47 protein-coding genes and 1 pseudogene (2 of these 48 running past the window's edge) are annotated in these 57,671 nt (G+C 71.4%); 29 read left to right on the forward strand and 19 right to left on the reverse strand.

Features of this window, described 5'->3' with window-relative positions; all coding sequences use genetic code 11:
* The 5 genes from ACFC79_RS10725 to ACFC79_RS10745 all read right to left on the reverse strand — a co-directional run.
* Positions 1-920, reverse strand: partial view of a Dyp-type peroxidase gene (locus ACFC79_RS10725; protein WP_376237878.1) — the 5' portion only. The gene continues 412 nt to the left of window position 1, outside the view; the window shows 920 of its 1,332 coding nt (coding positions 1-920); its start codon is at positions 918-920; the stop codon falls past the left edge of the window.
* Between the two features lie 34 nt (positions 921-954).
* Positions 955-1,968, reverse strand: a complete 1,014-nt coding sequence (locus ACFC79_RS10730; protein WP_376237879.1) for a hypothetical protein — start codon at positions 1,966-1,968, stop codon at positions 955-957.
* A 68-nt stretch (positions 1,969-2,036) separates the two neighbouring features.
* Positions 2,037-2,570, reverse strand: a complete 534-nt coding sequence (locus tag ACFC79_RS10735) for a hypothetical protein (protein ID WP_376237882.1) — start codon at positions 2,568-2,570, stop codon at positions 2,037-2,039.
* A 299-nt stretch (positions 2,571-2,869) separates the two neighbouring features.
* Complete coding sequence (locus tag ACFC79_RS10740) at positions 2,870-3,736, reverse strand: alkaline phosphatase family protein (RefSeq protein WP_376237885.1); 867 nt, start codon at positions 3,734-3,736, stop codon at positions 2,870-2,872.
* A 68-nt stretch (positions 3,737-3,804) separates the two neighbouring features.
* The gene (locus ACFC79_RS10745; protein WP_376237887.1) at positions 3,805-5,931 is read right to left on the reverse strand and encodes an alpha-galactosidase; all 2,127 of its coding nucleotides are present in this window, start codon (positions 5,929-5,931) and stop codon (positions 3,805-3,807) included.
* Positions 5,932-6,112: 181 nt separating this feature from the next.
* On the opposite strand from ACFC79_RS10745, the gene ACFC79_RS10750 reads away from it, so the two are divergent.
* From ACFC79_RS10750 to ACFC79_RS10785, 8 genes are all read left to right on the forward strand, one after another.
* On the forward strand, positions 6,113-7,303 hold the full coding sequence (locus tag ACFC79_RS10750; protein ID WP_376237890.1) for an ROK family protein: 1,191 nt from the start codon (positions 6,113-6,115) through the stop codon (positions 7,301-7,303).
* 139 nt (positions 7,304-7,442) lie between these two features.
* Positions 7,443-8,729, forward strand: coding sequence for an ABC transporter substrate-binding protein (locus ACFC79_RS10755; RefSeq protein ID WP_376237893.1), 1,287 nt, complete (start codon positions 7,443-7,445; stop codon positions 8,727-8,729).
* Positions 8,726-9,739 (forward strand): carbohydrate ABC transporter permease, encoded by a 1,014-nt coding sequence (locus ACFC79_RS10760; protein WP_376237895.1) that lies wholly within the window; start codon positions 8,726-8,728, stop codon positions 9,737-9,739. The genes ACFC79_RS10755 and ACFC79_RS10760 overlap by 4 nt, the downstream gene beginning before the upstream one ends.
* A 7-nt stretch (positions 9,740-9,746) precedes the next feature.
* Positions 9,747-10,592 (forward strand): carbohydrate ABC transporter permease, encoded by an 846-nt coding sequence (locus ACFC79_RS10765; RefSeq protein WP_376237898.1) that lies wholly within the window; start codon positions 9,747-9,749, stop codon positions 10,590-10,592.
* Between the two features lie 81 nt (positions 10,593-10,673).
* A complete protein-coding gene (locus ACFC79_RS10770; protein WP_376237900.1) occupies positions 10,674-12,614 on the forward strand; it encodes a cellulase family glycosylhydrolase in 1,941 nt (646 codons plus the stop codon).
* 38 nt (positions 12,615-12,652) lie between these two features.
* Positions 12,653-14,407, forward strand: coding sequence for a beta-galactosidase family protein (locus ACFC79_RS10775; protein ID WP_376237902.1), 1,755 nt, complete (start codon positions 12,653-12,655; stop codon positions 14,405-14,407).
* A gap of 25 nt (positions 14,408-14,432) precedes the next feature.
* Positions 14,433-17,486: an alpha-mannosidase gene (locus ACFC79_RS10780; protein ID WP_376237905.1), complete on the forward strand. Its 3,054-nt coding sequence runs from the start codon at positions 14,433-14,435 to the stop codon at positions 17,484-17,486.
* Positions 17,487-17,539: 53 nt separating this feature from the next.
* Positions 17,540-18,199, forward strand: coding sequence for an HAD family hydrolase (locus tag ACFC79_RS10785; RefSeq protein ID WP_376237908.1), 660 nt, complete (start codon positions 17,540-17,542; stop codon positions 18,197-18,199).
* Between the two features lie 62 nt (positions 18,200-18,261).
* Here the strand turns inward: ACFC79_RS10785 and ACFC79_RS10790 are convergent, their stop codons facing one another.
* Positions 18,262-18,897, reverse strand: coding sequence for a response regulator (locus tag ACFC79_RS10790; RefSeq protein ID WP_376237910.1), 636 nt, complete (start codon positions 18,895-18,897; stop codon positions 18,262-18,264).
* A complete protein-coding gene (locus tag ACFC79_RS10795; RefSeq protein ID WP_376237913.1) occupies positions 18,894-20,117 on the reverse strand; it encodes a sensor histidine kinase in 1,224 nt (407 codons plus the stop codon). Before ACFC79_RS10795 ends, ACFC79_RS10790 begins: the two co-directional genes overlap by 4 nt.
* Before the next feature lie 169 nt (positions 20,118-20,286).
* Here ACFC79_RS10795 and ACFC79_RS10800 point away from each other — a divergent pair.
* Positions 20,287-20,409: pseudogene (locus ACFC79_RS10800) on the forward strand (ABC transporter permease); the annotation flags it as partial.
* A 241-nt stretch (positions 20,410-20,650) separates the two neighbouring features.
* On the opposite strand, the gene ACFC79_RS10805 reads toward ACFC79_RS10800, so the two are convergent.
* Complete coding sequence (locus ACFC79_RS10805; protein ID WP_376237915.1) at positions 20,651-22,210, reverse strand: aldehyde dehydrogenase (NADP(+)); 1,560 nt, start codon at positions 22,208-22,210, stop codon at positions 20,651-20,653.
* A gap of 144 nt (positions 22,211-22,354) precedes the next feature.
* Between ACFC79_RS10805 and ACFC79_RS10810 the strand changes: the two genes are divergently transcribed.
* The 7 genes from ACFC79_RS10810 to ACFC79_RS10840 all read left to right on the forward strand — a co-directional run bounded on the left by ACFC79_RS10810 (position 22,355) and on the right by ACFC79_RS10840 (position 29,319).
* The gene (locus ACFC79_RS10810) at positions 22,355-23,515 is read left to right on the forward strand and encodes an NAD(P)/FAD-dependent oxidoreductase (RefSeq protein ID WP_376238304.1); all 1,161 of its coding nucleotides are present in this window, start codon (positions 22,355-22,357) and stop codon (positions 23,513-23,515) included.
* Positions 23,512-23,766: a (2Fe-2S)-binding protein gene (locus tag ACFC79_RS10815; protein WP_351525409.1), complete on the forward strand. Its 255-nt coding sequence runs from the start codon at positions 23,512-23,514 to the stop codon at positions 23,764-23,766. Before ACFC79_RS10810 ends, ACFC79_RS10815 begins: the two co-directional genes overlap by 4 nt.
* Positions 23,759-25,195 (forward strand): NAD(P)/FAD-dependent oxidoreductase, encoded by a 1,437-nt coding sequence (locus ACFC79_RS10820; RefSeq protein ID WP_376237918.1) that lies wholly within the window; start codon positions 23,759-23,761, stop codon positions 25,193-25,195. The genes ACFC79_RS10815 and ACFC79_RS10820 overlap by 8 nt, the downstream gene beginning before the upstream one ends.
* A 9-nt stretch (positions 25,196-25,204) precedes the next feature.
* Complete coding sequence (locus ACFC79_RS10825; RefSeq protein ID WP_376237921.1) at positions 25,205-26,101, forward strand: dihydrodipicolinate synthase family protein; 897 nt, start codon at positions 25,205-25,207, stop codon at positions 26,099-26,101.
* 1 nt (position 26,102) lies between these two features.
* On the forward strand, positions 26,103-27,104 hold the full coding sequence (locus tag ACFC79_RS10830; protein ID WP_376237923.1) for a proline racemase family protein: 1,002 nt from the start codon (positions 26,103-26,105) through the stop codon (positions 27,102-27,104).
* A gap of 221 nt (positions 27,105-27,325) precedes the next feature.
* Positions 27,326-28,381 (forward strand): proline racemase family protein, encoded by a 1,056-nt coding sequence (locus tag ACFC79_RS10835; RefSeq protein ID WP_376238307.1) that lies wholly within the window; start codon positions 27,326-27,328, stop codon positions 28,379-28,381.
* Entirely contained in the window at positions 28,378-29,319 is a 942-nt protein-coding gene (locus ACFC79_RS10840; RefSeq protein WP_376237926.1) for an ornithine cyclodeaminase family protein, read from the forward strand. The genes ACFC79_RS10835 and ACFC79_RS10840 overlap by 4 nt, the downstream gene beginning before the upstream one ends.
* Positions 29,320-29,378: 59 nt before the next feature.
* On the opposite strand, the gene ACFC79_RS10845 is transcribed toward ACFC79_RS10840, so the two are convergent.
* Together ACFC79_RS10845 and ACFC79_RS10850 are read right to left on the reverse strand one after the other, a co-directional pair.
* Positions 29,379-30,083, reverse strand: coding sequence for a GntR family transcriptional regulator (locus ACFC79_RS10845; RefSeq protein ID WP_376237929.1), 705 nt, complete (start codon positions 30,081-30,083; stop codon positions 29,379-29,381).
* A 1,498-nt stretch (positions 30,084-31,581) separates the two neighbouring features.
* The gene (locus ACFC79_RS10850) at positions 31,582-32,961 is read right to left on the reverse strand and encodes an aminopeptidase P family protein (protein WP_376237932.1); all 1,380 of its coding nucleotides are present in this window, start codon (positions 32,959-32,961) and stop codon (positions 31,582-31,584) included.
* A gap of 177 nt (positions 32,962-33,138) precedes the next feature.
* On the opposite strand from ACFC79_RS10850, the gene ACFC79_RS10855 reads away from it, so the two are divergent.
* The 8 genes from ACFC79_RS10855 (at position 33,139) to ACFC79_RS10890 (ending at position 40,841) form a co-directional block, all read left to right on the forward strand.
* On the forward strand, positions 33,139-33,699 hold the full coding sequence (locus ACFC79_RS10855) for a hypothetical protein (protein WP_376237935.1): 561 nt from the start codon (positions 33,139-33,141) through the stop codon (positions 33,697-33,699).
* A 55-nt stretch (positions 33,700-33,754) separates the two neighbouring features.
* Positions 33,755-34,465, forward strand: a complete 711-nt coding sequence (locus ACFC79_RS10860; protein WP_376237938.1) for a GntR family transcriptional regulator — start codon at positions 33,755-33,757, stop codon at positions 34,463-34,465.
* A 346-nt stretch (positions 34,466-34,811) separates the two neighbouring features.
* Entirely contained in the window at positions 34,812-34,958 is a 147-nt protein-coding gene (locus tag ACFC79_RS10865) for a hypothetical protein (protein ID WP_376237940.1), read from the forward strand.
* 173 nt (positions 34,959-35,131) lie between these two features.
* Positions 35,132-36,880 carry an ABC transporter substrate-binding protein gene (locus tag ACFC79_RS10870; protein ID WP_376237943.1) on the forward strand — a complete coding sequence of 583 codons (1,749 nt, stop codon included), beginning with the start codon at positions 35,132-35,134 and terminating at the stop codon, positions 36,878-36,880.
* 10 nt (positions 36,881-36,890) lie between these two features.
* Positions 36,891-37,841, forward strand: coding sequence for an ABC transporter permease (locus ACFC79_RS10875; protein ID WP_376237946.1), 951 nt, complete (start codon positions 36,891-36,893; stop codon positions 37,839-37,841).
* Entirely contained in the window at positions 37,838-38,824 is a 987-nt protein-coding gene (locus ACFC79_RS10880) for an ABC transporter permease (protein ID WP_376237948.1), read from the forward strand. Before ACFC79_RS10875 ends, ACFC79_RS10880 begins: the two co-directional genes overlap by 4 nt.
* A complete protein-coding gene (locus tag ACFC79_RS10885; RefSeq protein ID WP_376237951.1) occupies positions 38,824-39,828 on the forward strand; it encodes an ABC transporter ATP-binding protein in 1,005 nt (334 codons plus the stop codon). Before ACFC79_RS10880 ends, ACFC79_RS10885 begins: the two co-directional genes overlap by 1 nt.
* Complete coding sequence (locus ACFC79_RS10890; RefSeq protein ID WP_376237954.1) at positions 39,825-40,841, forward strand: ABC transporter ATP-binding protein; 1,017 nt, start codon at positions 39,825-39,827, stop codon at positions 40,839-40,841. The genes ACFC79_RS10885 and ACFC79_RS10890 overlap by 4 nt, the downstream gene beginning before the upstream one ends.
* A gap of 66 nt (positions 40,842-40,907) precedes the next feature.
* Here the strand turns inward: ACFC79_RS10890 and ACFC79_RS10895 are convergent, their stop codons facing one another.
* Positions 40,908-43,010: a prolyl oligopeptidase family serine peptidase gene (locus ACFC79_RS10895; protein ID WP_376237956.1), complete on the reverse strand. Its 2,103-nt coding sequence runs from the start codon at positions 43,008-43,010 to the stop codon at positions 40,908-40,910.
* A gap of 361 nt (positions 43,011-43,371) precedes the next feature.
* On the reverse strand, positions 43,372-45,177 hold the full coding sequence (locus ACFC79_RS10900; RefSeq protein ID WP_376237959.1) for an alpha/beta fold hydrolase: 1,806 nt from the start codon (positions 45,175-45,177) through the stop codon (positions 43,372-43,374).
* A gap of 691 nt (positions 45,178-45,868) precedes the next feature.
* Here ACFC79_RS10900 and ACFC79_RS10905 point away from each other — a divergent pair.
* A complete protein-coding gene (locus tag ACFC79_RS10905; protein WP_376237962.1) occupies positions 45,869-46,906 on the forward strand; it encodes an NUDIX domain-containing protein in 1,038 nt (345 codons plus the stop codon).
* A gap of 150 nt (positions 46,907-47,056) precedes the next feature.
* Here the strand turns inward: ACFC79_RS10905 and ACFC79_RS10910 are convergent, their stop codons facing one another.
* Entirely contained in the window at positions 47,057-48,421 is a 1,365-nt protein-coding gene (locus tag ACFC79_RS10910) for a dipeptidase (protein ID WP_376237964.1), read from the reverse strand.
* Positions 48,422-48,602: 181 nt separating this feature from the next.
* Here ACFC79_RS10910 and ACFC79_RS10915 point away from each other — a divergent pair, with 181 nt between their 5' ends.
* A complete protein-coding gene (locus ACFC79_RS10915; RefSeq protein WP_376237966.1) occupies positions 48,603-49,817 on the forward strand; it encodes a geranylgeranyl reductase family protein in 1,215 nt (404 codons plus the stop codon).
* 282 nt (positions 49,818-50,099) lie between these two features.
* Here ACFC79_RS10915 and ACFC79_RS10920 read toward each other — a convergent pair whose 3' ends face one another.
* A complete protein-coding gene (locus ACFC79_RS10920) occupies positions 50,100-50,552 on the reverse strand; it encodes a nitroreductase family deazaflavin-dependent oxidoreductase (protein WP_376237969.1) in 453 nt (150 codons plus the stop codon).
* Positions 50,553-50,680: 128 nt separating this feature from the next.
* On the opposite strand from ACFC79_RS10920, the gene ACFC79_RS10925 reads away from it, so the two are divergent.
* Positions 50,681-51,442, forward strand: coding sequence for a TetR/AcrR family transcriptional regulator (locus ACFC79_RS10925; protein WP_376237971.1), 762 nt, complete (start codon positions 50,681-50,683; stop codon positions 51,440-51,442).
* A gap of 262 nt (positions 51,443-51,704) precedes the next feature.
* Here ACFC79_RS10925 and ACFC79_RS10930 read toward each other — a convergent pair whose 3' ends face one another.
* The gene (locus tag ACFC79_RS10930) at positions 51,705-52,460 is read right to left on the reverse strand and encodes a maleylpyruvate isomerase family mycothiol-dependent enzyme (RefSeq protein WP_376237973.1); all 756 of its coding nucleotides are present in this window, start codon (positions 52,458-52,460) and stop codon (positions 51,705-51,707) included.
* Positions 52,461-52,546: 86 nt separating this feature from the next.
* Positions 52,547-53,761, reverse strand: a complete 1,215-nt coding sequence (locus ACFC79_RS10935) for an MFS transporter (RefSeq protein ID WP_376237976.1) — start codon at positions 53,759-53,761, stop codon at positions 52,547-52,549.
* A gap of 122 nt (positions 53,762-53,883) precedes the next feature.
* Between ACFC79_RS10935 and ACFC79_RS10940 the strand changes: the two genes are divergently transcribed.
* Entirely contained in the window at positions 53,884-55,104 is a 1,221-nt protein-coding gene (locus ACFC79_RS10940; RefSeq protein ID WP_376237979.1) for an ROK family protein, read from the forward strand.
* Positions 55,105-55,247: 143 nt separating this feature from the next.
* On the opposite strand, the gene ACFC79_RS10945 is transcribed toward ACFC79_RS10940, so the two are convergent.
* The gene (locus tag ACFC79_RS10945; protein ID WP_376237982.1) at positions 55,248-55,769 is read right to left on the reverse strand and encodes an ATP-binding protein; all 522 of its coding nucleotides are present in this window, start codon (positions 55,767-55,769) and stop codon (positions 55,248-55,250) included.
* A 186-nt stretch (positions 55,770-55,955) separates the two neighbouring features.
* Positions 55,956-56,273: a hypothetical protein gene (locus tag ACFC79_RS10950; RefSeq protein ID WP_376237984.1), complete on the reverse strand. Its 318-nt coding sequence runs from the start codon at positions 56,271-56,273 to the stop codon at positions 55,956-55,958.
* 204 nt (positions 56,274-56,477) lie between these two features.
* On the opposite strand from ACFC79_RS10950, the gene ACFC79_RS10955 reads away from it, so the two are divergent.
* Positions 56,478-57,611, forward strand: a complete 1,134-nt coding sequence (locus ACFC79_RS10955) for a PLP-dependent cysteine synthase family protein (RefSeq protein WP_376237987.1) — start codon at positions 56,478-56,480, stop codon at positions 57,609-57,611.
* Between the two features lie 57 nt (positions 57,612-57,668).
* On the opposite strand, the gene ACFC79_RS10960 is transcribed toward ACFC79_RS10955, so the two are convergent.
* A protein-coding gene (locus tag ACFC79_RS10960) for an SRPBCC family protein (RefSeq protein ID WP_376237990.1) crosses the window boundary here: on the reverse strand, positions 57,669-57,671 show its end. It continues 477 nt past the right edge of the window; only the last 3 of its 480 coding nucleotides appear in the window; its start codon lies off the right edge, out of view — the gene reads right to left on this strand; the stop codon is at positions 57,669-57,671.

A 57,671-nucleotide genomic window follows, 5' to 3' on the forward strand; every position in this document is an offset into this window, starting at 1 on the left:
GCAGGGGTGACGAATCCCGCCGGATCCTCCCGCGCGTACAGGAAGGTGTTGCGTCGGCAGGGGTCCGCACCGAGAGCGGGGTCGTCGTGGTGCGGGCTCAGCGCCAGCGGAGCTCCGCTGCGCCAGCGGCCCATCATCTTGGCGGCCAGCAGTTCCTCGTCCTCAGGGCCGGTGGCGGCCTGACGCAGGTAGCGGCGGAACGAGGCGACGTCCTGGTGGAGTTTACGGAAGACCGCGTAGCTGCCATTGCGTCCCAGCGCCTCCGGCTGCGGCATCTGGACGCCGCCGATCTCGTCCCGGTAGCCGAGCACGAACTCGCCCGCCTTCAACGGTGCCTCCAGCCGGTTCGACCCTGCGATGCCGCTGCCTTCGACGGCCGGGTGGCTCACGCCGTCGCGGTAGCCGAAGTGCTCGGTCTCAGTGGGCAGCGCGTAGCAGTCCTGCCGCCAGATCGCGGTCACCCCGGTGAGCTGTTCGTAGGCGGGGCGGGCCCGCTCGATGGCCACCGCCAGCCGTTCGGGGTCGGGCGCGACCGCGGTGAACACCACATGGACATCCGGGGTGCCCAGTGGTGCTTCCCAGTGCTCGGGGCCGCTCTCGCCGTCATCGCCCAGCGCTCCGGCGCGGGCGGCCATCCCCTGCCGGAACTCCCACGCGAACGTCTCCAGCGAGGCGGTGGGCACACCGAGAACCTCCAGCCCGTGGCAAGTGACCGCGACGCTCACCCACGTCTCCCCCAAGGGGGTGACCGAGTCGGCGGCCGAGGTCACCACCTCGCTCGCGCGCCGCATCAGCTCCCTCCCGTGCGCCCGGTCACCGATGCGGAACGCCAGATAGGTCGCCGCGTACGGGGTCGGCCGGGGAGCGAGCACTCCGCGCTGAATGTCGTCGAGCTCCAGTGCCACTCGCCTTCCGCTCACGGAAATCGCCTCCTCGCCGCGGGGGCCTGCGTCGCTACCTGGTGACGAGGTTCCGCCAGAAATTGCGCAGGCTCTCATCGCCGCCGAACAAGGAGCTGAAGATCGTGGAGTCGGCGAGCAGGATGTCGCCGCTCCGCTCACCTTCCGGAGGCATCCAGAGGAACATGTTGAACGCGCTGTTGCCGGCTTCGGTGAACGGATGCGGCCTGGAGGTGTCGATCGGCTGCATGGCCAGGACGTGAACGATGTCCGGCTCGTCCGTTGTCACGGCGTAGTGCGGCAGGTGCTGGTGAAAGTTGAAGTTGGTGACTCCTTCCAGCCACCCCTTGGCGTCCAGGTCTCTGAACGCGGAGAACGGGGCGATCCGGTTCTGCTCCCGCACGGCCGGCCGCAATCCGTAGCGGTTCTCCACCGGCACGCCGAGCCCGCGCATCACGCCCCGGAGGTATCCGGCAAAGCGCTGCTGCCGAGGTACCAGGGGATCGCCGTGATGGTGGTACTCGACGTCCCGCACCGCCAGGTCGTCCGACGCCCCCACGTCATGATGGGGCCCGAGGACCAGACGGGCGTCCTCTCGGCCGAGGAATGCCCGCAGCGCCTCAACCTCGCCGGGCTCCGCCTCCTGGCCGGTGACCATGTGGTCCAGCCCGAACACGAACAGGGTGTCGGTGTCGGCCAGCACCCGCTCGTCGAGCGGAGTGCGGAAACCGGCCTGGTCGATGCGCTGGTACACGGGGACGGGGTGTCCTGTGGTTTCCTCGACGAACTGCTGGAACGGCACCCAGGCCAAGAAGAACAGCTCCAGCGATCCCGCGATGCCCTGCTGGAATCGCAGCGGGTCGGACCACTTAGGGTCCTCGTAGGCGGGCCAGGCCACCCGCCGGACCTCGGTCATCGTGGAGAACCGGTTGTCCAGCTCGGCGGGGCTCCTGCCCGCCTCGGCAGGGTAGCTCCACGAGACATAGATGCTCACCCGCCGCCGGCCAGGAGTGGGGGAGCGCGGGACGTGATTCTGGTTGTACGTGCGGGCGGTGGCGACCTCGTTCATTCCGCCTCCCTCAACGGTCGGTCGGCTATCTGCCCGCCGGCCCGCGCTCGGCACGGGCCGCGGGTTTCTCACTGCAACTGGTCGAGCATGTCCGACAGGGCGTTCTTGACGCGTAGCGCCTTCTTGATCTCGTCGGCCGTGACGTAGGGGTACTCGCCGTACTCGATGAAGCTCGGGCAGTGGTGCTGACGCACGAACCTGACGAACGCCTCAGGGTTGGTTCGCCAGTCCTCGGGGAACCCTTCGAGATTCTCGAAAGCGGTGCTCACTCCCGCCTTGCCGAACAGCGCGATGGCGTCCTCGGTGTACTTGTCGAAATCGGTGTCGAAGATCCCCTGATACATGAAACGCGTGTCATCGTCGAAGAGCACCCAACGCAGGTAGTGCAGCTTCAACGGCGCGAGAAGATACGGATCGCTCTCCAGCGCCCTGGCCAGGGCGTAGCCGTATTCCCGCATGGCTTCGGCCCGGCCCGGCTTCACCCTCGCGACGATGGTGAAGCCGTAACACGCGGGTGTCTTCGGGAAAATCGGGCCGTACTTCCCCTGTTCGAGCTGGTCGGTGTCCTTGGCGATGACGGCCGCCTGCGGCTTGATCTCCATGGTCATTCCTCCCGCCGCCTACCGGCCGGACAAACCCGCTTCCATCCTCACACGCAGCGTCGGTCTCCGCATGCGACCACACAGCGTCATGAATCCGAGCCCCCGCACGAGGGAGGCTGCCCGCAGCGGTGGTGTGAATGTGTGGGGTGGCGGCAGCAGGTTGGGCAACAGCGGGTCCTGTGGGGCGGGCGGCTTGCGGGCCAGGGGCCCTGCCACCACCGGTTGCCGAAGGGCGACGGCGCGACGGATTCCGCCGCGCCGAGCGGAGAGGGGGCGTTCACGGAGGCCCTCCGGTCGGATCAGGCGGTGAACGCGGTGCCGTCCAGGGTCCAGTGGGCGTCGGGTGTGATGCCGAGGGCTGTGTAGACATGGGCGGCGACATCGGCGTGGTGGAGGGCCGACGGAGTCGTGCCAGCGGGCAGGCCGGGACCGCGCGCGGCGATCCAGGCCATACGCTCCTGCGGGCTGCGTCCCCCGTGGCCCCCTTCGTCGCGGTGTCCGTGGTCCGTCACCACGATGACCGTCCACTCCTCCGTCTCATGGCCGGGACGCTCTCGTACGGCGGTGAGCAACCGGCCGAGCCGCCGGTCGGCGGCCTCGATCGACCGGTGGTACTCCTGGCCGCAGCCGAGAAAGTGGGCGGTCTCGTCGACGGCGCCGAGGTAGACGAAGCCCGCGCGGAGGTCGTCGTCCGCTTGGAGGAGGTGTTCCGCCTCGACGGTCACCCTCTCGTCCGCCTCCTCCCACGCTTCGGGGGTGTCCTCGCGGGGAGCGACGTAGGCGAGCCGGGACGGGGCGACGAAGAGCGGGCCGCCCTGCTGCGCGAGGAAGAGCGGAGCCCAGCCTCCGACGGCGAAGGTCCGCAGCCCGCAGTCGTGCGCGAGACGGGTCGTGAAGTCGGGGAAGACGTCGAGGCGGTTGCCGTCGAAGCGATTGGCCCACACTCCGTGCTTGGCGACACCGACGCCGGTGACGACGGTGGTCCAGCACGGGCCCGACATGGTGGGGGTCACGGAGTCCACCTCGACGGGCGCGAGGAAGCCCGCGCGGGCGATCCCGTCGATGTGGGGGGTGGCGAGTTCGGGGAGCAGGTCGAGGCGTACGCCGTCGATGCCGACCACCAGTACGCGGGCGGTGTTCTGGGAGGTGTCCTGCGCGGTGTCCATGGGCGGATCCAGACGTGTCGTGGGCGGGCGAGGCAGGCGGGGTGTGGGCGTGGAAGGGGGCGTGTTGCTCAGGGGCCGACGCGGCGGAGCCGGATCAGGCTGCTGGCGTAGTCGCCGGCGGGAAGCCGCGGGTCGATGCCCTGGTTCACCAGGACGGTGCCGCTGTACACCCGGTCGAGGTCCAGGTCCAGGTAGTGGGCCCCGGCGTCGAGTGCGGGCAGCCGCACGGGGGTGGGGCGGTCACCGAACCGGGTCGTGGGGCGCCAGACGAGGAGCACGTGCTCGCTGTCGTCGGACGCCGCGTAGTGCACGGCGGTCACCGGGCCGACCGGGGTGATGCGGTGCTGGTGCCCCCGCTGCACGAGCGGGCGGATCCGCTTGTACTGGGCGACGAGTTCGGCGGCCTCGTCGAGTTCCTCGTCGGACCAGGACGTCAGGTCTCCGCCGATTCCCAGCGCCCCGGCCATGGCGACGTGGAAGCGGAAGCGCAGCGGTGTGCGCCGGCCGGTGGCGGGGTTGGGGCTGTCGGTGACCCACGCAGCCATGGCCTGGGCGGGGAAGAGCTGACCGAAGCCGTGGTGGATGCCGATCCGGTCGACCGGATCGGTGTTGTCCGAGGTCCAGGCCTGGTCGGTGCGGGCGAGGACGCCGAGATCGATGCGACCGCCGCCGCCCGCGCACGCCTCGATGCGCAGCCCGGGGTGGGCGGCACGGAGCCGGTCCATGACCCGGTGGACGGCCCGGGTGTGGTCGATCCACAGCCGGTCGGGGTCGGGGTGCCCGTCCCAGCCGGCCTCGGTGAAGGGCCGGTTGGCGTCCCACTTGAGCCAGTCGACGTCGTGGTCGCGCACGAGCCGGTCGAGGGTCTCCAGGGCCCACGCCTCGACCTCGGGCCGGGCGAAGTTCAGCACCAGCTGGTTGCGGAGCTCGGTCGCGTCGAGGCGGGGGGAGTGGACGACCCAGTCCGGATGGGCGCGGTACAACTCGCTGTCGCGGTTGACCATCTCCGGCTCCACCCACAGCCCGAAGGCCATGCCGAGTCGGTGCACCTCGTCGGCGAGCGGACGCACTCCGCGGGGGAACGCCTCGGGGCGGGGAGTCCAGTCGCCGAGCCCGGACCGGTCGTCGCGGCGGGCGCCGAACCACCCGTCGTCGAGGACGAAGAGTTCGGCACCGAGCCGGGCGGCCAGGTGCGCAAGGCGGATCTGGCCGGCCTCGTCGACGTCGAATCCGGTGGCCTCCCACGAGTTGTAGAGGACCGGCCGGTCCCGTTCGGGCTCCGGCAGTACATGCCCGCGTACGTAGTCGTGCCAGGTGCGGCTGGCCGCGCCGAAGCCGTGCGGGGTGTAGAGGCCGGCGTACACCGGTGTGCGAAGGCTCTCGCCCGCCCGCAGGGTCCAACTGAGGCCCTCATGGCCGAAGCCACCGGTCCAGGTGGTGCGGCCGACCGGATCGCGGTGGACCGTGACGCGCCAACTTCCGCTCCAGGCCAGTGTGGTGCTCCACACCTCGCCCCGCTCCTCCTCCGCGGTGCCGTCGTCGAGGGCCAGCCAGGGGCTCGCATGGTGGCCGGTGAGTCCCCGACGGCTCGTCAGCACGGTTTCAGCGACGGGAAGTCGGTCGCGGTGAAGCTGGAACTCGCTGTTCCAGCCGCCGACCAGATGGCTCAGCCGGTAGTCGGTCAGCGGGGGAGCGGTCCAGGAGGCCGAGTCCAGCCGGTCGACGGTGACCGGATCCGGCGGGCCGTCCGTGGCTGCGGTGTGGGTCAGCTCCGTCCAGCGCTCGACGACGTCGGTGCCGGGCCGGACGCGGTAGCACAGTTCGGCCCGCAAGGGGCGGTGCCGGTCGTCGAGGCGCAGCCGCAGTTCCCCGCCGTCGACGGTGTGACCGGCGAAGCGCCACTGGGCGCCTCGGGTGCCGTCGGCGAAGCGGACCTGAAGGCCGGCCGGTCCGAACCGCGCCCCGGTCTGCGGTGCGAGTTCGTCGGCGGCGGCTTCCGCCTCGAAGCTGCTCGCGGCCGGCGAGGTGGGTTCCGGCATCGCGGCGAGGGCGGCGGTGTCGAGCGGGGCGCCCCAATGGAGGTGCCGGGGGCTGCCGTCGGGGGCGACGCGGAGGGCGTACTGGCTGTTCGGTGTGCGCAGCACCGCGAGGCCGAGATCGGGATCGAAGGTGACGGGCGGGAGCGTGGCGAGCACGGATGGGTCCCCTGACGTACGGAGAGGAACAGGGCCTTGTCCGGGGCGGTGCGGTGAGGGCACGAAGGGACACCGCGATCCGAGGCCCCGGGACGGGCACGGAGGCGGGCCCGAGCGTAGGACGGGCCCAACTCCTAAATCAATACTGGAAGAAGTTATTTATTTGCTCTACGTTGCACCCGTGCTTCGATATCACTCCCAGCCTCTGGTCAGTGCGCCTGCCGAGACTGCGGTCCTCACCCTGCTCCTCGCGGAGGGACCGCTCAGCAGAGTGGAGCTGGCACGGCGGACGGGGCTCTCCTCGACAGCGGTCACCAAGGCAGCCAGACCTCTCATCGACGACGGCTACCTGTACGAACTCCCACCGGAGCGCACCGCGCCCGGCGCAGGCCGACCGGTCAACCCGCTCGCGGTCGCCCCCGACCGGGAGTACTTCGTCGGCCTCAAGATCAGCGTCGACCAGCTCTTCGGCGCCGTCTGCGATCTGCGGGCCGGCATCCGGGACACGGCTGCCCGGCCGCTCGACGTGTGCGCCCCCGAAATCGTCGCAGACCTCGTCGCCGAGCTGGTCGACGAACTGCTCGACGCCGAGCCCGCGTTCCGCGAACGTACCCGCCACCTCGGCGTCGCCGTGAACGGCGACGTGGACCGCGACAGCGGCCGGCTCCGCCACTCCGGCCTCCTCGGCTGGCGCGACGTCCCGCTCGGCGAACTGCTCAGCGCCTCCACCGGCCTGGCGGTCACCGTCGAGAACGACGTCAGGGCCCTGACCGTCGCCGAGCACTGGTTCGGCGAAGGCATCGGCACGGGCTACTTCGCGCTGGTCACCATCGGCGCGGGCATCGGCTCCGCCCTCGTCGTCAACGGGCACCTGCTCAGAGGCGCCCATGGGGTCGCGGGCGAGGTCGGACACATCTGCGTCGACCCCGCCGGACCGCTCTGCCGTTGTGGCGCTCGCGGCTGCGTCGAAGCGATCGCCTCGACCGACGCGATCCTCGCGGCGGTCCGCCGCGCCGCCACGAACCCGCGTCTCACATTCGACGAGGCCGTCGACATGGCTCGCGAGGGCCACCTCGCGGCCCGCGAGGCATTCGCCCGGGCCGGACAGGCCATAGGGGTCGGCATCGCCGCGCTGGTCAACCTCGTCGGCCCGGAGCGTGTCGTCGTCAGCGGCGAAGGAGCCGACGCCTACGACCTGTTCAGCCGCCACATCCAGGACGCTTACGCCGCACACGCCTTCGGAGCGGCGTCCCGATGCCCGCTGTTGCTGCGCCCGCTGCCCTGGGAGGAGTGGGCCCGCGGTGGTGCCGCCGTGGCCATCCAGGCCCTCTTCCCACAGCCCGCGGCCACATCCACGATCGGCGCCGGATGACCGAAGCAGCAACCGTTGTCCTCGCAGCCGCCGAGTACGACTCCCTGGCCGCCGCCCTCCTCTGCCGGCAAGCACTGACGAGGGCGCCGGCCAGGGAGCACATCCGCCCCGCACACGCCCCCACAAAAGGACATGCGACATGAGCGCACGCAGATCAGAGCTTAGCCGACGCGGATTCCTCACGGGATCGCTGCTCGTCACCGCCGGAACGGTCCTGACGACCGCCTGCAGCACCGACCCCACCGGCGGCTCCTCCTCCGGAGCGAAGACCACCCTCAACGTCTGGTACCACGCCTACGGCGAGGCCGGCGCCCAGCAGGCGGCGCTCCGCTACGCCACCGCCTTCACCAAGGCCAACCCGGACATAGCCGTCAAGGTGACCTGGGTTCCCGGCGACTACACGAGCAAGCTCTACGCCACCCTGCTGACCGACGCGGCCCCCGACGTCTTCGAGATCGGCGACTTCAGCGAGGCCCTGGCCCGCCGTGGCCAGATCGCGGCGCTCGACGACGTGTACGGCAGCGCCAAGAGCGACTTCAACACCAACGCCGTCGAGTCGGTCACCGTCGACGGCAAGCTCTACGGCGTCAAGATGATCGACGACGTCATGATGCTCTACTACCGCAAGAGCGTCCTGTCGAAGGCCGGGATCACCCCGCCCACGACCTTCGACGGTCTCGTCGACGCGGCGAAGGCCCTGAGCACCGGGAAGAACAAGGGCCTGTTCGTCGGCAACGACGGCATCGGCGACTCCGCGATCCTCAACGTCCTCTCCAACGGCGGCGACCTCGTGACGCCCGACGGCAAGGTGGCGTTCGGCTCGGGCCGGGCGCTCGAAGCGCTGACCGGCCTGAAGCGCCTGCACGACGACAAGTCGCTGCTGCTCGGGTTCACCACCGACTGGTGGGACCCCGCCGCCTTCATCCAGGGCGTCGTGCCGATGCAGTGGTGCGGCCTGTGGGCGATGCCCGCCGTCTCGCCCGCGCTCGGCGACGACTTCGGCGTGCTGCCGTGGCCGGCGTACAAGGCCGACGGCACGCCCGTCGTACGGGTCGGCGGCTGGACCAGCTGCGTCAACGCCAAGGGCAGGAACGTGGCCGCGGCCAAGAAGTTCGTCCAGTGGCTCTGGGTCCAGCAGTCCGACCTGCAGAAGGACTTCGCCGAGAGCTACGGCTTCCACGTCCCGCCGCGCACGTCCGTGGCGGCCACCGCGAAGAAGCTCTCCGCGGGCACCGCCAAGGAGACCGTGGAACTGGCGGCGAAGTACGGGAAGCACAACCCGGGAACCTGGGAGACCGCCGTGAGCAGCGCGTTCAACGCGACCGCGGCGAAGATCGCCGGCGGACAGGGCGGCGATCCGGCGGCTCTCCTGGCCACCGCGGTGACCAAGGCCCAGCGTGAGATCGACAAGCAGCTCGGCCGATGAAACCGATGAACCCGGCGACCGACATCACGCCGAAGCCCGAGCGGGCCGGGCGCCCCGCGGTCGACCCGCGGCGCGCAGCCCGCACCGGCCGGGCCCGTGCGGGCCGGCCCCGCGTCGGCCGGTCCGGCTGGACGGCGTTCATACTGCTGACCGCGCCGACACTGATCGGGCTCGGCATCTTCAAGTACGTCGCGATCGGCTGGAGTTTCCTGCTCAGCCTCAGCGACGCGCGCGGCACCATCGCACTCGGCCACTGGGTCGGACTCGACAACTACCAGACCCTCCTGTCCGACCAGGCGTTCCGCGACTCGTTGCTCACGATCCTGCTGTTCACCGCCTTCATCGTGCCGGTCACCTTCGCCGCCTCCCTCGGACTCGCCCTGCTGGTGCACCGGGTCCGCCGAGGCCGGGCCCTGCTGCGCACCACCTTCCTCGTCCCCGCGGCCGTCTCGTACGTCGCCGCGTCACTGTTGTGGAAGATGTGCCTGTTCAACGGCCTGCCGTCGGGCATCGCCAACATGATCGGCGGATGGTTCGGAGCGGAGCCGGTGCCCTGGCTGCAGTCCATCTCGCCACCGCTCTACTGGATCGTCCTCGTCACGCTGCGCCTCTGGCTCCAGGTCGGCTTCTACATGGTGCTCTTCCTCGCCGGGCTCCAGGCCATCCCCAAAGAGGTCTACGAAGCCGCCGCACTCGACGGCGCCACCGGCCGACGGCTCCTGACCAGGATCACCCTGCCGATGCTGCGCAACACCGCCGTCGCCGTGCTGATGCTGCTGTTCATCGCCGCCTTCCAGGCCTTCGACGAGTTCTACAACCTGTTCAACAGCGGGCTGTCGGGAACCGGCACCGCCCCCGTACGGACACCGCTGGTCCACCTCTACGACACCGCCATGGGCAGCCAGAACTACGGCCTCGGCTCGGCCGGAGCCTTCGTGCTCACCGCCCTCATCGTCGGAGTGACCCTGATCCAGGGACGGTTCACCGGATTCGGCAGGAGCGGAGAATGAGAAGCGCATGATCACCCTGCCCGGACTGTCCCGAACCGTGCGCCTGCTGGCACGCGGCCTGCTCATCGGACTGCTGACCGCGGTCTTCATGGCGCCGTTCTACCTGATGCTCCGCAACGCGCTGATGGACTCCCAGAGCCTGACGGCGCCGGAGTGGACGTGGTGGCCCTCGACGATGCACTTCGAGAACTTCACCGCCCTGTTCGACGACCCCGCCGTCGCCATGGGCCGGTCCCTCGGCAACTCGCTGCTGATCGCCGCCGTCACCGCACCCGTCTCCACGCTCCTCGCCTCCGCCGCCGGCTACGCCCTCGCCAGGATTCCGGTTCCGGGACGCGGTGTGCTGCTCGCCCTGGTGGTGGCCACGCTGATGATCCCCGGCTCGGTCACCTTCGTGCCGACATTCGTCGTCGTCGGCTCCATGGGAGGCGTCAACACGTTGTGGGGCATCATCGTGCCCGGCCTCTTCAACCCGTTCGCGGTCCTGCTGTTCCGCAACTTCTACCTCCAGTTCCCGCGGGAGATCGAAGAGGCGGGACGGCTCGACGGCCTCGGCTGGCTCGGCCTGTACCGCCGGGTCGCCCTGCCGAGTTCCGGGGCGATGCTGGCCTCGCTCGGGGCGTTGTCCTTCATCGAAAGCTGGAACTCCTTCCTGTGGCCCTTGGTCATCGGCCAGGACCCGTCCGCCTGGACCGCGCAGATCGCGTTGTCCACCTTCCTCACCTCGCAGACCATCAACCTGCCCGGTCTCTTCGCCGGCGCCGTCGTCACCATCACGCCCCTGGTCGTCATGTTCCTCGTCGCCCAGCGCTACATCGTCGAGGGGATCGCCACCAGCGGCCTCAAGGGCTGATCCACCGCACCGTTCCGCACCGCACCGTTCCGCACCACGCACAAGGCAGGCACACGTCCCCCACCCGCAAGGAGCTTCCCCGTGACACCTCGCATCACCCTGCTCCGACGCGCGACCGCGGCCCTCGCCACGTCGTCCGCGCTCCTCCTCTGCACCCTCACCCCCACCGCCGCCGCGGCGGACACGGGGACGGCACCGCCGCCCCCGGCCCGCACCGGCGCACAGCTCGCCGCCTCATGGACCGCCCCGCTGTCCACCCGGGACCGATACGTCGTCGATGCCGACGGCGACCGGTTCAAGCTCAAGTCCGGCAACTGGGCCGGCGCCCAGGGCACCTGGCAGGGCAGCGGCGACGTCGGCGACGTCGCCAACCATCAGGCGAGGCAGATGTCGCACAACATCCCGCTCGGCCTCGACCGGAAGCCGATGGCCCAGATCCTGGCCGACTTCCACGCCCTGGGCCTGAACAGCATCAGGCTCCCGTTCGCCAACGCGCTCATCCACGACACGAACGCCGTCCCGGACTCGGCCGTCGCCGCCAACCCGCGGCTCAAGGGCAAGACCCCGTTGCAGGTGCTCGACGCCGTCGTCGCAGCCCTGACCGCGGACGGCTTCGCCGTCATCCTCAACAACCACACCACCAGCTACCGCTTCTGCTGCGGCCTGGACGGCAACGAGCGCTGGAACAGCGGCCAGTCGACCCAGCAGTGGATCGACGACTGGGTGTTCCTGGCGAAGCGCTATCAGGCCGACAAGCGGGTCGTCGGAGCCGATCTGCGCAACGAGGTCCGCCGGGACACCTGGAACGACGCCAACTGGGGCTGGGGCGACGACCACGACCTCAACAAGGCCCTGGAAGAAGCCGGCAACAAGATCCTGCAGGCCAACCCGGACATGCTCGTCATCATGGAGGGCATCAACTGGCAGGGCATACCGACCGACCTGACCCCCCACGGCCGCCCGACACTCACCCCGGTCGCCACCCTGTCCAACACCCTCATCCGCTCCGACAAACTCGTCTACGCGGCCCACTTCTACGGCTACACCGGCCCGAACCACACCGGTGCCACCGGAATGGGCGAGACGCACGACCCGCGCTACGAGGAATTGACCCCCGCACAGCTCGCCCAGGTCGTCGACGACCAGGCCCTGTTCGTCACCCGGTCCGGCCAGCACTTCACCGCACCTGTGTGGATCAGCGAGTTCGGCGCCGCCGGCCGCGGCGACATCGACGCCAAGGAACGTGCCTGGTTCGCCAACTTCACCGACATCCTGGTCAAGAACGACACCGACTTCGCCATCTGGCCCCTGGTCGGCTGGACCGACACGAACGGCACACCGCAGGACTCCTGGGCCATGGTCAACTACAGCGCGGACGGCACACGGCTCGGCGTCATGGACGCCGGCGACTGGCGCGCCACCGACTGGAACAAGCTCGTCAACGCCCCCGGCAGGACCGGCCGGATCGCCCCCGCCCCCCGCTGGAACATGCTCAACCTGGACTACGCCGACTACAACGTCTCCACCACCATGCTGGCGAAGCCGGACTGGTCCCCGGGCAACCGCAAGGGCAACTGCCCGGACAGCCAGCGGCTGACCGGCCTCGGCCGCAGCGACAGCCGAGGACTGTGCACCGATGCCGGCGGGCCGACGAAGGGCAACGGCGCCTGGACCGTCGTCACCGACGAGCGGTACGCCACCGGGGGCGACTGGGCGCCCGGATACAACAAGCTCCAGTGCCCCGACAACACCTTCGCCGTCGGCTACAGCGTTCGCAACAACGCCATGGCGGCCCTCCTGTGCGCCCCCGCGGCCGGCTCCCTGCCCACCACCGGCCGCACGCTCTGGTTCGACCGCGGTGACAACCGCCCCGCCACCGGCGGCTCGACCGGCAGTGACTGGGCCCCGGGCCACTACAAGGGCCAGTGCGCCGACGACGAGTACCTCGCAGGCGTCGCCTACACGTGGAAGTGGAACCACGGAGGCGTTCCCGACGCCCTGCTGTGCCGACCGCTCGGCTGAACCAACCGGATCCGTACCCCCTGAGGAGCACCACAGCCATGCCCCGACTGGAGATCGCCGACGACGGTTTCCGTCTCGACGCCCGACCGTTCCGCATCATCTCCGGAGCCCTGCACTACTTCCGTGTCCATCCGGAGCAATGGGCCGACCGGCTCCGCAAGGCACGGCTGCTGGGCCTCAACACGGTCGAGACCTACGTACCGTGGAACCTGCACGCCCCGCGTCGCGGGGAGTTCCACCTCGACGGAGGTCTCGACCTGCCCCGGTTCCTCGACACCGCGGCCGCCGAAGAACTGCACGTCCTGCTCAGACCCGGCCCGTACATCTGCGCGGAATGGGAGGGCGGTGGCCTGCCCTCCTGGCTGCTCGCCGAGGACGATCTCACCCTGCGCAGCCGCGATCCCCGCTTCCTGCGAGCGGTCGACGAGTACCTGGGCGCCCTGCTGCCCCCGCTCCACCCCTACCTGGGAAGCAACGGCGGGCCGATCCTCGCCGTCCAGGTCGAGAACGAGTACGGCGCCCACGGCGACGACACCGCCTACCTGGCCGAACTCGCCGTCATGCTGCGCCGCCACGGCGTGGACCTCCCCCTGTTCACCTGCGACCAGCCCTCCGATCTCGCGCGAGGCAGCCTCGACGGCGTCCTGCCCACCGCCAGCTTCGGCAGCCGCGTCACCGCCGGGCTCGCCGCCCTGCGCGAGCACCGGCCGCACGGCCCGCTGATGTGCACGGAGTTCTGGATCGGTTGGTTCGACCGCTGGGGCGGCATCCACACCCGCCGCGACGTGGCCGACGCCGCCGCGGACCTCGACCGCCTGCTCGCCGCGGGCGCCTCCGTCAACATCTACATGTTCCACGGAGGCACCAACTTCGGCTTCACCAACGGAGCCAACGACAAGGGCACCTACCGTCCCACCGTCACCTCCTACGACTACGACGCCCTCCTCGACGAAGCCGGCGACCCCACCCCCAAGTACGAAGCCTTCCGCGAAGTCATCGCCCGCCACGCACCCGTCCCCGCGCAGCCCCTGCCGCCCGCCGCACCCAAGGCCGCATTCGGGCCGGTGGAACTCACCCGCACGGCCGGCCTGCTGGAACAGGCCGATACCCTCGGCACCCCCGTGGCCGCCGACCGCCCGCTGACCATGGAGGAACTCGGCCACCCCTTCGGATTCGTCCTCTACGAGACCGACCTGCCCACGCCCGGACCGGCCGTCCTGCACGTCGAGCGGGTCCATGACCGCGCCCAGGTCTTCGTCGACGGCCAGCCGGTCGGCGTCCTGGAACGCGAGAACCACGAACACGCCCTCGCCTTCACCGTGCCCCGCCCGGGAGCCCGGCTCGCCGTACTCGTGGAGAACCAGGGCCGCGTCAACTACGGACCCGGGCTCCACGACCGAAAAGGCCTCCTCGGCCGCACGACGGTCAACGGGCACCCGCCCGCCGCCTGGCGGAGCCGCGCCCTGCCTCTCGACCGCCCCGACACCTTCGTCCACCGAACCGCCGATCCCGCGCGGCGGCCGGTGGGGCCGGCGTTCCACCGCGGCACCTTCACCGTGGACGAGCCCGCCGACACCTTCCTCCACCTGGACGGCTGGACCAAGGGCGTCACCTGGATCAACGGCTTCCCCCTGGGCCGCTACTGGTCCCGAGGACCCCAGAGCAGCCTGTACGTTCCCGCGCCCGTCCTCGGACCCGGACCCAACGAGATCACCGTCCTCGAACTCCATGCCGCCACCACCCGCCACGTCCACCTGCGTGACACACCCGACCTCGGGCCCACCGAGGAGTGACCGCCCCCGTCTCACGGAGCACGCCATGCACAGCAACCGACGCCTCACCGAGCAGCGGCTCGACCGCGTGCTGGGCCAGCGCATCCGCCCGGCCGTACACGCCCGCGCCACGCCGCTCCAGGTGGAGACCTGGAACGCCCCGGGCGAACCCGTGCCCGTGCCGGACGCACTGACCGCGCCCTACCGACCTGTCACGGTCGGCCACCGGTGGGGACCGGCCTGGTCCACCAGCTGGTTCAGGATCAGCGGACGGATTCCGCCGGAGTGGGCGGGGCAGCGGGTCGAGGCCGTACTCGACCTCGGCTTCGACGTCACCGGCCCCGGCTTCTCGACCGAGGGCCTCGTCCACCGCCAGGACGGCACCGTGGTCAAGGCTCTCAACCCGCGCAACGCGTGGATCCCCGTCGGCGACCCGGCGACCGGAGGCGAAGAGTTCACCTACTACGTCGAGGCCGCCGCCAACCCCACCGTCCCCCTTCCCGGTGAACCGCACCACGCACCGACGCGGGCGGGGGACCGGCCCCCCTGGCTGACGGGCGGCGATGCCACCGGGGATCCGCTCTACCGACTCCGCCGAGCAGAGCTGGCCGTCTTCGACCGGGAGGTGTGGGAACTCGCCCAGGACCTGGACGTCCTGGGGCAGCTGATGCACGAGCTGCCCGAAGGCTCCGAGCGCCGATGGCAGATCCTCCACGCCGTCGAACGAGCCCTCGACGCCGTGGACGTGCAGGACGTCTCCGGAACCGCGGCCGTCGCCAGGGAGGTGCTCCGCCCCGCCCTGGCCGCGCCCGCCGTCGGCAGCGCCCACCGGGTCTCCGCGATCGGCCACGCGCACATCGACACCGCCTGGCTGTGGCCGCTGCGCGAAAGCGTGCGCAAGGTCACCAGGACCCTCTCCAACGTCACCCATCTGATGGACGACCACCCGGAATTCCGTTTCGCCATGTCCCAGGCCCAGCAACTGGCCTGGCTGAAGGACCAGCGCCCGGATGTCTACGCACGCGTGCGCCGGAAGGCACGTGCGGGCCAGTTCCTGCCCGTGGGCAGCCTGTGGGTGGAACCCGACACCAACATCACCGGCGGGGAGTCCCTCGCTCGCCAGCTGATCCACGGCAAGCGGTTCTATGCCGAGGAGTTCGGCGTCGAGACCGAGGAGATGTGGCTGCCCGACACCTTCGGTTACAACGCGGCGATGCCCCAGCTGATGAAACTGGCGGGCGTGCGCTGGTTCCTCACCCAGAAGATCTCCTGGAACACCACCAACAAGTTTCCCCACCACACGTTCTGGTGGGAGGGCATCGACGGCACTCGCATCTTCACGCACTTCCCGCCGGCGGACACGTACAACAGCGAGCTGACCGGAGCGGAACTCGCCCACGGCGTACGCAACTTCCAGGACAAGGGCCCGGCCAACCACTCCCTCCTGCCCTTCGGGTACGGCGACGGCGGTGGCGGGCCGACCCGCGAGATGCTCGCCCGCGCCGAGCGACTGGCCGACCTGGAGGGTTCCCCCCAGGTCGTCATCGAGCGGCCGGCCGACTTCTTCGCCCGCGCCCACGCGGAGTACCCCGACGCCCCGGTGTGGCTGGGCGAGCTCTACCTGGAGTTCCACCGGGGCACGCTGACCAGCCAGCTGCGTACCAAGCAGGGCAACCGGCGCAGCGAGCACCTGCTGCGCGAGGCCGAACTGTGGTCGGCGACGGCAGCCGTGCGCACCGGTGTCCCCTATCCGTACGACGCACTCGACCGGCTCTGGAAGACGGTGCTGCTGCACCAGTTCCACGACATCCTGCCCGGATCCTCCGTCTCCTGGGTGCACCGGCAGGCGGAGGAGACCTACGCGGCGGTCCGCACCGAATTGGACGGCCTCGTCGACGCCGCGCAGCGGACGCTGGCCGGCCCCGGACCCGGCACGGTCGTCTTCAACGGCGCTCCGTTCGCCCGGGGCGGCATCGACGCCTTCGGCGCCGTACTCCGCACCGGGGACCCCGCACCCACGGTCACCCCGGCGCCGTACGAGGGCGGCCACGTGCTCGACAACGGCCTGGTGCGTTTCGTGATCGACGACCGCGGACTCGTGGTCTCGGCCGTCGACCTCGCCGCCGGCCGCGAAGCCCTGCCTCCCGGCGCCGTCGCCAACCTGCTCCAACTCCACCAGGACTTCCCCAACGAGTACGACGCCTGGGACATCGACGCCTTCTACCGCAACACCGTGCGCGACCTCACGGACGCCGACGACGTGACCGCCGTCGACGGGGGCGTGGAGGTCCGGCGCGGCTTCGGCGGTTCGCGCATCCGGCAGCTGCTCTCGCTGCGGGAGGGCTCGCGACGCCTCGACATCGACACCGACATCGACTGGCACGAGCGGGAGAGCCTGCTCAAGGCGGCCTTTCCCCTGGACATCCGGGCCGACCACTCGACCGCCGAGATCCCCTTCGGCCACGTCCGGCGCCCCACCCACACCAACACCAGCTGGGACGCGGCGAAGTTCGAGATCTGTGCCCATCGGTACCTCCACGTCGGCGAGCGATGCTGGGGTGCGGCCCTGGTCAACGACTCCACCTACGGCCACGACGTCACCCGGGACGTACGCGAGGACGGCGGTACGACCACGACCGTCCGGCTCTCCCTGCTGCGGGCCCCCCGCTTCCCCGACCCGGACGCCGATCAGGGAGGACACCGGTTGCGTTACGGCTTCGTCCTCGGCGCCGACATCGCCGACGCCGTACGCGAGGGGTACGCCTTCAACCTTCCGGAGCGCTCCGTTCCCGGGGCGACGGGGGTGACCCCCCTCGTCACCACGGACGACGAGGCAGTCGTCATCGAGACCGTCAAGCTTGCCGACGACCGCTCCGGCGACCTCGTCGTCAGGCTCTACGAAGCCCACGGCGGACGCGCCCGGACCACGCTGAACACAGCCGTCCCGTGGGACACCGTGACCGAGACCGACCTCCTGGAACGCCCTCTGGACGGAGCGGCACCCACCCGGCCGAGCACACCGCGGAGCACATCACTCCACCTCACGCTGCGCCCGTTCGAGATCCGTACCCTCCGGATCGGGCTCCGGGCCCGTCCGTGACCCTGGGCCCGGCCGCAGGCCGGGCCACCCGAACCCATCTCCAGGGAGCCTCCGTGCACATCCATCTCCAGGCGGTCCTCTTCGACATGGACGGCACACTCGTCGACACCGAGCGGCTCTGGCGGCAGGCGGTCGAGGAGGAGGCCCTCGGGCTGGGACTCGTCCTCGCGGACGCGGACCTCCCGTTCGTCCTCGGCCGCGCGATCGAGGACACCGCCGCCCACCTCGCCTCCCGCGCGGTCGGCCGGGCCGGGGAGGCGCGGCTCGCCGCGTCCCTCGAACGACGCTTCACGCGGCTGGTACGCGAGCAGGTCGTCCCCCTGCCGGGGGCCGTGGAACTCCTCGCGGCGGTCCACACCGCGGGCGTGGCCACGGCCCTGGTCTCGGCCTCGCCCCGGCCCGTCGTGGACATCGTCCTCGACGTTCTCGGGCGGCACCGGTTCGCCACTTCCTTCGCCGCGGGGGAGACCCCGCGCACCAAGCCGTTCCCCGACCCCTACCGGGCGGCTCTGGCCGCCCTCGGTGCCACCCCCACCGCATGCGTCGCCGTGGAGGACACCCCGGCCGGCGTCGCCTCCGCGGAGGCGGCCGGCTGCACGGTCCTGGCCGTGCCCTCGCTCACTCCCGTCCCCGCAGCACCGCGTCGGACTGTCGCCCACAGCCTGCGTGACGTGGACCTCGGCCTGCTCCGACGGCTCGTCGCCGAGTCATGAGGCCGTCGAACCTGCGACGAGGATCACTCATCGCCCGACGGCGCAGCTTGCGGTCGGTTCGGTCAGCGGCGGATGAGGCCGAGGTCGGTGGCGGTAGCCACGGCGGCGGTGCGGGAGTCGACGCCGAGTTTGGTGTAGACGCGGGCCAGATGGGACTTGACGGTTCCCTCGGTGAGGTGGAGCCGTTGGCCGATCGCCTGGTTGGACAGGCCCTCGGCCACCAGCGCGAGGACCTCGGTCTCGCGCCGGGTCAGGGAGGCGGCCGGGGCGCGGAGCCGGTTCATGAGGCGGACGGCAACGGCGGGGGCCAGCGTGGTGCGTCCGGCGGCGGCGGTGCGTACGGCGGCGGCCAGGTCTTCGGGCGGGGCGTCCTTGAGGAGATAGCCGGTGGCGCCCGCCTCAATGGCGGGCAGAGTGTCGGCGTCGGAGGCATAGGTGGTGACGATCAACACGCGGGGGGCGCCCGGTCGTGCGGTGATTCGGGCGGTGGCCTCGGCGCCGCCCATGCCCTTGCCGAACTGTAGATCCATCAGGACGACGTCGATGTCTCCTTCGGCCGCGCGGCTGATGGCGTCCTGGGCGGTGGCCGCCTCGGCCACCACGATGAGGCCGGGTTCGGTCTCCAGCACGGCGCGGAGTCCGGCTCGCACCACCGGGTGGTCGTCGGCCAGGAGCAGGCGGATGGGGGTGTCGGTCACAGGCGGGCCTCGGGTTCGCTGTCGGCGGGCGGGGGGAGGGGGAGCTGGGCGGCCAGGGCGGTGCCCTGGCCGACGGCGGATTCGACGGTGAGGGTGCCGCCGAGGGCGCGCATGCGGGCGCGCATCGAGGCGAGTCCGAAGCCGCCGTCCTGGGCCGGGGCCGGCAGCCGGGCGGGGTCGAATCCGGAGCCGTCGTCGACGATGTCCACGGCGACATGGTCGCCGAGATAGCTGAGGGTGACCTCGGCGGTGGCGGCGTGGGCGTGGCGGACGGTATTGGCCAGGGCGGACTGGGTGATCCGCAGCAGCGCGACCTCGTAGGCGGTGGGCAGCGGCAGGGGAGTGCCGGTGAGGTGGAAGCGGGCGATGATCCGGTGACGGGCGGAGGTGGTGGTGCAGAGGCGTTCCAGGGCGCCGGCCAGGCTGCTGTCCTCCAGGGCGGGCGGGGTGAGGGCTGCGACGAAGCGGCGTGCCTCGGCGAGGTTGTCCACGGCGGCCTGGCGGGCCTGGCCGACGTAACGGGTGGCGGCCTCGGGTTTTGCGGGCAGGGCACGTTCGGCGGCGCGCAGCAGCAGCTGGATGCTGGAGAGCCCCTGGGCGAGGGTGTCATGGATCTCGCGGGCCAGGCGTTCGCGTTCGGCGAATACCCCGGCGGTGTGCTGGGCCTGGGCGAGGTCGGCGCGGGTCGCGGTGAGTTCCTCGATCAGTCGGCGGCGCTGTTCGCTCTCGCGGTACAGGGCCTGGTACCCCCGCACCACCGCGACGGCCACGGCGCCACCCAGGGCCGGGCCGATCGCCATGGTGAGACTGAAGGAGTGCTGGTGGGCGGCGAAGGCGGTGATCGCGGCGAGTGCGGTGGCCGCGACCGCGGCCGGGCCCGCCCAGCGCGACAGCAGGTGGAGCTGGAGGAAGTACAGAGGGAAAGCGACCCATACGGCGTCGGCGGACAGGGACAGCAGCAGTAGCCAGCCGACGCCCGTGCACGCCAGCCACACCGCCGCGGCACGGCGTGAGGCACGCACTCTGGGCAGCAGCGGCCCGGCCGCATACACCAGGCCGCATGCCGCGGCAGCCGCGGTGGTCATCCCGGCGTGTGGCAGGCCATCGGTCACGGCCCGGCCGGTGGCCAGGGCGAGCAGGCCGAAAAACAGCAGGTGCAGGCACCAGGCCAGCACCCGGCTGGTCGGGGTCAGGGCGGAAACAGGGGCGGAGACGGTCACAGTGTGTACAGCCTACGAAAACAGACCCCGAGACGGCCTCCATCGAAAGTTGCAACCGGTGTGCTGTCCTCCGATCCGCGAAGTGCCGCCTGCCGCCGGATGCCCGGACGAGGGGGCAGCAGCGATCGTGGAGACATACCGATTCCACGTCGAAGGGGCAGACCGAGCCGTGTTCGTCGCCTGGAGAGACCTGAGGTTCGCCAAGGGGCGGTTCGCCCTGATGGGGACCGTCATCGTGCTGATCACCCTGCTGGTCGGGCTGCTGTCCGGGCTGACGGCCGGACTGGGCCGGGTCCTGGACCGGTGGACGGCAGGGGCGGACGCCCGCGCCGGGTGCGGTCCGCGGAGTACGACCGCGCCCGGCGCGTCACTCGCCGCGGACCGGCTCGGCGAGTGACGTCTCCAGCGGCGTCTCCAGCGCGGCCGGCACCACAACGTGACCGAAGGGCGGCCCGACGACCGGCTGATCGATGAGTTGTCGGGACGGGCCCGGGCCGGGGCATGCAGGTGACGGGCGCGGGCGGTCTGCCGGCTTACCGGGGCAGGTGAGCGCCGTTCATGAGGCGGGGGACCTGCAGGGGGTTGTCGTCGCGGAGTTCGGGGGGCAGGAAGGGGCCGGGAAAGGACTGGTAGCAGACCGGGCGCAGCCAGCGCTCGATGGCGAGGGTGCCGACGCTCGTCGTTCCGGGGGAACTGGTCGCGGGCCACGGCCCCCCGTGCACCATCGCGTGGCAGACCTCGACCCCGGTGGGCCAGCCTCCCCACAGGATGCGGCCCGCTCGCTCCTCCAGCACGGGCAGCAGTCGCAGGGCCGTGGCCAGGTCGGCGTCAGTTCCCTGCAGGGTGGCTGTCAGCTGTCCCTCCAGATTCTCCAGTAGGGAGAGGAGTTCTTCCGTCCCGGTCCAGCGCACGATGAGCCCCGCGGCGCCGAAGACCTCGCCGGTGAGATCCGTGTGCGCGGTGTACGTGGCCGCGTCGCATTCGAGGACCACGGGGGCGGGTGCGTACGGGCCGTCCCCGGCTGTGCCGCGGGCCACCTCCCGCACCCCTTCGACAGCCGCCCACCGCTGCACCCCCTCTGTGTACGCCCGGGTGATTCCCGGGGTGAGCATGACCTGGCCCTCCGTGCTCCCCACGGCCCGAGCCACGGCGGCGAGGAAGGCGTCGCCCGTCGGCCCGGCCGGCAGCAGCAGGAGGCCGGGGTTCGTGCAGAACTGCCCCGAGCCGTTGGTCAGCGATGCCACGTATCCCTCGGCCGCCGGTCCTGGCTCGGCGAGGGCCCCGTCGAGCACGATCACGGGATTGACCGCCGACATCTCGGCGTGGACCGGGACGGGCACCGGGCGGGACTGCGCGGCGGCGACCAGCGCCAGCCCGCCGGCCCGGGAGCCGGTGAAGCCCACGGCAGCGATCCGTGGATCACCGACCAGGGCGAGACCGACCTCGTTGCCCCGGCCCACCAGTAGCGAGAACACACCGGCCGGGACACCTGTGCGCGCGGCGGCCGTCGTGACGGCGCGGGCCACCGCCTCGCTGGTGCCCGGGTGGGACGGGTGTGCCTTGGCCACCACGGGGCAGCCGGCGGCCAGCGCGGACACGGTGTCTCCGCCCGCGACCGAGAACGCCAGCGGGAAGTTGCTCGCGCCGAACACCGCTACCGGACCGACGGGAATCCGGCGCAGCCGTACATCCGTCCGGGAGGCCCCGGAGTCGATCCTGGCACCGAGCGCGGTTCCACTTCTGACCAGGTCGGCGAACAGGCGCAGTTGCCCGCAGGTACGCCCCCGTTCACCGGCCAGCCGGACCGAGGAGAGCCCGGTCTCGTGGGCCGCAAGTTCCAGAAGGGCGTCGCCGAGCGCTTCGATCTCCTCCGCGCAGGCGTCGAGGAAGTCCGCCCGGCGCTCCGTCGGCAGAGCGCGGAAGGCACGGGCGTCAGCCTCGGCGAGCCGGGCTGCCTCGGCGATCTGCTCCGCCGACGCGTCCCGGAGCGGAGGACCGATCGGCTCGCCGGTCGCGGCGGCGATCGCGTGCCAGGCGGCCCCCGTACCGGGGGCGTCACGGCCGGCCAGGATCGAGTGTCCGGTCAGGTTCACAACGATTCATCTCCCTGTGTGCACAGTGGGCAGCGCGCCGTCGTCGGGCGTTGGGCGAAGATCACCCGGTCGGCGGCGTTGTCTTCGGATCATTCCGATGTATAGCCTAGTTGTGGCATGTGACATTGCACTGAGGGGGTGGCTATGAAAGTTGTCGTCGTGGGCGCGGGCATCGTGGGCGCTGCGTGTGCGTTCCACGCCGCCGCGGCGGGCCTCGGCGTCACGGTTCTCGACCGGGGGCCCGTCGGCGCCGGAACGACCAGTCGGGGAGAGGGCAACATACTCCTCTCCGACAAGGAACCGGGACCCGAAATGGAACTGGCCCGGCTCAGCCGCGATCTGTGGGACGAGGCCGCCGAGGAACTCGGCCCGGACACCGTCGAACTGGAAGCCAAGGGCGGCCTGGTCGTCGCGAGCACACCCGACGCCCTCACCGCTCTGCACGCGTTCGCCGCGAGCCAGGCGGCAGTTGGCGTATGCACCGAACCCGTCGAACGCGTCAGCGATCTCGAACCGCATATCGCGTCCGGACTTCCCGGCGGCGTCCACTACCCGCAGGACGCCCAGGTACAGCCCGTCCTCGCGGCAGCCGGACTGCTGCGCGCCGCGGTCCGGCGCGGCGCACGGGTGCACACCGGCGAAGCCATCGCCGCAGTCACCGGACCCGACGGCCGGATTGCCGGAGTCCGCACCGCTGACGGCACCGTGCTGGCCGCCGACGCCGTGGTGAACGCTGCGGGGACCTGGGGCGGCGAAGTCGGCCGCCGACTCGGCACCCCCGTCGAGATCCTGCCGCGCCGGGGCTTCGTCCTCGTCACCGAGCCGTTGCCGCCCATGATCCGGCACAAGGTCTACTCCGCCGACTACGTCGCCAACGTCGCCTCCTGCGACGCGGGGCTGGAGACCTCGTGCGTCGTCGAGGGCACCAGGGCGGGAACCATTCTGATCGGCGCCAGCCGCGAGCGCGTCGGCTTCGACACCGCCATGAACCCGGCCGTGGTCGCCGCGCTCGCCGCCCAGGCGTGCCGTCTGTTCCCGTTCCTGCGTGCCACCCATCTGATCCGCGCCTACCGGGGCTTCCGGCCGTACTGCCCGGACCACCTGCCGGTCATCGGTCCGGACCCCCGTGTGCCCGGCGTCGTCCACGCGTGCGGCCACGAGGGCGCCGGTATCGGTCTCGCTCCGGGAACCGGCGCTCTGGTCACCGCTCATCTGCTCGGCCGCCCCTGGCGGGGCGCCGATCCGGCCGCCCACACCGGCCTCCTGCCCGACCGATTCCTCACCACTGGAGGCATGCCGAAGTGAGCGAGTTCACCGTGGACGGCGAACCGCTGCCGTTCGTACCAGGACAGACCCTGGCCGCCGCACTCGTCGCCTCGGGCCGGGTCGCCTGGAGGGCCACCCGGCTCGGACAGCGGCCCCGCGGGGTCTTCTGCGGGATCGGCGTCTGTTTCGACTGTCTGGTGACCATCGACGGAACGGGCGGGCAACGCGCCTGCCTCGTGCAGGCCCGCACGGGCATGGCCGTCACGACCGGGGAGGGCGACGATGAGTGAATCCGGTGACCTTGTGGTGGTGGGCGCCGGCCCGGCCGGCATGGCGGCTGCCGCCACCGCACTGGGCGGCGGATTGCGTGTCCTTCTCGTCGACTCGGGCGCCGCCCTGGGCGGCCAGTTCTGGCGCCACCCCCCGCAACAGGCGCGCCACGCCATCCCGACCACGGATCTGCACCACGGACTGCCCACGTACCGGGCGCTGTGCGCGACACTGTCCGCCCACGCGCGCACCGGTCGGCTCACGCTGCTGTTGAACCACCACGTGTGGACCGCGGCCCGTGAGGGCGACGGGTTCGCCGTCCATGCCATGGACCGGAGCCGGGCGCCCGAGGAGACCGCCGTAGTGCTGCGCGCACCAGCACTGCTGGTGGCGACCGGCGCCTACGACCGCCAACTTCCCTTCCCCGGCTGGGACCTGCCCGGCGTGCTCACCATCGGGGGTCTCCAGTCGCTGCTCAAGGGCGGGGGAGTCGCCGCCGGCCGCCGGGTGGTGCTCGGCGGCACGGGGCCCTTCCTGCTGCCGGTCGCCGCGGCCCTCGCCGCACGCGGGGCCGAGGTCGCCGCCGTGTGCGAGGCGGCTGCGCCCTCGGCCTGGCTGCGACACCCCGTACCGCTGTTGCGCAACCCCGCCAAGTGGGTTGAGGCCGCGCGGTACGCGAGCACGCTCGCCCGGCACCGCGTCCCGGTCCGTACCCGCACCGCGGTCGTCGGCGCCGAAGGAGACGGGAGGGTCGCCATGGTGCGCGTCGCCTCCCTGGATGCCGAGGGCAGTCCGCTCCCGGGTACGGAGCGCCGGATCGAGGCCGACACCGTGGGCGTCGGCTGGGGCTTCGCGCCCCAGCTCGACCTCCTCATCGCTCTCGGCTGCGACCTCGCCGACGCGGGCGACGGCACCATGGCCGCCGCCGTCGACGACGGACAGCGCACCGGCGTGCCCGGGCTCTACGCGGCGGGCGAGACCTGCGGCGTGGGCGGGGCCGTGCTCGCGGTGAGCGAGGGCGCGATCGCCGCCGTGTCGGTGCTCACCGATCTCCGGGCGCCCGGCCTGCCGAACGTCCGGCGCCTGGCAGCGAAACGTGCCGCGGTGGCCAGGCACCGTGCCTTCGCCCGTGCGATGGCACAGGCGCACCCCCTGCCAACGGCCTGGTCCTCGTGGCTGACCGACGACACGCTGGTCTGCCGGTGCGAAGAGGTCACCGCAGGGGCGGTCCGGTCCGCCTGCGCCGACGGATCGGCATCCGACCACCGGCAAGTCAAACAGTTGACCAGGGCCGGCATGGGGTGGTGCCAGGGCCGGATGTGCGGGCCCGCCGTGCACTGTCTCGTGGCCCGCGAACAGCCGTACGCACCAGCGGAACGGCTGATCGCGACCCCCGTCACCCTCGGTGGGCTCGCCGGTCTCGACGAGTCCACCACCGATCACACCTGAGGAGCTCAAATGAACCAGAACCGCATGCCCTGGCACGGCGTCATCGTCGCGACCAGCCTCCCGTTCGGCCATGACCTCGCCGTCGACTACGGCGCCTACGGGGACAACGTCGCCTGGCTCGCCGAACAGGGCTTGCACGGCGTTGCCCCGAACGGCTCGCTGGGCGAGTACCAGACCCTGACCTACGAGGAACGCGACCGCGTCGTAGAGACCGCCGTCGCGAACGCCCCCGAGGGCTTCACCGTCATGCCGGGCGTTGGAGCCTACGGCGCGGTCGAGGCGAAGCGGCACGCGCAGTTCGCCAAGGACGCCGGCTGCCAGGCCGTCATGTGCCTGCCGCCCAACGCCTACAGGGCTGACGACCGCGCCGTACTCGAGCACTACCGGATGGTGGCCTCGGCCGGACTTCCCGTCACCGCCTACAACAATCCCATCGACACCAAGGTCGACCTGCGCCCGGAGCTTCTGGCCAAGCTGCATGCCGAGGGTTTCATCGTGGGCGTGAAGGAGTTCTCCGGCGACGTCCGGCGGTGCTATGCCATCAGTGAGCTCGCCCCCGGGCTCGACCTCCTGATCGGCACCGACGACACCCTCGTGGAGGTCGGTCTCGCCGGAGCCAAGGGCTGGGTCGCGGGCTACCCCCAGATCTTCCCGCGCGCCTGCCTCGCCCTCTACAACGCCTCGTTGGCAGGCGACCTCGACACCGCGCTCCCCCTCTACCGCCGGCTTCATTCCGTGCTGCGCTGGGACAGCAACACCGAGTTCGTGCAGGCCATCAAACTCGGCCAGGACATGATCGGCCGGACCGGCGGCTCCTGCCGTCCGCCCCGGCAGGCGCTGGCCCCGGAGAACGAAGCCCTCGTGCGCGCCGCCACCCAGGCCCTCATCGACGCCGGAGTGAACTGACATGCGTTCGGCCGCCTGTTACCACGCCGTCGACTCGCACACCGAGGGGATGCCGACCCGGGTTGTCACGGGCGGGGTCGGCGTCCTGCCCGGTGCGACGATGGCCGAGCGGCGACGGCTGTTCATCGAGCAACGCGACCGGCTGCGCACCCTGCTCATGTGCGAGCCGCGCGGGCACGCGGCCATGTCCGGAGCGATACTCCAGCCCCCGACCCGGCCCGACGCCGACTTCGGCGTCCTGTACATCGAGGTCTCCGGCTGCCTGCCCATGTGCGGGCACGGCACGATCGGCGTGGCGACGGTGCTCGTGGAGACGGGCATGGTCGAGGTGGTCGAGCCGGAGACCCTCATCCGCCTGGACACGCCTGCCGGGCTGGTCACGGCACGGGTCGCTGTGCGGGACGGTCGCGCCGAGTCGGTCACCCTGGAGAACGTCGCGTCCTACAGTCACGGGCTGGACCAGGTCGTCGAGGTCGAGGGCTTCGGCCCGGTCCGCTACGACATCGCCTACGGCGGCAACTTCTACGCCATCGTGCGCACCGAGGACCTCGGCATCCCCTTCGACCGGGAGGAGAAGCGTCGGCTGCTCGACGCCGGCCTGGCCGTCATGGAGGCGATCAACACGCAGAATCCGGTGGCGCATCCGGAGGATCCCTCCATAGACGTTTGTCACCACGTCTATCTGGAGGCGCCCGGTTCGACTGCCGAGCACTCGCGGCACGCCATGGCGATCCACCCCGGGTGGTTCGACCGCTCGCCCTGCGGGACGGGAACCAGCGCCCGGATGGCCCAACTGCACGCGCGGGGGCTGCTGCCAACCGGGCGGGACTTCGTCAACGAGTCCCTCATCGGCTCCCGCTTCACCGGCCGGATCCTGGCAGCGACCACGGTCGGCGGCCGGCCCGCCGTACTGCCTTCCGTAACCGGCCGCGCCTGGATCACCGGGACCGCGCAGTACCTGCTCGATCCCACGGACCCCTACCCGGCGGGGTTCACTGTGTGACCGATTGAGCGACCGCGCGATGGGCCGGCCGCCCGTGCGGCGTCCGGTCCATCGCGCCCACCTGTCCGGACGCCACCTGGCGGACCGGCCCACGGCATGTCGAGAGATAAGGGAGCGTGATACGGGTGACACGGGAAAACGTGATGCCGGTGACACGGGAAAAGCCGAAGGCGGCTGACACTTCGGAGGGGCACGGGAGGGCGGAGAAGCCGGAGACGGCGGTGGCGCGCGGGCCGCTGGGCACCGCGCCGATCGAAACGGTGGACTGGCACACCGGGGGCGAACCGTTCCGGATCGTGCCCGAGGCCCCGCCGGCCGTGACCGGGGCCGGGCTCACCGTCGCCGAGCGGCGCACGGCCGCCATGGCCAGCGGCGAGGTCCAGTGGACGCGGGCCCTGCTGTGCAGCGAACCGCGTGGCCACGCCGACATGTACGGGGCCTTCCTGGTGCCGCCGGACGACACCGGCGCCCACTTCGGCGCCCTCTTCTGGCACAAGGACGGCTTCTCCACAGCCTGCGGCCACGGCACGATCGCCCTCGGCGCCTGGGCGGTCGCCTCGGGCCTGGTCCCGGCGTCCGCCGACGGAACGACGGACGTCGTGATCGACGTACCCTCCGGCCGTGTCACGGCGAGCGTGCGCACCGTCGGCGGCCGGGTCGCGGACGTGACATTCATCAACGTCCCCGGCTACGTCCACGCGCGCGGCGTCGAGGTGGCAACCTCGCGCGGAACCGTCGCCGTCGACATCGCCTTCGGCGGCGCCATGTACGCCGTGCTTCCGGTGGAGCGGTTCGGGCTGCGGGTCCGGCCGGAAGACATCCCCCAGCTCATCGCGGCGGGCCGCGAGATCCGCGACGCGCTCAACGCCATCGGCGCCGCCGAACACCCGCAGGATCCCCGGCTGTCCGGCGTCTACGGGACGGTGTTCACCGAAGAGGCCGCCGCACCGGCCCGACGGCCCGACGGCACCCGGCGGTTGCACCACCGCAACGTCACGGTGTTCGCGGACGGTGAGGTCGACCGCTCCCCGTGCGGCTCGGGCACTGCCGCACGGGTCGCGCTGCTCGCCGACGCCAGACAACTGCACCCCGGTGACGAACTGCGGCACGAGTCAGTGGTGGGATCCGTCTTCCGCGCCCGGATCGCCGACCTGACCACCGCCCACGGCTTCCCCGCGGTCGTCCCGGCGGTGACGGGCACGGCGTACGCCACCGGGACCTGCCGCTTCACCGTCGACCCCGACGACACCCTCCTGCCGGGCTTCGTGCTGCGATGACGACAATGCTCGACGAGGAGGACGTGTTCGCGCTCGGCCCGGTCGGCGCCGTCGCCGCAGTCCGGGAAGCACTGGCCAGGGGGCTCGACCCGGACGGCGACGTACCGCGCGCGATCATTCCGCTGGCCCATGGTCAGGGACTGCTCATGCCCTCGGAATCCGGTGGCTGGTTCGGTGTGAAGATCGCCACCGTCGCGCCCGGCAACGCCGCGCGCAGGCTGCGGCGGATCAACGCCACCTATCTGCTGCACGACAGCGCGACCCTGACCCCGGTGGCGCTCCTGGACGGGGTGGCACTGACGACCCTGCGGACCCCCGCCGTCTCGGTCGCGGCCTGCCTGGATCAGCTGTGCGGGCTCGCAGACGCCTGCGGAGGACTGCGTCTGGTGGTCTTCGGTGCGGGCCCCCAGGGGGAGGGGCACGTCACCACGCTACGGGCCCACGTTCCGGTGGCCGACGTCACGGCCGTCACCCGGCGCGGGGGCCCCGTACCTGGATGGGCGGACCGGCATACATCGGCGGACGGCGCGGAAACGGCGGCTCTGGTACGTCGCGCGGATGTCGTCGTCACTGCGACATCCGCCCGTGAACCGGTGTTCGACGGGCGTCTGGTGCGCGACGGTGCGGTGGTGCTGGCGGTCGGCTCGCATGAACCGACCGTGCGGGAAATCGACAGCGCGCTGATGGGTCGCGCTACGGTCCTCGTGGAGAGCCGGGAGACCGCCCTCCGCGAGGCTGGTGACGTCGTGGTGGCGATGCGCGAGGGCTCGCTTGCCCCGGGCTCCCTGGTGACCATGGCGGACCTGATCGGCTCGCGGGCCGTCGCCCCGACCGACCGCCCGCTGGTCGTGAAGACGTGCGGGATGGCCTGGCAGGACCTGGTGGTCGCCGTCGCGGCCTACCGGCGGAAGGAGGGAACCCCGGGGGAGCGGACCTGACCCTTCCGGCCCGCCGGTGCCGGGGCAGTACCTCCGGTCGTGCCGGATGAGCCTCGGCGTCAGCGGGAGCCGAGCGTGCGGGCCGGGCGCTCGGCTCCCCCCTTCCGCGCCGCCCACAGGGTCCGCACATGCGCGAGATGGCGGCGCATGTGCTCCTCGGCGCCGTCCACATCCCCGGCGATCATGATGTCCAGAAGTGCCGTGTGCTCCCGCGCCGACCCCACCAGCGCCCCTTCCTGGGACAGGTCGGCGAGCCCGTAGAGCCGAGAGCGCTTGCGCAGGTCGGCCACCGTCTCAAGGAGGCGGGCGTTCCCCGCGAGGGCGAGCAGGCCGAGATGGAAGCTGTGGTCCGACTCCAGGTAGCCGATCAGGTCGCCCCGGTCCGCGGCGGCCACGATCTCCTCGGCCATCGGCCTCAGCGCCTCCAGCTGCTCGCGTGAGGCGGACCGAGTCACGCGGCCGATGGTGGGGACCTCGATGAGTGCGCGGATCTCGGTGTACTCGTCCAAATCGCGGTCGGAGAGTTCGGTGACGCGGAACCCCTTGTTGCGCACCGCCTCGACCAGGCCCTCGCGGGCGAGATCCAGCATCGCTTCGCGCACGGGCGTGGCGGAGACGCCGTACTCGGCGGCCAGCGTGGGCGCCGAGTAGATCACGCCGGGCTGCAGCTCCCCCGAGATCAGCGCAGCGCGCAGGGCGTTGGCCACCCGGTCGCGCAGGTGCTCCTGCACGGAGAGGAGTTTGCGGGACTTCAGCCCACTCATGCATTCCCTTTCAACGATTTGTTGGTGCACTATACAATGTCACGTTGCGCAGAACCCGGCATCGCCCTTCGACGGACGATGCGGGGTGCGGCAGGCGGTACCCAGGAAATGGCATGGGTCATGGTCCCTGCGGTGTCCGGTGCGCGCGATGGCGCCGGGCCACGTCGCTGCCCGACAGTCGGTCAGCCGTCCAGGAGCCGGGTCATCCGCCCTTCGGCGCCGTCGGACGTACGGGGCGGTGCGGCGGAGGGGGGTCCGTGCCGTTCATCGGGGGGGCGAACGCAGAGATCTTCGGACGGTAATCCGGGCCGGGATCTCCCTGTGCGGTGTGAGGTGCCACTCACATGTCACACATCAATGGCTGCTTGTTCAACGTGCGGCCACGACGGCCCCGGAGGCCCCGACAGATGCGCCCCTCCCGGATATCAACGGCCAACGCGCGCAGGCTCCCTGCGCTCGGCGCCGCATTCTTCATCGCGTTCGGCCTGTTCACTCCGCAGAGCCGGGTCACCCCCGTCGGCACCGTGCCCCAGGCCGGCGTCTGCGCAGCCGGCCCCGCGGCCTCGGTGCCGGACAGCAGGACTTCAGCGGCGTGAGCGTCACCACGCAGTACCAGTGGCCGCTCCACCGGAACTCATCGAGGTCCGCCGAGCAGGGAGGGTCCGCCGGCGTGACGCCGTCGGGAAACGGGGCTCGGGCCGCCGGCTTGCGTGTCCAGGTGAGAGAGCTCCGAGAGCAGGCATGGCCATCCGAGTCCGGGCCGGATGCTCCTGGTGACGCCCCCAGCCACGATTCTGCATTGCGGCCGTTGCGAGGAGGCAGCCGATGGGGCGGGTCGAGAAGTAGCGCGCTGAGCGTGACGCGCGCCGCAGCCCGGGGTCGGCCGGTGACGGCCCCGCCGTTGCCCGCGCTGAGCTCACGGCTGACGAACCGCTCCGGGACCCATTCGCGGCTCTGTTGCCCGAGCGAACAAACGTGAGGGCCCGCCAGTAGGCCGGCGGACCCTCGGCCGAGCACAGGTTGGACGCCCGCCCGGCGAACGGTGTTTTGGAGTTGTTGGGGATTCGGCGGCGGGCGGCGGGGAGCCGTCCGCCGAACGCGTTGAGGACGGCCTTCCAGCCCCTGTAAGTGCCCACAGGCGCGAGCGGTCTGGTGGCGCGCGTTCACTGGCTCGATGGGCGTCGGTCGTGCGGACGAGGCCGTCACGGACCGCCATACAGACGTCTTCGTGCCTCTGCTTTTGACCTGAATGAGGACCCGGCGCCAGTACTTGATGTCTTCGCCGCCGTCGTCGGCTCACAGGCCGAGGATCACCAACAGCTCGCGCCGTGGAGGCCGTGGCCCGTCCCACGGCCCTCGGTCGGCAACGGGCCTGCCCACCACCGGGCCGGATGACCGGTGGAAGGGCGACCGTGGATGCTTCCCGCCTTCATCATGTGATCGATCGGCCGGGGAGGCGGTTGCGGACCGGACTCCCATGCCCGACCCCGGCCCCGGATCAGCTCGCGGCGGAGTCCAGCAGGTGCCCCATCCACTCCTCGATGCCGTCGACCGTGCGCGGCAGGGCGCCCGACATCAGACGGGCGCCGTCCGCCGTGACGACCAGGTCGTCCTCGATGCGCACCCCGATCCCGCGCAGCTCGGCAGGGAGGGTCTCGTCGTCCGGCTGGAGGTAGAGGCCGGGCTCCACCGTGAGGACCTGGCCCTCCTCCAGGACGCCGTCCAGGTAGGTCTCCGACCGGGCCTTCGCGCAGTCGTGGACGTCCAGACCGAGCATGTGACCACTGCTGCACAGCGTGTACCGCCGGTACAGGTCGCCCTCCGCGTTCTTGAGGACACCCCACTCCGCGAGGCCCTCCGCGATCACCCGCATGCCGGCCCGGTGGAAGTCGCGGAAGCTCGCCCCGGGGCGCAGGGCGGCCATCCCCGCGTCCTGGGCGGCGAGGACCAGTTCGTAGACCTGCCGCTGTACCGGGGAGAAGCGGCCCGACAGCGGCAGGGTGCGCGTGATGTCGGCCGTGTACAGGGTGTCGGTCTCCACGCCCGCGTCCAGGAGCAGCAGGTCCTCCCCGTTCAGGCGGCCGTCGTTGCGGATCCAGTGCAGGACGCACGCGTGCGCCCCGGAGGCGGCGATGGTGTCGTAGCCGGTGCCGTTGCCCTCGGCCCGGGCGCGCAGGCCGAAGACCCCCTCGATCCACCGCTCTCCGCGCGGGTGTCCCAGGGCGCGCGGCAGCGCCCGTACGACGTCCTCGAAACCGGCAGCCGTGTGGTCGACGGCCAGCTGCAGTTGGCCGACCTCCCACGTGTCCTTGACCAGGCGCAACTCGGACAGGGCGGCAGCCAGTTCGACGTCGGTGGCGGCGTCGCGGCCCACCGGTGAACCGAGTGCGTCCAGGTGGGCGCAGCGGATGCCGGTGAGGCGCTCGGCCTCCGCCAGGTCGGGGCGGCGGCCCACCCAGAACTCCCCGTAGCGGCGGTCCCGGTAGAACTCCTCGTTCCCGTCCGTCCGCGGCGAGCGCGGCCGCAGGTAGAGGACCGCCTCGTGTCCGTGCGGTCCCGACGGCTCCATGACCAGGACGTGGCCCACCTGGTCCTCGCCGGTCAGCCCGGTCAGCCACGCGTACGCGCTGTGCGGGCGGAAGCGGTGGTCGCAGTCATTGGAGCGGACCCTCAGCTCACCGGCCGGAACGATCAGCCGCTCGCCCGGGAAGCGGGCCGAGAGCCGGGCCCGGCGGGCAGGGGTGAGGTCGTGGCCGGGGACCCGCGCCGTGTCCGGCAGCGGGGACGGGGTCCAGTTCCCCGCCATGAATCGGGACAACTCCGGTGACACCGGCAGGTCGTGGCTGCCGGTGTGGAGACGGGAGGAGGTGTCGGTCATGGAGGCTCCCTCGAGAAGACGTGAACTGGTGGGCGCACAGGCATTGTCAGTGCAATTTCACATTACTATGTTACAGCTCACATCGCGGCGTGTTAATCCCCGTCAAACGTTCGTGCCGCAAGGCAGTTGCTCGCGCCCAACCCCTCCACCTCACCCTTCTCCAACCAGGAGTTCTCGGTGTTCAAGCACGGAGCCGTGCGCTCGTCTCTCCTCGCCTCCGCCGTCGCCGTGGCCCTGCTCGTCACCGCCGGGCAGGCCACCGCGCGGGCCGCGGAATCGGGGACCGTCGTCGGCCCGGCCGCAGCCACGGCGACCGCCACCTTCTCCTTCGGGGCCCCAGCCGTGAACCCCTTCGACGAAGTCGACCGCCTCGCCGCCGCGCAGGAGCACGCCCCTGCGCCCGCCCCCGGCGGGACCGCCCCGACCGGGCAGGTCCCGGGCGCGGCGACGCCCGCCATCGCGCCGGCGTACACCGCCCTCGTGCAACGAGCGGCGGTGTACGTGGGGTCGCGGGCGGCGGTACTGCGGGAGGCCGGGGACCTGCTGGTCCCGGAGGCGGAGGGGGTGATCGGGCCCGGCCGCATCACGGGCACCCTCGCCGATATCGTGTACGCGAGGATCCCGGCGGGCGGGGCGCGAGGCCGTCCACAGCTCTTCAAGGGCATGGGTGCGGCCTGGGAGCATCTTGCCGTGGCGGTCGCACTGTTCAAGGCCGCCGAGGCCAACGGTGAAACGTGACATTGTACGCTGGGCCCTGCACGTCGGCGGGTGGTGAGGGCTCTCGGAGGAAGTAATGGGCGACCTGAAGCAGCGCAGTCTCATCAAGGCCCGGGAACGACTCCGCGACCAGGTCGGCCATGCCCTCCGCGCGGCCCTGATAGCGGGCGAACTGCGCCCGGGCAGCGTCTACTCGGCGCCCGGTCTCGCCGCCGAACTCGGCGTCTCGGCCACTCCCGTGCGCGAGGCCATGCTCGACCTCGCGCGGGAGGGCCTGGTCGAGCCGGTCCGCAACAAGGGTTTCCGCATCACCGAGGTCAGCGAGCGCGACCTCGACCAGTACACCGAACTGCGCACGGTGATCGAGGTCCCCACCATCGGCCGGATCACGAAGATCGCCACGGCGGATCAGCTTGAGGCCCTGCGCCCCATCGCCGAGGAGATCGTCACCAGCGCCCGCGAGCACAACCTGATCGGCTATCTGGAGGCGGACCGGCGCTTCCACCTCACCCTGCTCGGCCTCGCGGGCAACGACCGCCTCGTCGAGACCGTCGGCGACCTGCGCAAGCGCTCCCGCCTCTACGGTCTGACCGGCCTTGACGAGGCCGGCAAGTTGGTCTCCTCGGCGGAGGAGCACGTCGAGCTGCTCGACGTCATGCTCACCGGTGATCCCGGGGCGGCCGAGGCGTGCATGCTGCGCCACCTCGGCCACGTCCGCTCGCTGTGGGCCCAGGGTCGCGACGAGCCGGTCGGCCGGCCGACCGGAGGCCTTGGCTCGTGGATGTGACGGATCAGCAGACTGTGTCGAAGGGGTTCGTACATCTCGGTTTCTGCGCCCTTTCGGCAACCTTCTGCTGATTCGGGAGCAGAGCTTTCGAAGCCGATGCGCCGCGCTCGCGCCGTCGCCGGAGCCCTGCTGACAGTCTCCACGCAGCCCCAGGCCGCCGGTCGCCGCCGCGGGTGTGACCCGCCCAGGGGGACGGCTCATCTCCAAGAGGGCGACACCGGGCGCCGGATGGCGAGTACCACGGAGATCACGACCTGCGCTGTGGTCATCACCCGGTCGAAGTTCGACCTCGACCGGAGGGGCACCGTCCAAGACGGAGTATCCGGACTGCGTCGAGGAGCGCTACGTGGACTTCATGGTGCTGTCGGACCGGGTGCTCGGCCTGACCGCCGGCTCCAGGACTGCGCTCCGGCGCGGCAACACCGAGCCGATCCCGGACGCCGTGGGCCGACGGGCCCGGTGCGGACCGCCTGCCTCACGGTACCGGCGCTGACGCACCGTCCGGGGCGGTGGGCGTTCCGCTGTCCGGGCCCACCCAGCCACCCCTGATTCGAGCTGATTTGGGCACGGCTGGATAACGGCGGTGCGAATCTCTTGTGCAGTGCAATTTCACATTACTATGTTACTGGTCACATCCTAGAGCGCGGCCCTTCACTGGAGTGACCCATGACCAAGCGCACCCAACTCGCCCTCGCCACCGCCCTGGTGGCGACACTCGCACTCGGCGCCTCGGGCTGCTCCGACCCCAAGAAGGGCTCTGCGGGCAACGGCGCCGCAGGCGCCAACCTCGCCGCCGCCAACGAGGGCAAGATCCTCGGCGGGACCCCGGTGAAGGGAGGGACCCTCACCGTCCTGTCCAACCAGGACTTCTCCCACCTCGACCCCGCACGCAACTGGGTCATGCCGACCATGGACTTCGGCACCCGCCTCCTCTACCGCACGCTCGTCACCTTCAAGGCCGAGCCCGGCAAGGGCGGCAGCGAGCTCGTCCCCGACCTCGCCACCGACCTCGGTACCCCCTCCGACGGGGGCCGGACCTGGACCTTCACCCTCAAGGAAGGCGTGAAGTACGAGGACGGCTCACCGATCAAGGCCCAGGACATCAAGTACAACGTCGAGCGTTCCTTCGCCCCCGACCTCACCGGCGGCCCCGACTACGCCGCCCAGTACCTGGCCGGCGCCGAAGGCTACAAGGGCCCCCTCCAGGGGCAGCACCTCGACTCGGTCAAGACTCCCGACGACCGCACGATCGTCTTCGAACTCAAGCGGCCCGTCGCCGAGTTCTCCGCCACCGCCACCCTGCCGACCTTCGCGCCCGTGCCCGCCTCCCAGGAGAAGGGCACCCAGTACGACGCCCGCCCCTTCTCCTCCGGCCCGTACAAGATCGAGAAGTACGACCGCGACAAGAAGCTCGTGCTCGTCCGCAACGAGCACTGGGATCCGAAGACCGACACCGTCCGCAAGGCTTACCCCGACAAGTTCGTCGTCGTCATGGGCCTCAAGGGCGGCCAGATCGACGACCGCATCATCGCCAGCGAGGGCGCCGACGCCTCCGCCGTCCAGTACTCCGACATGCGGCCCGAGAGCGCCCCCAAGGTGCTGCCCAAGCCCGATGTCAAGGCGCGCATGCTCGCCGAGTCCCAGGGCTGCACCGAGATGCTCCATCTCAACAACTCCCGCGCCCCCTTCGACGACCCCAAGGTCCGCGAGGCCATGCAGTACGCCGTCGACAAGGAGGCCGTGGTCACCGCGGGCGGCGGACCGGCCCTCAACGAGGTGGCCACCGCCTACCTGCCCCCGGCCCTCTCCGGCGGCGAGCGGGCCGACACCCTGAAGATCGCCCCCTCCGGCGACCCGGCCAAGGCCAAGGAACTGCTCAAGGCCGCCGGCAAGAAGACCCTCAAGGTCTCCCTCGCCGTCTCCACCGGCGACAAGGGCAAGGCCGAAGCCATCCAGCAGGGCCTGGCCCGCGCCGGCGTCGAGGTCGTCGTCGACACCATCGACCCGGGCGCCTACTACGACGTCATCGGAGACCTCTCCACGACCCCCGACATGACGCTCACCGGCTGGTGCCCCGACTACCCCTCCGGCTCCACCTGGATCCCCTTCGTCTTCGACGGACGCACCATCAAGGAGAAGGGCAACCAGGGCAACCTCGCCCAGTTCCGCAACGAGGCGACCATGAAGCGGATCGACGAGATCAACGCCATGACCGACGCCCGGCAGGCCAACCAGGCATGGATCGACCTCGACGCCGAGATCATGAAGAAGTCCCCGTCCATCCCGGTCCTGCTGCAGCGCAAGCCGCTGCTCGTCGGCGCCAACATCGCGGGCGCCTACGGCCACCCCGTCTGGACCGGCACGATCGACTACGCCTCGGTCGGCCTCAAGGACCCGTCCAAGAGCAAGGGCTGACGGGCCCGCCATGACCGCCACCGCATCCGCCCCCGCAGCCCGCGAGATGAAGGAGGCCCTGCCGGGCAGCAGCCCCTGGCAGCTCGCCCGGCGGGAGCTCCGCCGCCGCCCCGCCGTCCGCGTCAGCCTCTGCGTCGTCCTCCTCTTCGTCCTGATGGCCGTCACCGCCCCCTGGCTGGGCTCGCTCGGCGGCTGGTCCCCCGAGGAGTTCGACAAGTCCGCCGTCGACCCCTACCTCGGCGGCCAGCCCCTCGGCTCCTTCGGCGGGATCAGCCCCGAGCACTGGCTCGGCGTCGAACCCGTCACCGGCCGCGACCTGTTCGCCCGCGTGGTCCACGGCGCCCAGATCTCCCTCCTCATCGCCTTCGCCGCCACCGCCATCGTGGTCGTTGCCGGAACCGCCGCGGGGATCGTCGCCGGCTACTTCGGCGGCCGCATCGACGCCGTCCTGTCCCGGCTGATGGATCTGACCATGTCCTTCCCGTCCCTCATCTTCATGATCGCGATGCTGTCCGTCGCCAAGGACGTCAACCGCATCCTCCTCATGACCGCCGTGATCGGCGTCTTCGGCTGGCCCGGCGTCGCCCGCGTCGTCCGGGGCCAGACCCTCTCCCTCAGAAACCGTGAGTACGTGGACGCCGCCCGCGTCGGCGGCGCCGGCTCCTGGCGGATCCTGACGCGCGACATCCTCCCCGGCGTCTCGGGCCCCGTCATCGCCTACACCACCCTGCTCATCCCCGGAATGATCAGCACCGAGGCCGCCCTCAGCTACCTCGGCGTGGGCGTGCGCCCGCCCACCCCCTCCTGGGGCCAGATGATCGCCGAGTCCGTCGCCTTCTACGAGACCGACCCCATGTACTTCATCATCCCGAGCGTCTTCCTCTTCCTCGCCGTGCTCGCCTTCACCCTGCTCGGCGACGCCCTGCGCGACATCCTCGACCCGAGGGGCGGCCGCACGTGATCCTCTACTTCGCCCGCCGCCTGCTCGCCCTCGCCGGCGTGCTCCTCGCCATCGCCGCCGTCACCTTCCTCATCTTCTACGTCCTGCCCTCCGACCCGGCCGCGGCCGCCTGCGGCAAGACCTGCAGCGCCGAGCGCCTCGCCGACGTACGCGCCTACCTGGGCCTCGACCAGCCCCTGTGGCGGCAGTTCGCCGACTTCCTCACCGGCATCTTCACCGGTCGCACCCTCGGCACCGGCCAGTACGCCGTCGCCTGCGACTTCCCCTGCCTGGGCTATTCGTACGAGAACTCCCTGCCCGTGTGGGACCTGCTCATGGACCGGCTCCCGGTCTCCGCCTCCCTCGCGCTCGGCGCCGCCGTCCTCTGGCTCCTCCTCGGCCTCGGCGCCGGCGTCACCGCGGCCCTGCGCAAGGACACCGTCACCGACAAGGCCCTGATGGTCGGCGCCGTCGCCGCCGCCTCCCTGCCCGTCTACTTCACCTCCGTTCTGCTCATCTACGGGGTCATCCGCGTCGCCGGACTCCTGCCCTACCCCACCTACCAGGCATTCTCCGACGACCCGCTCGCCTGGGCGACCAACCTGCTGCTGCCCTGGACCGCGCTCGCCCTGCTCTACGCGGCCATGTACGCTCGCCAGAGCCGCGGCTCCATGATCGAGGCGATGGCCGAGCCGTACATCCGCACCGCCCGCGCCAAGGGCATGCCCGAGCGCACGGTCGTCGTCAAACACGGGCTGCGCTCCGGAATGACCCCGATCCTCACCATCTTCGGCATCGACCTCGGCGGGCTGCTGGCCGGAGCCGTCATCACCGAGTCCATCTTCGGGCTCCCCGGCATCGGCCGGCTCTTCTACGGGGCGCTGGTCAGCTCCGACCAGCCCGTTGTTCTCGGCGTCACCCTGCTCGCCGCCTTCTTCATCGTCGTCGCCAACCTCGTCGTCGACCTCCTGTACGCCGTCGTCGACCCGAGGGTGAGGTACTGATGGACGCTCCGCTCCTGGAGGTACGCGATCTGCGCGTCACCTTCACCACTCCGCGCGGCACCGTACGGGCCGTCGACTCGCTCGGCTTCACCGTCGAGGCCGGCCGCACCCTCGGCATCGTCGGAGAGTCCGGCTCCGGCAAGTCGGTCACCTCTCTCGCCGTCATGGGCCTGCACCGGACCGGGGCCGAAGTCGCAGGCTCCGTAAGGCTGTCCGGCCGGGAGCTGACGGGCCTGTCCGAGCGGGAGCTCTCCAGGGTCCGCGGCCGCAGCATGGCCATGATCTTCCAGGACCCACTGTCCAGCCTGCACCCCTATTACACGGTCGGCGAGCAGATCGCCGAGCACTACCGGGTGCACTTCAAGGCCCGCCGGGCCGCCGCCCGCCGGAGGGCGGTCGACATGCTCGGCGAGGTCGGCATCCCCGAACCCGCCCGCCGCGCCGGGGAGTACCCGCACCAGTTCTCCGGTGGCATGCGCCAGCGCGCGATGATCGCCATGGCCCTGGCCTGCGAACCCGAACTGCTCATCGCCGACGAACCCACCACCGCCCTCGACGTCACCGTGCAGGCCCAGATCCTGGAACTGATCGCCCGCCTCCAGCAGGAGCGCGGTCTCGGCGTCGTCATGATCACCCACGACCTGGGCGTCGTCGCCCGCGTTGCCCACGAGGTGCTGGTCATGTACGGCGGCCGGGCCGCCGAACAGGCCCCGGCCGACGCCCTGTTCGCCGACCCCGCCCACCCCTACACCCGGGGGCTGCTCGACTCGCTGCCCCGCCTCGACACCGCCGACGACGTGCCGCTGCCCTCCATTCCCGGCTCCCCGCCCTCCTTGCTCATCCCGGCCCCCGGCTGCGCGTTCGCCCCTCGCTGCCCGCGCGCCGCCGGCCCCTGTGTCGACGTACGCCCCGAGCTCCTGGCCCACGGGGACACGAACGGGCCGGCGCGGACAGTGGCCTGCCACCACGCCGGCTCCCAGGCCGCCGAGGAGGCTGCCCGATGACCACCACCGCCACCACCGCCGTCACCGGGACGGACACCTCGGCCGCCGGACCCCTGCTGTCCGTACGGGATCTCACCATGACCTTCCCGGGGAGACGGACCGCGACCGGGCGCCGGGGGGCGCCCGTGCGCGCCGTCGACGGGGTCTCCTTCGACCTGGCGGCCGGGCAGACCCTCGGCCTCGTCGGGGAGTCCGGCTGCGGGAAGTCCACCACCGGCCGCATGCTCGTACGGCTCCTGGAGCCCACCTCGGGCCGGATCGCCTTCGACGGCCGGGAGATCAGCCGGATCTCGCAGCGGGCCCTGCGGCCGCTGCGCCGCGACATCCAGATGGTCTTCCAGGACCCGCACTCCTCCCTCAACCCCCGCCAGACCGTGGCCCGGATCATTGCCGACCCGCTGCTGGTACAGGGCCGGAGCGCTGCCGACGCCCGTCGGCGCGCGGCCGAGCTGATGGAGCTGGTCGGCCTGATCCCTGAGCACATCGACCGCTACCCGCACGAGTTCTCCGGCGGCCAGGCCCAGCGCATCGGCATCGCCCGCTCGCTGGCCACCGGTCCCCGCCTGATCGTGGCCGACGAGCCGGTGTCAGCCCTCGACGTCTCCGTCCAGGCCCAGATCGTCAACCTGATGGAACGGCTCCGCGCGGAACTCGGCCTCGCCTACGTGTTCATCGCGCACGACCTCTCGGTGGTCAAGCGGGTCAGCGACCGCGTCGCCGTCATGTACCTCGGCCGAATCGTTGAGATCGGAGACAAGAAGTCCCTCTACGAGAACCCCCAGCACCCCTACACACGAGCGCTGTTGTCCGCCGTACCCCTGCCCGACCCGGCGGCGGAACGACGCAGGGAGCGGATCGTGCTGCTCGGCGACCCGCCGAGCCCGGCCGCCCCGCCCCCGGGCTGCACCTTCCACCCGCGTTGCCCCAAGGCGCGGGAGATCTGCCGCACCGAGCGGCCGTTGCTGCAGCTCGCCGCCTCACGCGAGGTGGCGTGTCACTTCCCGGGTGACTGACGGGGATCACGGGAAGAAACGAGGCAGGGCCCCGGGGACGAAGGCGTCCCCGGGGCCCTGCCGTCGTTACCGCGTCCCCGGGCGCTGCGGCCCGAGTTCGCGGCGGAAGAACTCCAGCTCCAGCGCCATCACCTTCTCCCGGGCCCCGCCCGGGGTCATGTGGGTGACACCGGGCAGGGCGAGCAGCTGGTGCGGGCGGCCCGCGTCGGTCAGGGACTGCGAGAGCCGTAGGGTGTGCGAGGGGTGCACGTTGTCGTCGGCCAGGCCGGTGACCAGCAGCAGCGGCCGCGACAGCGCGGCGGCGTCGGGGATGAGGGAGTCCCGTTCGTAGACCTCGGGGTTCTCCTGGGGCAGGCCCAGGTACCGCTCGGTGTACGCCGTGTCGTAGTACCGGAAGTCGGTCGGCGCGGCCCCGGCCGCGGCGGCGTGGAAGACGTCAGGGCGGCGGAGCACCGCCATCGCAGACAAGTAGCCGCCGTACGACCAGCCGCGGATGCCGACCCGGCCGAGGTCGAGGTCTAGGTGGCGGGCGGCCAGCGCGTGCAGCGCCGCGACCTGGTCCTCCAGGGTGACCTCGGAGAAGCCCCGGTACATGGCGTGGGTGTGGGCGGGGGAGACGTACGCGGTCCCGCGGTTGTCCACGGTCACCACCGCGAAGCCCTGGTCGGCCCACCACTGGCGGTGCTGCCAGCGGCGCGGCTCGGCGCAGACGTCCTGCATGCCGGGGCCGCCGTAGCTGTCCATGAGGACGGGCAGCCGCGTGCCGGGGACGTGGTCGCGGGGCAGGACCAGGGCAGTGGGGACGGCGTGCTCGGTGACCCGCTCCAGGACGGGCTCGACCCGGTACGGCAGCGGCTGCGACAGGTCGGCGGGGCGCAGCTCCCGGCCGTCGACGGTGCGTACGGTGTGCCGGATCCCGTCGGCGTCGGCGGTGGTCAGCAGCAGGCTCCCGGAGCCGGCCCGGACGCTGTGCACCCCGGGCCCGTCGGCGAGCGGGGTGAGGGCGCCGGTGGCGGGGTCGAGGAGCAGCACCTGCTGTTCGGCGGGATCGCGCTGCCCGGCCTCGATCAGCAGCTGCCCCTCGTGGACGCCGGCCACGGCACGCACCTGGATGCCGTCGCCGGTGAGCAGGACCCCGTCCACCGCGAGGGCGCGGGCGGTTCCGCCGGGGGTGTCGGCTGCGGTCAGCATCCGTCCGTCGGGGAGGCGTGCCGGGGTGCCGGGGAGGAGCGGATCCACCCAGTGGGGGTGCGTGGTCCGCGACAGCTCCCGGGTCCTGCCGGTCGCCGGGTCGGCGGAAAGCAGGAGCACGGTCTGCTGGAGCCGGTCCTGGACGGTCAGCAGGATCTCGTCCGCCGCCTCCCACCCGGCATCGGAGACGTACGGGTACGTCCCGGCATCCCATTCCAGCCGGGTCCGCGCGCCGTCCGGGCCCAGTACCCACAGCTCGACGCGGGCATTGGGGCCGCCCGCCTCGGGGTACGCGAAGTCCTCGCCCGGTAGATCCGGGCGCGCCGGGTCGGCGAACCAGCGTCGGGGGAGGGCGGATTCGTCGACGCGGGCGGCGAGCAGGGTGACCCCGTCGGGGGACCACCAGTGACCGCGGGAGCGGCCCAGCTCTTCGGCGGCGGCGAACTCGGCGAGCCCCCAGCGGGCTCCGTCGGCGGGGCTGACGCGGCCGCCGGGGGCGACGTGGAGGGCCTCGCCGCTGACGTACGCGGTGCGGGAGCCGTCGGCGTTGGGGCGGGGGTCCACGGCCGGACCGGCGGTGGGTATCTCCTCGGGGCCGCGGGCGGAGGCGGTGGAGACATTGGCCTGGACTCCATAGAGCCGTCCGTAGAGGGCGAAGACGGCGCGTCGGCCGTCACCGGAGAGGGCGTAGCCTCCGATGCCGGTGGCGACGAGCCGGGTCCGCTCGCGCAGCCTGCGTTCGGCGAGGGGGAGGGGGCCGGGGAGGTCGCCCGGCCCGGTCCACAGGGCGCGGGGGTCGGCGAGCAGGGTCTCGTCGCCAGTGGCGGTGTCGAGAACCCAGAGGCTGTCGACGGGGTCCGTGGGTCCGGTTGAGCGCAGGAACCAGAGGAGGCGGCCGTCGTCCCCGAAGGAGAAGGCGCGAGGGGCGCCGTGGGTGAACCTGGCGGTGCTCGCGGAGAGTCTGAGGAAATCATCCATGACCGTAGTGTCACATGTGAAATACCACATTGCCTTGCTCGGCGACGGAGGTCGGTCGGGAATCCATGGTGGGGTGCAGACGATCAGGTCGGCGCGGCCCTCGGGAGCGGGCCGTGGCACGCGGTTCCACCCGCTTGAACCGGCCCGCGATCCGGGCCATGGCCCGGTCGAACATCGCCAGCCGACGGGCGGCGTCAATGCTGTGACCCGCGGCCACCGCATGATCTTCAGGAGTCCACACAACCCCCGATGATCACGCGGCGGCCGTTGCCGTTCCCACCCGGCCCCGGCGACACCCGTACACCAGCCCGCTGTATGCCGATCGGCGGGCTGGTGTAAGGGCAGTGGAGCCCTGGGGGTGTCAGCCCAGCGGAAGCTCCAGCTTGGCCTCGTTCCCGCTCACGGAGCCGACCGTAGTGGTGGTGAGGGCGGGGAGGCCGGAGCCCGCGTGGGAGTACAGCGGGTCACGGCTGTTGATCACCAGGGCGAGGCGGTGCCCGACCGGCAGGTCGTAGGAGACGGCCTGGAGGAGCCAGGCGATCGTGGTATCGACCTTCGGGGTCAGGTCGGTGGCCGTGTACGGCTCGTGGGTGATGATCCGGGCGGTGCCGTCCGGGGCGACATCGTACAGGTAGGCGACCACCGTGGCGGCGTCGGTGCTGCTGCGCACGGTGAGCTGCACGGTGGCGGTGCCCCGGATCCGGCGGGCCACCTCGCCGGAGCCGGTCAGCGGGTCGGTCGACCAGACCAGCAGCTGGTCGCGTTCGAAGTTCGCCGGCTCGTACGTCTTGGGGTTGCCGAACCACTCCTGCTGCCCGGTCCTGAGCAGCTCGCCCGCGACGGAGGAGGTGAGGGCGCCCGCTGCGAAGTCCCGCGACCAGCCGACGGTCGGCTTGTCGGTCAGCGCGCCGTCACCGGTGTCGCCGGCGCCGGTGAGATACCAGTCCTCGCTGCCGGTGGTGAACTCGTGCCAGGCCTCGTACGTCTCGCGGCGGGCCGGGACGGTGATCAGGTTGGTGCCGCCTGGGTTGGCGACCGTCTGGTAGGTGAACATGCCCTGGCTGCTCACCGTCGGCCAGTTCGGCACGCCGTTGTCCACGCCGAGCAGGTGGTGGTCCAGCCACTCGTAGGCCTCCCGCGTCGGCTCCGCCAGCCCGGGGAACGGCAGGCCGGTGACCAGCCCGGCCAGGCCGGGGCCCTCGGGGGCGCCATGGTCGCCGATCCACAGGTTCAGCCGCTTCGGGACGATGAGCCGCTCGAAGAGTTCGACCACCGGGTTGACCGGGAACAGCGTCTCGTGCCAGGTGTTCGAGATGAACGTCGGGATGTTCCGCGCGTTCGTCTGGTCGACGTAGGCCTGCGGGGAGCGCTCGGTGCCCCAGGCGACCACCTCGTCGAGGTTCTGCCCGTTCAGGAAGTCCTTGAGGATCTGCTGCGTCGCCTCGTCGAACTTCTCCTCCAACGGGCCGCCGGTGAAGTCGATCAGCGCCTGCACGGCCTCCAGGTGCCGGGTGCCGTTGTTGTACAGGCTGGTGGCGAGGTTCCCCCAGGTGCTCAGCGCGACCACGGCGTCGACCCGGCCGGCCGGGTCGTGCGCGGCGACCAGCTGGCTGATCCCGGAACCGTAGGACTCGCCGAGGAAGCCGGTCCGGCTGGGGCCGAGGGTCTGCTGCGCGTAGTCGATCACGTACGAGCCGTCGGCCCAGTCGTTGGGCCCGGCCACGTCGACGAAACCCTCGGAGGTCGACAGCCAGCCCTTGATACCGATGCCGCGCGGGGAGTAGGCCAGCACGTGGTAGCCGCGCTGCGCCAGCTTGAGGTAGGCGTAAAGGAAGGGCAGCCAGCCGTACGGGTTCCAGCCGGCGGGCACGATCACCACGGGGTGCGGGGCGTCGTCCTTCAGCTTGATCGAGAACGCCGACAGCCGGGTGCCGTCGTGCGAGACGATGCGGGGGAGCGCGATCCTGGCGTTCCGCTGGACCTCGGTCACCAGCTCCGAGAGCTCCGGCGGGAGCTCGACGCCCTCCTCACCCCGAAGCGAGGCGAGCAACGCCCGGGACACATCGACGACGGCCTGGCTGACGCTGTGGCCAGGGCCCCAGACGCCGTTGGTGGCGATGTCGGTGAGAGTCGCTTCGGTGACCGACGGAGTCGGGCCACTGGTCATTCGGAACCACCTTCTCTGTGAACGGATGCCGATTGCCATCATGATTCAGATCAGAGAGAAGCAAACTGATGTGTCATCAACATTCGTCGAAACTAGTGATGTTGGTGCGATATGCACTATCACCCGCCTCACCTGCGCTACGCACTCCGGAACTTGGCGCCCCACTGCTCCGCCCGCATAATTCCGGAGCGCAGGCTCCACGAATGGCGTCTGTACAGTCCGCTGCACCTACTGCGTTGCCGCGCACAGCACGCTTGCCCACCGTAACGACGTGCCCGCCGAGGTCACTGACGCCATCCGCGACGGCCGGCCGCTCCCCGACGTCCGCCTGGCCGCACTCGCCGCCTTCACCTCCGTGTGATCGCCGTGAGTCCATACAACCCTTGATGACGGCCGGGCAGGACATCCACCGGTTGCGGCACTGGCACAAGGCGAAGCTGGATGAGCCGGGGGACATTCCACGCGTGGCGGTGGAGGCCCGAATGGGGCATGAGCTTCCAGGTGTGGAGGGTGTGTACAGCGAGGTGACGGTTGCGATGGAGGAGAGGATCGGGGAGTACCTTCAACGTGTATGGGAGAAAGAAGTAGTGGGTGCGGGGTTGTGGACGCCTCCTTTTCCCACGCCGCTCCCAGATGACGTGCACGATGCTGCTCCGCCCCTGTTCAGCGGCCTACCGGTTCTGGAGTATGAATGATCATTTGGATCAACGGTGCTTTCAGCGCGGGAAAGACGAGCGCCGCACGCGAGCTGGTCGATCTGATCCCGAACAGCACCTTCTACGACCCCGAGCTGATCGGCGCGGGTCTGCGGGACCTGCTGCCCCAGAAGAGGCTCGCCGAGGTGACGGACTTCCAGGACCTGCCGATCTGGCGGCGGCTGGTGGTGGACACGGCCGCGGCACTGCTGGCAGAGGTCTCCGGCGTGCTGGTGGTGCCGATGACGTTGCTGCGACAGGACTACCGGGACGAGATATTCGGGGGTCTCGCCTCTCGGCGCATACCGGTGCGCCACATCCTGCTCTCGCCTGAGGAAACGATCCTGCGTCAACGCATCGCCGACCGGGTGGAGTTCGCGGACGACCCGGAGCACAGCGAGCGGGTCCGGCAGTGGGCCCACGAGCACATAGGTCCCTACCGTGCGGCGCTCGGCTGGCTCACCCGCGATGCCCACGCCATCGACACCAGTGCGCTCACCCCGTACGAGACGGCCGAGCGCATAGCCGAGGCCGTGCGCACCGGAGCGGCCCCCGCCTGCGAGATCGTGCAAACCCCCGCCCCGACCGCGGAGACCGTCGCGGCCGGTGTGCTGCTCTTCGACGAACGCGGCAGGGTGCTGCTCGTCGACCCGACGTACAAGCCCGGCTGGGAATTCCCGGGCGGGGTGGTCGAGGCGGGCGAGGCGCCGGCACAGGCCGGGATCCGTGAGGTGGCGGAGGAGATCGGCATCCAGCTCGACCGGGTGCCCAAGCTCCTCGTCATCGACTGGGAGGCGCCCGCCCCGCCCGGCTACGGCGGGCTCAGGTTGCTCTTCGACGGCGGGCTGCTGCCCGGCGCGGACGCCCAGCATCTCCTGCTGCCGGGCTCGGAGCTGCGTGGCTGGCGGTTCGTCACCGAGGAGGAGGCCGCGACGATGCTGCCCCCCACCCGTTACGCACGGCTGCGCTGGGCACTGCGGGCCCGGGAACGGTCCACCGTGCTCAATCTGGAGGCCGGTGTTCCGGTCGGCTGAGACGCACCGGGAGGCATCGGCGGCGGTGCGGCGGACCGCTCGTGCCCGCCGTCGGGCGCGCGCCCATCGGCGAACACGGCCGACGGCCGACAGCGGTGTGCAACGGCCCGGGGGCCCCGGGCCGTTGCCGGGGCCGTTCCCCGATGCCGGTCAGGACTGCTTGGACTCCGCGTAGTTGCGCAGGAACAGCGCTTCGGCGAGCGACAGTCGCTCCAGCTCCTCGGGCGACACGCTCTCGTTCACCGCGTGGATCTGCGCCTCCGGCTCGCTCAGACCGATCAACAGGATCTCGGCCTCCGGGTAGAGGGCGGCGAGTGTGTTGCAGAGCGGGATGGAGCCCCCCATCCCGGACGTCTGCATCTTCTCGCCCGGGTACGCGGCCTCCATGGCCCGCGCCATCGACGTGTAGGCCGGGCTCGAGGTGTCCGCGCGGAAGGGCTGGCCCTGGCCGACCTGTTCGACCGACACCCTCGCCCCCCACGGGGCGTGCGCCCGGAGGTGCGCGGTCAGCAGTTCGGTCGCCGCGGCGGCATCCTGGCCGGGCGGCACCCGCAGGCTGATCTGGGCCCGCGCGCTCGCCTGGAGCGAGGGGGTCGCGCCGACCACCGGCGGGCAGTCGATACCGATGACGGTGACGGCGGGACGGGCCCAGATCCGGTCGGCGACCGTACCCGTGCCGATCAGTTCGACGCCGTCGAGGACCTTCGCGTCCTTCCGGAAGTCCCCCTCGGGGTACTGCAGGCCTTCCCACTCGGCGTCCGCGGTGAGACCGTCGACGGTCGTGGTGCCGTCCTCGGCGCGCAGCGACGCCAGCAACTGGATCATCGCGGCCAGCGCGTCCGGCGCGGCGCCTCCGAACTGGCCGGAATGCAGGTTCCCCTCAAGGGTGTCGAGGGTGACCCGCAGCATCGTCATGCCGCGCAGCGTGGCGGTGACCGTCGGCAGGCCGACACGGAAGTTGCCGGTGTCGCCGATGACGATCGTGTCGGCGGTCAGCAGTTCGGGGTGCGCCTCGGCATAGCGTTCCAGACCGCCGGTGCCCTGCTCCTCGGAGCCTTCCGCGATCACCTTGACCGAGACCGGAACTCCGCCGTCGGCCTTGAGGGCGCGCAGCGCGAGGAGGTGCATGATGAAGCCGCCCTTGCAGTCGGCGGCGCCGCGGCCGAACCAGCGGCCGTCGCGCTCGGTCAGCTCGAACGGCGGGGAGAGCCAGGCGGACTCGTCGAGCGGCGGCTGCACGTCGTAGTGCGCGTAGAGCAGCACCGTCGGGGCGCCGACGGGGCCGGGCAGGAGGCCGTACACCGACTGCGTCCCGTCGGGGGTGCCGAGCAGGGCGACATCCTGGAAGCCCTCGGCGCGGAGCGCGTCGGCGACCCAGTTCGCGGCCGCCTCGCACTCGCTCCTCGGGAACTGCGCGGGATCCGCCACCGACTGGAAGGCCACCAGCTCGGCAAGCTCAGCCTTGGCGCGCGGCATCAGCGAGGCGATGGTCTCGGAGATCGGACGGGCGGTCATGGGCACGCTCCTGGTGGGTGCGACGTTATGTGTACGGATCCGGGTGCGTGCACATCGGGATGCGAGGTGCACGCAGGGCGAACGCACGGTCGATCCTCCCACAGGGGGAGCCGGGCCGGGCGAGCCGTAGGATGCCGGGAGCAGCATGGGCCATTGGTGGGATCGGGAGCAGAAGCACATCGTGAGCAGCGAGAACGCAGACGCCGGACGTGAGCGCGAAGAGTCGACCGTGTGGGACGTCGTCGTAGTCGGTGGTGGACCGGCCGGAGCCTCCGCGGCCTACGCGGCTGCGGTCGCCGGCCGACGGGTACTGCTCCTCGAGAAGTCGGAACTGCCCCGCTACAAAACGTGTGGTGGCGGAATCATCGGATTCTCACGGGATTCGTTGCCGCCCGGGTTCGAGCTGCCGCTGCGGGACCGGGTCCACGCGGTCACGTTCTCGCTCAACGGCAGGCTGGCGCGGACCCGTCGTTCCAAGCGGATGCTCTTCGGGCTCATCAACCGTCCCGAGTTCGACGCGGGACTGGTCGAGGAGGCGCAGAAGGCGGGCGCCGAACTCCGTACCGGGGTCACGGTGACGAGGGTGGAGCAGCACGGTGCCGCCGTGCCGGACCGGCGGACGGTCGCCGTGGTGCTGTCCGGCGGGGAGACGGTCCTGGCCCGCGCGGTCGTCGGTGCCGACGGCAGCGCGGGGCGGATCGGAGCCCATGTCGGTGTGAAGCTCGACCAGGTGGACCTCGGCCTGGAGGCGGAGATCCCGGTTCCGGAAACGGTCGCCGAGGACTGGGCGGGCCGGGTGCTGATCGACTGGGGCCCCATGCCCGGCAGTTACGGCTGGGTGTTCCCCAAGGGGGACACCCTCACCGTCGGCGTGATCTCGGCGCGCGGTGACGGCGCGGGGACCAAGCGGTACCTGGAGGACTTCATCGCCCGGCTCGGGCTCGCCGGGTTCGAGCCGAAGATCTCCTCCGGACATCTGACCCGCTGCCGTAGCGAGGACTCCCCGCTGTCGCGCGGACGGGTGCTGGTGTGCGGCGACGCGGCGGGCCTGCTGGAGCCGTGGACCCGCGAGGGCATTTCCTTCGCGCTGCGGTCGGGGAGGCTCGCCGGCGAGTGGGCGGTCCGGGTCGCGGAGTCGCACGACGCGGTGGACGCCCGGCGTCAGGCGCTCAACTACGCCTTCGCCATCAAGGCCGGCCTGGGCGTCGAGATGGGCGTCGGCCGTCGCATGCTGAAGCTGTTCGAGCGGCGTCCCGGCGTGCTGCACGCGGTGCTGACGGGGTTCCGCCCGGCCTGGAACGCGTTCGCCGGAATCACTCGGGGGACGACGTCGCTGGGCGAGCTGGTCCGTACGCATCCGCTGGCGCAGCGGGCGCTGTCGGCGATGGACCGGTAGGTCCGGCCCGGTCCGGAAGACGTCGACGGGGCAGCCCGGACGGACCGGCGGGCGGCCCGGAGGCGCCGACAGATCCGGTCCGGATGCCATCGACGGGGCCGTGTCGGGGGATCGCGGTCCGGACCACCGCTCCCGGCACGGCCCGGAGCACGGTCGGCCCGACTGCGGCGCGGGGCGTGGCCGGGGAACATGCCCCGGATCGCCGGTCGGAATCGGCAGGGGAGGCGGGCGTCGGACATGGGCCGTCGGCGCCCCGTCGACGGCCCGGGACGGGCCGCACGGTCAGTTCCCGATGGTGATCCGGAAGACGGGGTGGTCCGGGCAGGCGGCCAGGAGTTCGGCGTCCGTGGACTTCGCGGTGACGCCCCGGAAGTACTGGTCGACCTGCCAGCCCCACCGCTCCAGGTAGGCGCGGATGATCGACGCCTTCTGCGCGTCGTCCGCGATCTCCACGGCCGCGAAGGCGCGGACCTTGCGGCCCACCCGCAGTTCGCCGCCACCGGCGGCCCGCATGTTCCGCACCCACTGCGAGTGGCCCCGTGCGGAGACCAGGTACTGCTCACCTCCATGCGTGTGGGGGTTCACGGGGATGCGCTGCATCTGCCCGCTCCTGCGGCCCCGCACCGACAGTTCGGCGGAGCCGCCGAGGCTGACACCGCGTCGGGCGAGCCAGCCGACGAGGCCGTTCAGCCGGACGTTGAGCGGGCTGACCTGAAGGTAGTACGGCTGAGACATGGTGACTCCTGCTGAGAAATGAGAGCGGTGCTCTCGCTTGAGATCACTGTGCACGATATCGGCGCTCAAAAGCAAGAGCGCTGCTCTCGAAAGTGGTCGCTGCTCTTTATGTGTGGCAGGCTGGGGCCATGAGCACAGTCCGGGGAGTCAGGGAACGGGCCCGCATCGAGGTCACCGCCGCCATCAAGGACGAGGCGAGGAAACAGCTTGCGGCCGAGGGCGCCGCGAAGCTCTCGCTGCGTGCCGTCGCCAGGGAGCTCGGCATGGCGTCCTCCGCTCTCTACCGCTACTTCCCGAGCCGCGACGAACTGCTCACCGCCCTGATCGTCGATGCGTACGACGCCATCGGGGAGAGCGCGGAGGCCGCTCACCGGGCCGCCCGGGCCGAGGCTGCCCCCCACCTCGCACGCTGGACCGCCGTGGCCCGCGCCGTACGCGCGTGGGCGCTGACCCATCCCCACGAGTACGCCCTGATCTACGGCTCCCCGGTGCCCGGTTACACCGCGCCGCAGAAGACGACGGGCCCGGCGGCCCGGGTCGGCTTCGTCCTCATCTCCGTCGTCGATGACGCCTACCGGGAGGACGGCCTCGCCGTGCCGTCGCTCTCCCGTGAGCTGCGTGCCGAGTCCGAGCGGATGGCCGCCGAGTTCGCCCCCGGTCTTCCGCCCGGCGCCGCGGTCCCGTTGATCGCCGCGTGGTCGCAGTTGTTCGGTTTGATCTCCTTCGAGGTCTTCGGCCAGTTCAACCGGGTGGTGGAGGCGAGAGACCAGTTCTTCCTGGCGGCCGTCACGGATCTGGCCCGCGGGGTGGGCCTGCTCGGCCCGCGGGATGTCGACCGAGCGCGGTTCCCGGGGCAGTCCCCGGGGGCGAGCCGGTCCTCGACCGGCTGAGCTCCGGCCCGCCGTCGCTCCGCCCGACGACGAGGGGCCCGCAACCGGCAACGGGCCCCGGCCGGAGACCGGAGGCGGACCGTGGCGCCCGACGGCACGAGCGGGGCCGGGTCGCGGACCCGGAGCTGATTCCCCGGCCGCGAGCGGCCGTGGCGGCCGTGGTGCGCGGCGTCGGCCGTCCCGGCCGGGGCGCTGTGAGCCCGGCGGAGTACGACGGGAGTTTGAGTGGTCCGGTCGAGTGAAGCCGACGTCCCGCCCGCCGTCAGGGCCAGGTGACCGCGGAGCTCTCGCGCCAGATCCGGGCCGGCTCCGGATTCCCCGTCAGGTCGAGGGCCGAGAGCGGCAACCGGTTCCAGAGCGTCAGGTAGAGCTCCCCGGCCGTCCCGCTCAGCTCGCAGTCGGCCGGGTCCGCCGCGGCCGAGGTGCCGTCGCGAACCGTCCGCGGCGGTTCGGACGACAGGCGCACCGTCCAGCCGACGTCGGTGTCCGTGGCGCGCAACCGCAGGGAGAGCGGCGTCGTCGAGCGCACTCTGCTCCGCGCGGTGCCGTGGAATCCGCGCAGCAGTTCGTCGATGCCGTCCACCGCGCGGTCGGTGGGCACCTGTGACAGCCGCCCGCCGCGCGCCGACTCCGCGTCCACCCGGTGGATCGTGGTCTCGTGCGCCTGCCGACGGGCCCAGAAGGCCAGGGGAGACGGCGCGGGCATGAAGGTCCAGCACTCCAGGCCGGTCGGAGCGGCCCGCAGCGTCTCGACCAGGTGTCCGTGGCCCTCGCGGAACCAGTCGAGCAACTCCGGCCCGTCCAGGCCGGGTTCGCCGCCGGCCGGACGGTACGCGGTGTGGCCCTCGGTGACCAGGGCGGTCGCCCAGCGATGGACCATTCCGATGTGCCGGAGCAGATCGCGCACCCGCCATCCGGGGCACGTCGGCACCGGCGCCGCGGTTCCCGCCCCGTGCGCGGCGGTTGCCAGCAGGTGCCCCTCGGTAGCCAGGGCCGCGATGTGGTTCGTGGGCTCCATGGGGCGATTGTCCCAGCGGTTCCGCATCCTGCCGGGCGGTTCGGGCCGTTCCGGCAGTTCGGGGCGGTCCGGGTGTCCCCGACGTCTCACGACCGCGCGGCGTCGCGCGCCCCGTACCCGAGTGCGGCGGCGGCCGCGGCCAGCAGGGCCACCGTGGTGAGAGCGGCGGGGAGGGAGAACCAGTCGGCGAGGAAGCCGATCGTGGGCGGTCCGAGCAGCATCCCGCCGTAACCGAGTGTCGAGGCGGCGGCCACTCCGCCGGGGCCGGCGAGCTCCCCGGCCCGGCCCACCGCCACGGGAAAGATGTTGGCCAGGCCGAGGCCCGTGACGGCGAACCCGACAAGTGCCGCCCAGGGGGCGGGGGCGAGGGCGCCGAGCAGCATCCCGGCCGTGGCCGTCGCGCCGCCCAGGACGAGGGTGCGGGTCTGGCCGAGCCGCTCCAGCAGCGCCGTGCCGCTCAGCCGACCGGCCGTCATGGCCAGGGCGAACAGGGAGTATCCGGCGGCTGCGACGCCCGGGTGGGCGTGCAGGTCCTGTTCCAGATGGAGTGCGCCCCAGTCCGCCAGCGCACCCTCGCCGTACGCGGTGCAGAGCGCGATCACCCCGAACAGCAGCACCGCCCCACGGGTGCGGGCGGCGGGGCGCCGCGGTGCCCCGCCGCCGTCGGCTGCGGCGACGGACCGCGGTGCCGGCCGACGCACCAGGACGGGACCGGCCGCCGCGGTGACCAGGAGCCCGATCCCGGTGAGGGCGAAGAGGTGAACGGCGGGGGAGAGGCCGCCCGCGACGAGCCCGCCGAGCCCGGCGCCCACCATTGCGCCGAGGCTGAACGCCGCGTGGAATCCGGGCATCACGGGGCGCCGCAGGGCGGCGACGAGATCGACCGCCGCGCTGTTCATCGCCACGTTCATCCCGCCGTACGCGGCACCGAAGACCAGCAGCACCAGGCCGAGCGTGAGCGCCGAATGCGTTTGCGCGGGCAGGGCGATGCTCACGGAGAGGAGCGCCGCGCAGGCCACCGTCACGGGATGGCTGCCGAAACGGCGGCACAGCCGGCCGGTGAGCATCATCGTCACCACGGCCCCGACGGACACGCCCAGCAGCGCGAGCCCCAGGGTGGCGGCCGACGCACCGGTCTGGTGCTTGATGGCCGGGATGCGGACGACCCAGCCGGCGAAGAGGAATCCGTCGAGGGCGAAGAACACGGTCAGCGCGGTACGGAGGCGGTCCGACGCGGGCGGGGCGGTGTTTTTGCCCGGCATCCCCGGCAGAGCCGTCCGTAGTTTGTTTAGTTGCGGCACAAACTCAGCATAGGAGTGCCGGGACGACGCGTGCAAGCCGGTCGTGTCCCGTGGACGCACCAGGAACGTGTGTGTGCCACCGGGGCGTCGGGGACCTCGCGGATCGTGGGAGACTCGCCCCCATGAACGGCAAGGTGACCACTGCCCGGACGAAGTTGGAGAGGGGCCGCAGCGCGCTCGGACCCGCGCTGGAACTGATTCACACCGGACGTGCGCCCACCCGCGCCGTCCTCACCTCCGAGCTCGGGGTCACCCGGGCGACGGCCGGTGCGGTCGCCTCGGAACTGGAGGCGCTCGGGCTGATCCGGGTCGACTCCCGGCCGGGCTCCGCCGCCGGTTCCCAGGGCCGCCCCTCGCACCGGCTGGCCGTCCGGGAGTCCGGTCCGGTCGCCGTCGCCGCCCAGGTGCACGCGGACGGATTCCGGGCTGCTCTCGTCGGGCTCGGCGGGCGGATCGTCGCCACCGCCCCCGGCTGCGTCACCGTCACGGCGGACCCGGCGCAGGTCATCGGCGAGGTGGTCGACGACTGTGCCCGCCTGTTGCGGGACGGCGGCCTGCGCTGCGTCGGTGCGGGGCTCGCGGTGCCGTCCGCGGTCGCCGAACCCGAGGGCACCGCACTCAATCCGCTGCACATCGCCTGGCCGGCGGGCGCCCCGGTGCGCGAGATCTTCGCCGCCCGGATCCGTGCGGCAGGCATCCCCGGGCCGGCGTTCACCGGGAACGACGTCAACCTCGCCGCACTCGCCGAACACCGGCACGGTGCCGGGCGCGGGGCCCAGCATCTGCTCTGCGTGGCCACCGGCCACCGCGGCGTCGGCGGTGCCCTGGTCCTCGACGGCCGCCTGCACTCCGGGAGTTCGGGACTCGCGATGGAGGTCGGTCACCTCACGGTGAACCCGGACGGCCGTCCGTGCCACTGCGGCGGACGCGGCTGCCTGGACGTCGAGACCGATCCGCTGGCCTTCCTGATCGCGGCCCGCCGCGAACCCGGTCCGGAGGATTCCCTGCTCAAGCAGGCCGGTGATCTGCTGCGTACGGAGTACGACGACGCGGCGGTGCGCGGGGCCGCCGAGGAACTGATCGACCGGCTCGGTCTCGGACTCGCCGGGCTCGTCAACATCCTCAACCCGGACCGCATCATCCTCGGCGGGCTGCACCGTGCCCTGCTCGACGCGGACCCGGAGCGGCTGCGCGCGGTAGTGGCCGACCGCAGCCTGTGGGGACGCAGCGGCAGCGTGCCGATCCTGCCCTGCACGCTCGACTACAACAGCCTGGTGGGCGCGGCGGAGCTGGCCTGGCAGCCGGTGCTCGACGATCCGCTCACCGCGCTCGCCCGGAACTGATCGCCCCGGCACGGCACGCGCAGGAGGAAGCGGTCGTGGACGTGGCGGATTTCCGGCGCGGTGGCCCGGTTGCCCCCGCATCGTGCGCACGATGCCCGCCGCGGATTCGCGTCAGGTCGCCGTGCGGCGCCTCCGGCCCCCGGCTACCCGAGCACCACCGACCGGACGACGGAAGCGCCATGGCTCTCCGCGTGGAGGAAGGCGTCCGGCTCGAACGGTCCGTCCGTGGTCGCCCCGTACACCGGATGGGGCGGCAGCACGGAGCACCGCGGGGGCGCCGACAGGGTGAACCAGACGATCTTCCCGGCCCCGCCCCTGGGGCGGACCCCCCAGCTCTCGCTGACCGCGGCGATCAGGGCGAGCCCGCGCCCCGACGTGCTGGAGGCACCGGCCTCGCGCACCGTGGGCAGCCGCGGGTCGTGGTCGTGAACGGACACCGTCAGTCGTTCGAGCAGCAACTCGACCTCGACGGTGCACGATTTGTCCGGCTGGGCGTGCCGGTGGACATTGGTCAGCAGTTCGGTGACGCCGAGCGCCGCGTGGTCGATCAAGGGATCGAGATGCCAGTAGCGCAACTGCGCCGAAATGATTCTGCGGACCTGACCGATCCGCGACGGCAGGGCCTGGAGCTCCACCGTGCAGTGCCTGCTTGGCTCGCTGATCACGGCTGCGACTCCCCGAAATAGGTCCGGAAGAAGACGGAGGAACGAATCCAGCAGACGGCCGACTGCTGATTCCTGCCCGGCGGCGAGGCCACAGCGTCACCGCCGGTAAACCATGAGTGACACTGTGACCAATGTCGCCCAGGGGTCATGCCTCCGCAACTCGCGCCGTCCGGCGGCGCCGCTCCCTCAGATCATCCGGCCGCCCGCGCTGTGCAGCGTTTCGAGGAACCTGCGGGCGGGGCCGGTCCGGTCGGGGCCGCGGTCGCGCTGCCCCATCGTCAGCCGGTAGCGCGTCCCGTTGAGCCGCGCCACGGTCGCGCCGGCACCGGCGAACCACGGCCTGCCCGCGCTCACCGCCCCCACCGGCGCGCTGTCGATCTCCCGTCCGTAGCTGGTCAGCAGCGCCAGCCTGCCGTCCTTGACGACCACCTGTCCCGCCCTGGTGAGCGACCGGGCCCACCGCTCGATCCGCACGCCCGTCGCACTGAACTCCGATTCCTGCACGGCTGTCTCGCCCCCTTCGCAACGCTTCTGATGGGCAGTCTGCACAAGTGCGGAGCGACGCGCCAGGTCGCGTTCCGGCGCACAGGCGCGCCCGTGCCGCGCGCAACGCCAAGCCAGTGCTATGGAAGGGCAAAGGAAACGTTTGTGCAGGTGGGGGGAATATCGTGGCGCGGGAAGTCCGGACACACGAGGAGGAGCGCACCGATGGGCACGGTTCAGCAAGGACACGACGGCCCGGTCGCGACGACCGTCGACGCCGACCGTTCCGACCCCGAGTACCGGGCCTGGCTCAAGGAGGCCGTGCGCAAGGTCCAGGCCGACGCCAACCGCTCCGCCGACACCCATCTGCTGCGCTTCCCGCTGCCCGAGGCGTGGGGAATCGACCTCTACCTCAAGGACGAGTCGACGCATCCCACCGGCAGCCTCAAGCACCGGCTGGCCCGCTCGCTCTTCCTCTACGGGCTCTGCAACGGCTGGGTCAGGCCGGGCAAGCCCGTGATCGAGGCGTCCAGCGGCTCCACGGCTGTTTCCGAGGCGTACTTCGCCAAGCTGATCGGCGTGCCGTTCATCGCGGTGATGCCCCGCACCACCAGCCCGGAGAAGTGCCGACTCATCGAATTCCACGGTGGCCGCTGCCACTTCGTCGACGATTCCCGCAGGATGTACGAGGAGTCCGCCAGGCTCGCCGCCGAGACCGGCGGCCACTACATGGATCAGTTCACCTACGCCGAACGGGCGACCGACTGGCGCGGCAACAACAACATCGCCGAGTCGATCTACCAGCAGCTCCGGCTGGAGCGCTACCCGGAGCCGACGTGGATCGTCGCCACCGCCGGAACGGGCGGCACCTCGGCGACCATCGCGCGCTATGTGCACTACATGCAGTTCGACACCCTGATCTGCGTGCCCGACCCGGAGAACTCCTGCTTCTTCGACGGCTGGACCCGGAACGACCCGCTGGCCACCAGCGACTGCGGCTCCCGGATCGAGGGCATCGGCAGACCCCGGATGGAGCCGAGCTTCGTGCCCGGGGCGATCGACCGGATGATGAAGGTTCCGGACGCGGCCAGCGTCGCCGCCGTGCGCGCCCTGGACCGGGCCATCGGCCGCAAGGCGGGCGGTTCCACCGGCACCGGGCTGTGGAGCGCCTTCAAACTGGTCGCCGAGATGGTCGCGGAGGGCGTCACCGGCAGTGTCGTCACCCTGATCTGCGACCCGGGCGACCGCTACCTCGACAAGTACTACTCCGACAGCTGGCTCGCCGGACAGGGGCTGGACATCACCCCGTACACGCGGACCATCGACACCTTCCTGAGCAGCGGCGAATGGCCCGCGTGACCGGGAGTCGACGGGCTGCTCCGGGCGCGACACGGTGACCGGGGCCCGCGGCCGTGCTCA

The sequence above is a fragment of the Streptomyces sp. NPDC056061 genome (genome assembly GCF_042266885.1).
In the GTDB taxonomy this organism is placed as follows: domain Bacteria; phylum Actinomycetota; class Actinomycetes; order Streptomycetales; family Streptomycetaceae; genus Streptomyces.

Bases quoted from the DNA above. Each gene is read 5' to 3' on its own strand.
- ACFC79_RS10870 (WP_376237943.1), top strand. From the start codon at position 35,132: ATGACCAAGCGCACCCAACTCGCCCTCGCCACCGCCCTGGTGGCGACA.
- ACFC79_RS10925 (WP_376237971.1), top strand. From the start codon at position 50,681: ATGAGCACAGTCCGGGGAGTCAGGGAACGGGCCCGCATCGAGGTCACC.
- ACFC79_RS10775 (WP_376237902.1), top strand. From the start codon at position 12,653: ATGCCCCGACTGGAGATCGCCGACGACGGTTTCCGTCTCGACGCCCGA.
- ACFC79_RS10825 (WP_376237921.1), top strand. From the start codon at position 25,205: ATGAACCAGAACCGCATGCCCTGGCACGGCGTCATCGTCGCGACCAGC.
- ACFC79_RS10740 (WP_376237885.1), bottom strand. From the start codon at position 3,736: ATGGACACCGCGCAGGACACCTCCCAGAACACCGCCCGCGTACTGGTG.
- ACFC79_RS10860 (WP_376237938.1), top strand. From the start codon at position 33,755: ATGGGCGACCTGAAGCAGCGCAGTCTCATCAAGGCCCGGGAACGACTC.
- ACFC79_RS10730 (WP_376237879.1), bottom strand. From the start codon at position 1,968: ATGAACGAGGTCGCCACCGCCCGCACGTACAACCAGAATCACGTCCCG.
- ACFC79_RS10810 (WP_376238304.1), top strand. From the start codon at position 22,355: ATGAAAGTTGTCGTCGTGGGCGCGGGCATCGTGGGCGCTGCGTGTGCG.
- ACFC79_RS10895 (WP_376237956.1), bottom strand. From the start codon at position 43,010: ATGGATGATTTCCTCAGACTCTCCGCGAGCACCGCCAGGTTCACCCAC.
- ACFC79_RS10830 (WP_376237923.1), top strand. From the start codon at position 26,103: ATGCGTTCGGCCGCCTGTTACCACGCCGTCGACTCGCACACCGAGGGG.
- ACFC79_RS10820 (WP_376237918.1), top strand. From the start codon at position 23,759: ATGAGTGAATCCGGTGACCTTGTGGTGGTGGGCGCCGGCCCGGCCGGC.
- ACFC79_RS10735 (WP_376237882.1), bottom strand. From the start codon at position 2,570: ATGGAGATCAAGCCGCAGGCGGCCGTCATCGCCAAGGACACCGACCAG.
- ACFC79_RS10905 (WP_376237962.1), top strand. From the start codon at position 45,869: ATGATCATTTGGATCAACGGTGCTTTCAGCGCGGGAAAGACGAGCGCC.
- ACFC79_RS10910 (WP_376237964.1), bottom strand. From the start codon at position 48,421: ATGACCGCCCGTCCGATCTCCGAGACCATCGCCTCGCTGATGCCGCGC.
- ACFC79_RS10955 (WP_376237987.1), top strand. From the start codon at position 56,478: ATGGGCACGGTTCAGCAAGGACACGACGGCCCGGTCGCGACGACCGTC.
- ACFC79_RS10850 (WP_376237932.1), bottom strand. From the start codon at position 32,961: ATGACCGACACCTCCTCCCGTCTCCACACCGGCAGCCACGACCTGCCG.
- ACFC79_RS10875 (WP_376237946.1), top strand. From the start codon at position 36,891: ATGACCGCCACCGCATCCGCCCCCGCAGCCCGCGAGATGAAGGAGGCC.
- ACFC79_RS10765 (WP_376237898.1), top strand. From the start codon at position 9,747: ATGATCACCCTGCCCGGACTGTCCCGAACCGTGCGCCTGCTGGCACGC.
- ACFC79_RS10940 (WP_376237979.1), top strand. From the start codon at position 53,884: ATGAACGGCAAGGTGACCACTGCCCGGACGAAGTTGGAGAGGGGCCGC.
- ACFC79_RS10885 (WP_376237951.1), top strand. From the start codon at position 38,824: ATGGACGCTCCGCTCCTGGAGGTACGCGATCTGCGCGTCACCTTCACC.
- ACFC79_RS10900 (WP_376237959.1), bottom strand. From the start codon at position 45,177: ATGACCAGTGGCCCGACTCCGTCGGTCACCGAAGCGACTCTCACCGAC.
- ACFC79_RS10840 (WP_376237926.1), top strand. From the start codon at position 28,378: ATGACGACAATGCTCGACGAGGAGGACGTGTTCGCGCTCGGCCCGGTC.
- ACFC79_RS10760 (WP_376237895.1), top strand. From the start codon at position 8,726: ATGAAACCGATGAACCCGGCGACCGACATCACGCCGAAGCCCGAGCGG.
- ACFC79_RS10755 (WP_376237893.1), top strand. From the start codon at position 7,443: ATGAGCGCACGCAGATCAGAGCTTAGCCGACGCGGATTCCTCACGGGA.
- ACFC79_RS10845 (WP_376237929.1), bottom strand. From the start codon at position 30,083: ATGAGTGGGCTGAAGTCCCGCAAACTCCTCTCCGTGCAGGAGCACCTG.
- ACFC79_RS10780 (WP_376237905.1), top strand. From the start codon at position 14,433: ATGCACAGCAACCGACGCCTCACCGAGCAGCGGCTCGACCGCGTGCTG.
- ACFC79_RS10930 (WP_376237973.1), bottom strand. From the start codon at position 52,460: ATGGAGCCCACGAACCACATCGCGGCCCTGGCTACCGAGGGGCACCTG.
- ACFC79_RS10920 (WP_376237969.1), bottom strand. From the start codon at position 50,552: ATGTCTCAGCCGTACTACCTTCAGGTCAGCCCGCTCAACGTCCGGCTG.
- ACFC79_RS10890 (WP_376237954.1), top strand. From the start codon at position 39,825: ATGACCACCACCGCCACCACCGCCGTCACCGGGACGGACACCTCGGCC.